This is a genomic window from Gilliamella sp. wkB112 (assembly GCF_001690685.1).
GTDB classification, from domain to species: domain Bacteria; phylum Pseudomonadota; class Gammaproteobacteria; order Enterobacterales; family Orbaceae; genus Gilliamella; species Gilliamella apicola_J.
In genome coordinates, this window is record NZ_LZGL01000020.1 from 173,015 (window position 1) to 230,685 (window position 57,671).

General features: G+C 36.0%; 64 protein-coding genes (2 of these 64 running past the window's edge). 25 read left to right on the plus strand and 39 right to left on the minus strand.

The annotated features are described in order from the left end of the window. From rpsH to iscR, 26 genes are all read right to left on the minus strand, one after another. A protein-coding gene (gene rpsH, locus A9G12_RS11345; protein WP_065557252.1) for a 30S ribosomal protein S8 crosses the window boundary here: on the minus strand, positions 1-97 show its beginning. 296 nt of this gene lie to the left of the window's left edge; the window shows 97 of its 393 coding nt (coding positions 1-97); its start codon is at positions 95-97; the stop codon falls past the left edge of the window. 17 nt (positions 98-114) lie between these two features. Beyond that, positions 115-420 carry a 30S ribosomal protein S14 gene (gene rpsN / locus A9G12_RS11350; protein WP_025314395.1) on the minus strand — a complete coding sequence of 102 codons (306 nt, stop codon included), beginning with the start codon at positions 418-420 and terminating at the stop codon, positions 115-117. A gap of 11 nt (positions 421-431) precedes the next feature. Then, positions 432-971, minus strand: a complete 540-nt coding sequence (gene rplE / locus A9G12_RS11355; RefSeq protein ID WP_065557251.1) for a 50S ribosomal protein L5 — start codon at positions 969-971, stop codon at positions 432-434. Between the two features lie 17 nt (positions 972-988). Beyond that, positions 989-1,303 carry a 50S ribosomal protein L24 gene (rplX, locus tag A9G12_RS11360; protein WP_065557250.1) on the minus strand — a complete coding sequence of 105 codons (315 nt, stop codon included), beginning with the start codon at positions 1,301-1,303 and terminating at the stop codon, positions 989-991. A 10-nt stretch (positions 1,304-1,313) separates the two neighbouring features. Continuing rightward, positions 1,314-1,685 carry a 50S ribosomal protein L14 gene (rplN, locus tag A9G12_RS11365; RefSeq protein WP_025314392.1) on the minus strand — a complete coding sequence of 124 codons (372 nt, stop codon included), beginning with the start codon at positions 1,683-1,685 and terminating at the stop codon, positions 1,314-1,316. A gap of 195 nt (positions 1,686-1,880) precedes the next feature. Next, positions 1,881-2,141, minus strand: a complete 261-nt coding sequence (gene rpsQ / locus A9G12_RS11370) for a 30S ribosomal protein S17 (protein WP_034911151.1) — start codon at positions 2,139-2,141, stop codon at positions 1,881-1,883. A 1-nt stretch (position 2,142) separates the two neighbouring features. Next, the gene (rpmC, locus tag A9G12_RS11375) at positions 2,143-2,334 is read right to left on the minus strand and encodes a 50S ribosomal protein L29 (RefSeq protein ID WP_034902373.1); all 192 of its coding nucleotides are present in this window, start codon (positions 2,332-2,334) and stop codon (positions 2,143-2,145) included. Continuing rightward, a complete protein-coding gene (gene rplP / locus A9G12_RS11380) occupies positions 2,335-2,745 on the minus strand; it encodes a 50S ribosomal protein L16 (protein WP_065557249.1) in 411 nt (136 codons plus the stop codon). It abuts the gene before it with no gap. Between the two features lie 12 nt (positions 2,746-2,757). Continuing rightward, positions 2,758-3,495, minus strand: a complete 738-nt coding sequence (rpsC, locus tag A9G12_RS11385; protein WP_025314388.1) for a 30S ribosomal protein S3 — start codon at positions 3,493-3,495, stop codon at positions 2,758-2,760. Between the two features lie 14 nt (positions 3,496-3,509). Next, positions 3,510-3,842, minus strand: a complete 333-nt coding sequence (gene rplV, locus A9G12_RS11390; protein WP_034947997.1) for a 50S ribosomal protein L22 — start codon at positions 3,840-3,842, stop codon at positions 3,510-3,512. 13 nt (positions 3,843-3,855) lie between these two features. Further along, a complete protein-coding gene (gene rpsS / locus A9G12_RS11395; protein ID WP_024496505.1) occupies positions 3,856-4,134 on the minus strand; it encodes a 30S ribosomal protein S19 in 279 nt (92 codons plus the stop codon). Positions 4,135-4,153: 19 nt separating this feature from the next. Beyond that, complete coding sequence (gene rplB, locus A9G12_RS11400; protein WP_065565953.1) at positions 4,154-4,978, minus strand: 50S ribosomal protein L2; 825 nt, start codon at positions 4,976-4,978, stop codon at positions 4,154-4,156. Between the two features lie 18 nt (positions 4,979-4,996). Beyond that, positions 4,997-5,299, minus strand: a complete 303-nt coding sequence (gene rplW / locus A9G12_RS11405; protein WP_065565954.1) for a 50S ribosomal protein L23 — start codon at positions 5,297-5,299, stop codon at positions 4,997-4,999. Continuing rightward, entirely contained in the window at positions 5,296-5,898 is a 603-nt protein-coding gene (gene rplD / locus A9G12_RS11410) for a 50S ribosomal protein L4 (protein WP_065565955.1), read from the minus strand. Before rplD ends, rplW begins: the two co-directional genes overlap by 4 nt. 16 nt (positions 5,899-5,914) lie before the next feature. Continuing rightward, positions 5,915-6,541 carry a 50S ribosomal protein L3 gene (gene rplC, locus A9G12_RS11415; RefSeq protein WP_065565956.1) on the minus strand — a complete coding sequence of 209 codons (627 nt, stop codon included), beginning with the start codon at positions 6,539-6,541 and terminating at the stop codon, positions 5,915-5,917. A 31-nt stretch (positions 6,542-6,572) separates the two neighbouring features. Continuing rightward, the gene (rpsJ, locus tag A9G12_RS11420; RefSeq protein ID WP_006120582.1) at positions 6,573-6,884 is read right to left on the minus strand and encodes a 30S ribosomal protein S10; all 312 of its coding nucleotides are present in this window, start codon (positions 6,882-6,884) and stop codon (positions 6,573-6,575) included. Positions 6,885-7,273: 389 nt separating this feature from the next. Beyond that, positions 7,274-8,518 (minus strand): NupC/NupG family nucleoside CNT transporter, encoded by a 1,245-nt coding sequence (locus A9G12_RS11425; RefSeq protein WP_065565957.1) that lies wholly within the window; start codon positions 8,516-8,518, stop codon positions 7,274-7,276. A 76-nt stretch (positions 8,519-8,594) separates the two neighbouring features. Beyond that, complete coding sequence (locus A9G12_RS11430) at positions 8,595-9,530, minus strand: pseudouridine-5'-phosphate glycosidase (protein WP_065565958.1); 936 nt, start codon at positions 9,528-9,530, stop codon at positions 8,595-8,597. Continuing rightward, entirely contained in the window at positions 9,527-10,618 is a 1,092-nt protein-coding gene (locus tag A9G12_RS11435) for a PfkB family carbohydrate kinase (RefSeq protein ID WP_065565959.1), read from the minus strand. Before A9G12_RS11435 ends, A9G12_RS11430 begins: the two co-directional genes overlap by 4 nt. 193 nt (positions 10,619-10,811) lie before the next feature. After that, on the minus strand, positions 10,812-11,150 hold the full coding sequence (gene fdx, locus A9G12_RS11440; RefSeq protein WP_065565960.1) for an ISC system 2Fe-2S type ferredoxin: 339 nt from the start codon (positions 11,148-11,150) through the stop codon (positions 10,812-10,814). 14 nt (positions 11,151-11,164) lie between these two features. Beyond that, the gene (hscA, locus tag A9G12_RS11445) at positions 11,165-13,021 is read right to left on the minus strand and encodes a Fe-S protein assembly chaperone HscA (protein WP_065565961.1); all 1,857 of its coding nucleotides are present in this window, start codon (positions 13,019-13,021) and stop codon (positions 11,165-11,167) included. A gap of 36 nt (positions 13,022-13,057) precedes the next feature. Next, positions 13,058-13,576: a Fe-S protein assembly co-chaperone HscB gene (gene hscB / locus A9G12_RS11450; RefSeq protein WP_065565962.1), complete on the minus strand. Its 519-nt coding sequence runs from the start codon at positions 13,574-13,576 to the stop codon at positions 13,058-13,060. Between the two features lie 14 nt (positions 13,577-13,590). Continuing rightward, positions 13,591-13,914: an iron-sulfur cluster assembly protein IscA gene (gene iscA, locus A9G12_RS11455; protein WP_065565963.1), complete on the minus strand. Its 324-nt coding sequence runs from the start codon at positions 13,912-13,914 to the stop codon at positions 13,591-13,593. Beyond that, positions 13,914-14,300: a Fe-S cluster assembly scaffold IscU gene (gene iscU / locus A9G12_RS11460; protein WP_065565964.1), complete on the minus strand. Its 387-nt coding sequence runs from the start codon at positions 14,298-14,300 to the stop codon at positions 13,914-13,916. The genes iscA and iscU overlap by 1 nt, the downstream gene beginning before the upstream one ends. 15 nt (positions 14,301-14,315) lie before the next feature. Then, positions 14,316-15,530 (minus strand): IscS subfamily cysteine desulfurase, encoded by a 1,215-nt coding sequence (locus tag A9G12_RS11465; RefSeq protein ID WP_065565965.1) that lies wholly within the window; start codon positions 15,528-15,530, stop codon positions 14,316-14,318. Positions 15,531-15,567: 37 nt separating this feature from the next. After that, the gene (iscR, locus tag A9G12_RS11470) at positions 15,568-16,023 is read right to left on the minus strand and encodes a Fe-S cluster assembly transcriptional regulator IscR (protein ID WP_065565966.1); all 456 of its coding nucleotides are present in this window, start codon (positions 16,021-16,023) and stop codon (positions 15,568-15,570) included. 165 nt (positions 16,024-16,188) lie between these two features. On the opposite strand from iscR, the gene sltY reads away from it, so the two are divergent. Both sltY and trpR read left to right on the plus strand, forming a co-directional pair. Next, on the plus strand, positions 16,189-18,132 hold the full coding sequence (sltY, locus tag A9G12_RS11475) for a murein transglycosylase (RefSeq protein ID WP_065565967.1): 1,944 nt from the start codon (positions 16,189-16,191) through the stop codon (positions 18,130-18,132). Positions 18,133-18,143: 11 nt separating this feature from the next. Continuing rightward, positions 18,144-18,434: a trp operon repressor gene (gene trpR / locus A9G12_RS11480; protein WP_218056642.1), complete on the plus strand. Its 291-nt coding sequence runs from the start codon at positions 18,144-18,146 to the stop codon at positions 18,432-18,434. An 18-nt stretch (positions 18,435-18,452) separates the two neighbouring features. On the opposite strand, the gene robA is transcribed toward trpR, so the two are convergent. The 3 genes from robA to A9G12_RS11495 form a co-directional block, all read right to left on the minus strand. Next, the gene (robA, locus tag A9G12_RS11485) at positions 18,453-19,367 is read right to left on the minus strand and encodes an MDR efflux pump AcrAB transcriptional activator RobA (RefSeq protein WP_065565969.1); all 915 of its coding nucleotides are present in this window, start codon (positions 19,365-19,367) and stop codon (positions 18,453-18,455) included. Between the two features lie 87 nt (positions 19,368-19,454). Continuing rightward, positions 19,455-20,039: a Fe-S biogenesis protein NfuA gene (gene nfuA / locus A9G12_RS11490; protein WP_304362721.1), complete on the minus strand. Its 585-nt coding sequence runs from the start codon at positions 20,037-20,039 to the stop codon at positions 19,455-19,457. A gap of 100 nt (positions 20,040-20,139) precedes the next feature. Then, complete coding sequence (locus A9G12_RS11495) at positions 20,140-20,790, minus strand: phosphoribosyltransferase family protein (protein WP_176701765.1); 651 nt, start codon at positions 20,788-20,790, stop codon at positions 20,140-20,142. A gap of 209 nt (positions 20,791-20,999) precedes the next feature. Here A9G12_RS11495 and A9G12_RS11500 point away from each other — a divergent pair, with 209 nt between their 5' ends. After that, positions 21,000-21,566: a peptidylprolyl isomerase gene (locus A9G12_RS11500; RefSeq protein WP_065565971.1), complete on the plus strand. Its 567-nt coding sequence runs from the start codon at positions 21,000-21,002 to the stop codon at positions 21,564-21,566. Between the two features lie 51 nt (positions 21,567-21,617). Here A9G12_RS11500 and pepB read toward each other — a convergent pair whose 3' ends face one another. After that, complete coding sequence (pepB, locus tag A9G12_RS11505; protein ID WP_218056643.1) at positions 21,618-22,898, minus strand: aminopeptidase PepB; 1,281 nt, start codon at positions 22,896-22,898, stop codon at positions 21,618-21,620. A 93-nt stretch (positions 22,899-22,991) separates the two neighbouring features. On the opposite strand from pepB, the gene A9G12_RS11510 reads away from it, so the two are divergent. After that, complete coding sequence (locus A9G12_RS11510; protein WP_065565972.1) at positions 22,992-23,774, plus strand: tyrosine-protein phosphatase; 783 nt, start codon at positions 22,992-22,994, stop codon at positions 23,772-23,774. 108 nt (positions 23,775-23,882) lie between these two features. On the opposite strand, the gene A9G12_RS11515 is transcribed toward A9G12_RS11510, so the two are convergent. Continuing rightward, positions 23,883-24,500: a 4'-phosphopantetheinyl transferase family protein gene (locus A9G12_RS11515; protein ID WP_065565973.1), complete on the minus strand. Its 618-nt coding sequence runs from the start codon at positions 24,498-24,500 to the stop codon at positions 23,883-23,885. 98 nt (positions 24,501-24,598) lie between these two features. Between A9G12_RS11515 and metC the strand changes: the two genes are divergently transcribed. Continuing rightward, positions 24,599-25,816, plus strand: coding sequence for a cystathionine beta-lyase (metC, locus tag A9G12_RS11520; protein WP_065565974.1), 1,218 nt, complete (start codon positions 24,599-24,601; stop codon positions 25,814-25,816). A gap of 11 nt (positions 25,817-25,827) precedes the next feature. Beyond that, complete coding sequence (gene tilS, locus A9G12_RS11525) at positions 25,828-27,135, plus strand: tRNA lysidine(34) synthetase TilS (RefSeq protein WP_065565975.1); 1,308 nt, start codon at positions 25,828-25,830, stop codon at positions 27,133-27,135. Between the two features lie 93 nt (positions 27,136-27,228). On the opposite strand, the gene A9G12_RS11530 is transcribed toward tilS, so the two are convergent. Continuing rightward, the gene (locus A9G12_RS11530) at positions 27,229-29,409 is read right to left on the minus strand and encodes a heavy metal translocating P-type ATPase (RefSeq protein WP_065565976.1); all 2,181 of its coding nucleotides are present in this window, start codon (positions 29,407-29,409) and stop codon (positions 27,229-27,231) included. Between the two features lie 254 nt (positions 29,410-29,663). On the opposite strand from A9G12_RS11530, the gene A9G12_RS11535 reads away from it, so the two are divergent. Next, positions 29,664-30,062 (plus strand): winged helix-turn-helix transcriptional regulator, encoded by a 399-nt coding sequence (locus A9G12_RS11535; RefSeq protein ID WP_065565977.1) that lies wholly within the window; start codon positions 29,664-29,666, stop codon positions 30,060-30,062. Between the two features lie 91 nt (positions 30,063-30,153). Here A9G12_RS11535 and A9G12_RS12375 read toward each other — a convergent pair whose 3' ends face one another. The 3 genes from A9G12_RS12375 to suhB all read right to left on the minus strand — a co-directional run bounded on the left by A9G12_RS12375 (position 30,154) and on the right by suhB (position 32,040). Further along, entirely contained in the window at positions 30,154-30,300 is a 147-nt protein-coding gene (locus A9G12_RS12375; protein WP_176701766.1) for a hypothetical protein, read from the minus strand. A gap of 19 nt (positions 30,301-30,319) precedes the next feature. Continuing rightward, the gene (locus A9G12_RS11540) at positions 30,320-30,631 is read right to left on the minus strand and encodes a hypothetical protein (protein ID WP_065565978.1); all 312 of its coding nucleotides are present in this window, start codon (positions 30,629-30,631) and stop codon (positions 30,320-30,322) included. Positions 30,632-31,236: 605 nt separating this feature from the next. Then, on the minus strand, positions 31,237-32,040 hold the full coding sequence (suhB, locus tag A9G12_RS11545) for an inositol-1-monophosphatase (protein WP_065565979.1): 804 nt from the start codon (positions 32,038-32,040) through the stop codon (positions 31,237-31,239). 339 nt (positions 32,041-32,379) lie between these two features. Between suhB and ubiU the strand changes: the two genes are divergently transcribed. The 4 genes from ubiU (at position 32,380) to csdE (ending at position 36,010) form a co-directional block, all read left to right on the plus strand. Continuing rightward, complete coding sequence (gene ubiU, locus A9G12_RS11550) at positions 32,380-33,375, plus strand: ubiquinone anaerobic biosynthesis protein UbiU (RefSeq protein ID WP_065565980.1); 996 nt, start codon at positions 32,380-32,382, stop codon at positions 33,373-33,375. Between the two features lie 111 nt (positions 33,376-33,486). After that, positions 33,487-34,365 carry a U32 family peptidase gene (locus tag A9G12_RS11555; protein WP_065565981.1) on the plus strand — a complete coding sequence of 293 codons (879 nt, stop codon included), beginning with the start codon at positions 33,487-33,489 and terminating at the stop codon, positions 34,363-34,365. Continuing rightward, positions 34,322-35,545: a cysteine desulfurase CsdA gene (gene csdA / locus A9G12_RS11560; RefSeq protein ID WP_255306631.1), complete on the plus strand. Its 1,224-nt coding sequence runs from the start codon at positions 34,322-34,324 to the stop codon at positions 35,543-35,545. Before A9G12_RS11555 ends, csdA begins: the two co-directional genes overlap by 44 nt. 69 nt (positions 35,546-35,614) lie before the next feature. Continuing rightward, positions 35,615-36,010: a cysteine desulfurase sulfur acceptor subunit CsdE gene (gene csdE, locus A9G12_RS11565; RefSeq protein ID WP_065565982.1), complete on the plus strand. Its 396-nt coding sequence runs from the start codon at positions 35,615-35,617 to the stop codon at positions 36,008-36,010. Between the two features lie 52 nt (positions 36,011-36,062). Here csdE and dolP read toward each other — a convergent pair whose 3' ends face one another. Further along, positions 36,063-36,638: a division/outer membrane stress-associated lipid-binding lipoprotein gene (dolP, locus tag A9G12_RS11570; RefSeq protein WP_065565983.1), complete on the minus strand. Its 576-nt coding sequence runs from the start codon at positions 36,636-36,638 to the stop codon at positions 36,063-36,065. Positions 36,639-36,891: 253 nt separating this feature from the next. Between dolP and A9G12_RS11575 the strand changes: the two genes are divergently transcribed. Both A9G12_RS11575 and A9G12_RS11580 read left to right on the plus strand, forming a co-directional pair. Beyond that, a complete protein-coding gene (locus A9G12_RS11575) occupies positions 36,892-37,590 on the plus strand; it encodes a DUF1266 domain-containing protein (protein ID WP_065565984.1) in 699 nt (232 codons plus the stop codon). Beyond that, positions 37,587-40,268 carry a J domain-containing protein gene (locus tag A9G12_RS11580; RefSeq protein ID WP_065565985.1) on the plus strand — a complete coding sequence of 894 codons (2,682 nt, stop codon included), beginning with the start codon at positions 37,587-37,589 and terminating at the stop codon, positions 40,266-40,268. Before A9G12_RS11575 ends, A9G12_RS11580 begins: the two co-directional genes overlap by 4 nt. 112 nt (positions 40,269-40,380) lie before the next feature. Here the strand turns inward: A9G12_RS11580 and A9G12_RS11585 are convergent, their stop codons facing one another. The 3 genes from A9G12_RS11585 to xthA all read right to left on the minus strand — a co-directional run bounded on the left by A9G12_RS11585 (position 40,381) and on the right by xthA (position 44,399). Further along, a complete protein-coding gene (locus A9G12_RS11585; protein ID WP_065565986.1) occupies positions 40,381-42,054 on the minus strand; it encodes a molecular chaperone HscC in 1,674 nt (557 codons plus the stop codon). 182 nt (positions 42,055-42,236) lie between these two features. Then, complete coding sequence (gene xseA, locus A9G12_RS11590; protein WP_065565987.1) at positions 42,237-43,568, minus strand: exodeoxyribonuclease VII large subunit; 1,332 nt, start codon at positions 43,566-43,568, stop codon at positions 42,237-42,239. A gap of 24 nt (positions 43,569-43,592) precedes the next feature. Beyond that, positions 43,593-44,399, minus strand: a complete 807-nt coding sequence (gene xthA, locus A9G12_RS11595; RefSeq protein WP_065565988.1) for an exodeoxyribonuclease III — start codon at positions 44,397-44,399, stop codon at positions 43,593-43,595. 119 nt (positions 44,400-44,518) lie between these two features. Here xthA and tyrA point away from each other — a divergent pair, with 119 nt between their 5' ends. From tyrA to A9G12_RS11655, 12 genes are all read left to right on the plus strand, one after another. After that, positions 44,519-45,640: a bifunctional chorismate mutase/prephenate dehydrogenase gene (tyrA, locus tag A9G12_RS11600; protein ID WP_065565989.1), complete on the plus strand. Its 1,122-nt coding sequence runs from the start codon at positions 44,519-44,521 to the stop codon at positions 45,638-45,640. A 98-nt stretch (positions 45,641-45,738) separates the two neighbouring features. Continuing rightward, positions 45,739-47,070 (plus strand): phosphoglucosamine mutase, encoded by a 1,332-nt coding sequence (gene glmM, locus A9G12_RS11605; RefSeq protein WP_065565990.1) that lies wholly within the window; start codon positions 45,739-45,741, stop codon positions 47,068-47,070. A 260-nt stretch (positions 47,071-47,330) separates the two neighbouring features. Then, positions 47,331-48,113 carry a F0F1 ATP synthase subunit A gene (atpB, locus tag A9G12_RS11610; RefSeq protein ID WP_065565991.1) on the plus strand — a complete coding sequence of 261 codons (783 nt, stop codon included), beginning with the start codon at positions 47,331-47,333 and terminating at the stop codon, positions 48,111-48,113. A 36-nt stretch (positions 48,114-48,149) separates the two neighbouring features. Beyond that, positions 48,150-48,380 (plus strand): F0F1 ATP synthase subunit C, encoded by a 231-nt coding sequence (gene atpE, locus A9G12_RS11615; RefSeq protein WP_034901511.1) that lies wholly within the window; start codon positions 48,150-48,152, stop codon positions 48,378-48,380. A gap of 24 nt (positions 48,381-48,404) precedes the next feature. Beyond that, entirely contained in the window at positions 48,405-48,875 is a 471-nt protein-coding gene (gene atpF / locus A9G12_RS11620; RefSeq protein ID WP_065565992.1) for a F0F1 ATP synthase subunit B, read from the plus strand. Positions 48,876-48,888: 13 nt separating this feature from the next. Continuing rightward, positions 48,889-49,422: a F0F1 ATP synthase subunit delta gene (atpH, locus tag A9G12_RS11625; RefSeq protein ID WP_065565993.1), complete on the plus strand. Its 534-nt coding sequence runs from the start codon at positions 48,889-48,891 to the stop codon at positions 49,420-49,422. Positions 49,423-49,433: 11 nt separating this feature from the next. Then, entirely contained in the window at positions 49,434-50,975 is a 1,542-nt protein-coding gene (gene atpA, locus A9G12_RS11630) for a F0F1 ATP synthase subunit alpha (protein WP_065565994.1), read from the plus strand. Between the two features lie 14 nt (positions 50,976-50,989). Further along, complete coding sequence (gene atpG / locus A9G12_RS11635) at positions 50,990-51,859, plus strand: F0F1 ATP synthase subunit gamma (RefSeq protein WP_065565995.1); 870 nt, start codon at positions 50,990-50,992, stop codon at positions 51,857-51,859. Positions 51,860-51,906: 47 nt separating this feature from the next. Beyond that, the gene (gene atpD, locus A9G12_RS11640) at positions 51,907-53,289 is read left to right on the plus strand and encodes a F0F1 ATP synthase subunit beta (RefSeq protein WP_065557204.1); all 1,383 of its coding nucleotides are present in this window, start codon (positions 51,907-51,909) and stop codon (positions 53,287-53,289) included. A gap of 26 nt (positions 53,290-53,315) precedes the next feature. Next, positions 53,316-53,741 carry a F0F1 ATP synthase subunit epsilon gene (locus A9G12_RS11645; protein WP_065557203.1) on the plus strand — a complete coding sequence of 142 codons (426 nt, stop codon included), beginning with the start codon at positions 53,316-53,318 and terminating at the stop codon, positions 53,739-53,741. 280 nt (positions 53,742-54,021) lie between these two features. Next, the gene (gene recC, locus A9G12_RS11650; protein ID WP_065565996.1) at positions 54,022-57,234 is read left to right on the plus strand and encodes an exodeoxyribonuclease V subunit gamma; all 3,213 of its coding nucleotides are present in this window, start codon (positions 54,022-54,024) and stop codon (positions 57,232-57,234) included. Between the two features lie 8 nt (positions 57,235-57,242). Continuing rightward, a protein-coding gene (locus tag A9G12_RS11655; protein ID WP_065565997.1) for a TatD family hydrolase crosses the window boundary here: on the plus strand, positions 57,243-57,671 show its 5' portion. It continues 357 nt past the right edge of the window; the window shows 429 of its 786 coding nt (coding positions 1-429); it begins with the start codon at positions 57,243-57,245; the stop codon falls past the right edge of the window.

A 57,671-nucleotide genomic window follows, 5' to 3' on the forward strand; every position in this document is an offset into this window, starting at 1 on the left:
TTAGCTTAGAGGAAGGCATGGTGACTGCAACTTTATTCGCAGATTGACCGTTACGAATACGAGTCAACATATCTGCAATAGGATCTTGCATGCTCATCTATAACACTCCCCTGATTACCAACTTGCCTTTTTAAGACCAGGAATCTCACCACGCATAGCGGATTCACGAACCTTAATACGGCTTAAACCAAACTTACGAAGGACGCCATGAGGACGACCAGTTTGACGACAACGACGACGTTGACGTGATGGACTAGAATCACGAGGAAGCGTTTGCAATTTAAGCACTGCATTCCAACGATCTTCATCTGATGCATTAAGATCAGAGATAATCGCTTTTAATTCTTGACGCTTTGCAAAATATTTTTCTGCTAGCTTTACGCGTTTCTTATCGCGTTCAATCATTGATTGTTTAGCCATTATGCCCTACCTTACTTACGAAATGGGAAGTTAAAGGCAGATAATAAAGCTCGGCCTTCTTCATCTGATTGTGCAGAAGTAGTGATTGTAATATCTAAACCTCGAACACGATCAACTTTATCATAATCGATTTCAGGGAAAACGATTTGTTCACGAACGCCCATACTATAATTACCACGACCATCAAAAGATTTTGTGCTTAAACCACGAAAATCTCGAGTTCGAGGAAGTGCAATATAAACTAGACGTTCAAAAAATTCCCACATACGTTCGCCACGTAAAGTCACTTTACAACCAATAGGATACCCTTGACGGATTTTAAAACCAGCAACTGATTTGCGTGCTTTAGTGACTAGTGGTTTTTGACCACTGATTGCAGCTAAATCTGCAACCGCATTATCCAATAATTTCTTATCAGTAATTGCTTCACCCACACCCATATTCAAGGTGATCTTTTCGATCCGAGGGACTTGCATGACAGATTTGTAGCCAAACTGTTCTTGCAGTTTATTTACTACCTGTGCTTTGTAGTAATCATGCAGTTTCGCCATCGTACACTCCAAATTACTTAATTGATTAATTCATTAGTAGACTTATAAAAACGGACTTTTTTGCCGTCTTCAAAACGAAAGCCTACGCGATCTGCTTTGCCAGTATTAGGATTAAAAATTGCCACATTAGAAACATTAATAGCTGCTTCTTTTTCAACAATCCCACCATCTTGATTTAATGCAGGCACTGGTTTTTGATGTTTTTTCACCAAATTAATACCTTCAACAATCACTTTACCTGTAGACAAAACACTTTTTACTTTACCGCGTTTACCTTTATCTTTACCGGTTAACACGATAACTTCATCTTCTCGACGGATCTTCGCTGCCATTACCCGCTCCTTACAGTACTTCTGGTGCTAATGAAATGATCTTCATAAACTTCTCAGAACGAAGTTCACGAGTGACCGGTCCAAAAATACGCGTACCAATCGGTTGCTCACTGTTATTATTTAAAATAACGCAAGCATTGCGATCGAAACGAATGACAGATCCATCAGGACGACGAACACCTTTTCGAGTTCGCACCACTACAGCTTTAAGCACATCACCTTTTTTTACTTTACCACGTGGAATTGCTTCTTTAATGGTAACCTTGATGATATCACCTACTGCTGCATAACGACGATGCGATCCACCGAGAACCTTGATACACATTACGCTACGTGCGCCAGAGTTATCAGCAACATCGAGCCTAGTCTGTTCTTGGATCATTTTAATGCTCCGTATAAATAAATTATTGTCTAATCTACCTTCATCCACCTCAACTACCATGGATAAGAATAGACAACCAAAACCCACTTACGTGAGGGCGCATAGTATAACACCACTCAAATAAAATGGATAGCATAAAATAAACGGCTAAATTAAGCCGTTTATTATTTTATGTGCAGTTTTTAATCAAACAGATTAGATAACTGCTTTTTCAACGATGCGAACAAGAGTCCAAGATTTGGTTTTTGACAATGGACGACACTCTTTAATTTCAACAGTATCACCAATGCCACACTCATTGTTTTCATCATGTACATGCAATTTAGTCGTACGTTTAATGAACTTACCATATAACGGATGCTTCACTTTACGTTCAATAGCAACTGTAATAGATTTATCCATTTTGTCACTAATAACACGACCTTGCTGAGTACGAATTTTTACTTCAGTAGTCATATTACGCACCCGCCTTTTCAGTTAATAATGTTTTAACTCGTGCAATATTGCGACGCACTTGTTTCAACATATGAGTTTGTGTTAACTGACCTCCAGCTAATTGCATACGCAAGTTAAATTGCTCACGTAATAAATTAAGAAGTTCAGTATTTAACTCTTCAACGCTTTTTTCGCGTAGCTCTTTTGCTTTCATTTACATCACCGTCTTAATCACAAAGGTGGTTTTAATTGGCAGTTTTGCAGCTGCCAACGCAAATGCTTCACGAGCAACTTCTTCCGGTACACCGTCCATTTCATAAAGGACTTTACCTGGTTGAATCTGTGCAACCCAGTATTCAACGTTACCCTTACCTTTACCCATACGCACTTCAAGTGGTTTTTCAGTAATTGGTTTATCAGGGAAAACTCGAATCCAGATTTTACCTTGACGCTTAACTGCACGAGTCATTGCACGACGTGCTGCTTCGATCTGGCGCGCGGTCAAACGACCACGACCAACAGCCTTAAGACCGAATGTACCGAAACTAACATCAGTACTTACAGCAAGACCACGATTGCGGCCCTTGTGCATTTTACGGAATTTTGTACGCTTTGGTTGTAACATCAGCGACGCTCCTTATTGTTTTCGGCCTTTGCGCTGCTTTTTAGGTTGAGCAGCAGGTTGTTTTTCTGCTTGTTCAACGGCAGCCATACCACCAAGGATCTCACCTTTGAAGATCCACACTTTAACACCAATAATACCGTAGGTAGTTAATGCTTCAGATAATCCATAGTCGATATCAGCACGTAATGTATGTAAAGGAACTCGACCTTCACGATACCATTCACTACGAGCAATTTCTGCACCGCCTAAACGACCACTTACTTCCACTTTGATACCTTTAGCACCCGCTTTCATTGCATTTTGTACCGCACGCTTCATTGCACGACGGAACATAACACGACGTTCTAATTGAGAAGTAATGCTATCAGCAACTAATTTTGCATCAAGTTCAGGTTTACGAACTTCAGCTATATTAATTTGTACTGCAACATCACGTTTTTCTCTTTTGTCTTTATATTTATTGACAATAGAAGCTACGGCATTACGTAATTTTTCAACGTCCTCGCCTTTTTTACCAATCACAATACCCGGGCGAGCAGTATGAATAGTAATGCGAACGTTAGTTTCTGCTGAACGATCGATCACAATCTTAGAGATTGACGCTTGTGCTAATTCTTTGTTTAAGAATTCACGCACTCTAAAATCACTTTCTAAATTATCAGCGAATGTCTTTGTACCCGAATACCATGTAGATGTCCAAGGTTTGACAATACCTAATCGGATACCATTTGGATTTACTTTTTGACCCATTGCTATTCTCCAGACTAGCGATCTGAGACGATCACGGTAATGTGACTCGTACGCTTCAAAATTCGATCTGCACGACCTTTTGCACGAGGCATAATACGCTTCATGGTTGGGCCTTCGTCAACGAAAATTTTCGCAACTTTTAGATCATCAATATCAGCACCGTCGTTATGCTCTGCGTTAGCAATAGCAGACTCTAATACTTTTTTAACCAGTACAGCCGCTTTTTTATTGGTGTACGTTAAAATATCTAGTGCCTGAGACACATTCTTACCGCGAACAAGATCTGCTACTAAGCGAACTTTTTGTGCAGAAGAACGAGCGTGGCGATATTTTGCTATTGTTTCCATCTCTTTCTCCTACTTATTTCTTCTTAGCTTTCTTATCAGCCGCATGGCCGCGATAAGTCCGAGTCGGCGCGAATTCACCCAATTTATGTCCAACCATTTCGTCGGATACATAAACTGGAACGTGCTGACGACCATTATGGACAGCGATGGTCAAACCGATCATGTTAGGAAAGATCGTTGAACGACGGGACCAAGTACGAATTGGTTTCTTGTCCCCGCTTTCCACCGCTTTCTCTACCTTCTTCAGCAAGTGTAGGTCAATAAAAGGACCCTTCTTGAGAGAACGTGGCATAGCTAATCCTCTATATTAATTATTTCTTATTGCGACGGCGAACAATATACTTATCAGTACGTTTGTTGCTACGCGTTTTCAATCCTTTGGTTTTTTGACCCCATGGAGACACAGGATGTTTACCAAAGTTACGACCTTCACCACCACCATGTGGATGGTCTACCGGGTTCATTGCTGTACCACGAACAGTAGGACGAACACCACGCCAACGCGTTGCACCCGCTTTACCTAAAACGCGAAGCATATGTTCTGAATTACCAACTTCACCAATAGTGGCACGGCAATCTGATAATACTTTACGCATTTCACCTGAACGCAAACGCAATGTTACATATGCACCATCACGCGCAACGATTTGCACATAACTACCAGCTGAGCGAGCAAGTTGACCGCCTTTACCTGGTTTCATTTCAATATTATGTACGGTAGAACCGACTGGAATATTACGCATAGGTAAACAGTTACCTGTTTTTATTGATGCATCAATACCAGACTGGATCTGATCACCTGCTTTTAAGCCTTTAGGCGCTAAAATATAACGACGTTCACCGTCTTTATATAAAACCAATGCAATATTTGCACTACGGTTTGGATCATATTCCAAACGTTCAACAACTGCTGGAATACCATCTTTATTACGCTTAAAGTCGACAATACGATAATGTTGTTTATGACCACCACCAATATGACGGGTAGTGATTCGACCATTATTATTGCGACCACCAGTTTTGCTTTTTGAATCAAGCAACGGTGCATAAGGCTTACCTTTATGCAACTCTGGGTTAACCACTTTAACAACGTGGCGACGACCCGGAGATGTAGGTTTACACTTAACAACTGCCATTGTTCTTACTCCTCCGAATTACTCAGCGACGCCAGCAAGGTCTAAGTTTTGACCTTCAGCTAAAGTAACGTAAGCTTTTTTCCAGTCGCTACGGCGACCAATTTGTTGACCACGACGTTTAACCTTACCTTTAACAACAAGAGTATTAACGTCATCTACTTTAACTTCAAATAGCTGTTCAACTGCGGCTTTAATCTCTTTCTTAGTAGCATCTTTAGCAACTTTCAATACTAATGTATTTGTTTTTTCCATTGAAATAGATGCTTTTTCAGAAACATGTGGTGCTCGCAGGACTTTAAGCAGACGCTCTTCACGAATCATGCTAATCTCTCCTCTACTTGTTTAACAGCATCAACAGTGATAAGCACTTTGTCAAATGCAATCAAACTAACTGGATCAATACCTGCTACATCACGCACATCGACTTTGTATAAGTTTCGTGCTGCTAAGAAAAGATTTTCATCAACGTCAGAAGTAATAATGAGAACATCATTAAGATTCATATCATTTAATTTCTGAGTTAATAATTTAGTCTTAGGTGCTTCAACAGTAAAATTTTCAACCACAACTAAACGTTCTTGACGCACTAATTCAGAGAAAATACTTTTTAATGCACCGCGATACATTTTTCGGTTAACTTTTTGGCTATGATCTTGTGGTTTTGCTGCAAATGTTACACCACCACTACGCCAAATTGGGCTCTTAATTGAACCTGAACGAGCACGACCAGTGCCTTTTTGACGCCATGGTTTTTTGCCTGAACCAGCGATTTCTGCACGAGTTTTTTGTGCGCGTGTACCTTGACGAGCTGCAGCGGCATAAGCAACAACTACTTGGTGAACTAGCGCTTCATTAAACTCACGTCCGAAGGTAGTTTCGGAAACAGAAAGCGCTTGCGCGTCTTTTACTACTAATTCCATCTCTATCTCCTTGACGTTAAGCCTTGATTGCCGGTTTAACAATTACGTCACTATTGATTGCGCCCGGAACTGCACCTTTAATTAATAAAAGATTACGTTCTGCATCAATGCGCACAATATCTAAGTTTTGAACCGTTACACGTTCATTACCTAGGTGACCAGCCATTTTACGACCTTTGAACACTTTACCAGGGGTCTGATTTTGACCAATAGAACCATGACCACGGTGTGCCAAAGAGTTACCATGTGTTGCATCTTGAGTACGGAAATTCCAACGTTTAGTTACGCCAGCAAAACCTTTACCTTTAGATGTTCCAGTAACATCAACTTTTTTAACGTCAGTAAGAATATCAACGTTAATGCTTTGACCTACAGTAAATTCACCATCTTCAAAACGGAATTCCCATAGACCACGGCCAGCTTCAACACCAGCCTTAGCGAAATGACCTGCTTCAGGTTTGTTTACACGGCTTGCTTTTTTGCTACCTGTAGTAACCTGGATTGCTTGATAACCATCATTCTCAAGAGTTTTAACTTGAGTAACACGGTTGCTTTGAACTTCTACTACGGTGACAGGAATAGAAACACCTTCTTCGGTGAAGATTCGTGTCATTCCCACTTTACGACCGATTAAACCAATCATTGTTTAGACCTCTCAATCATTCAGCCTAGGACTAACCTAAACTGATCTGCACATCAACACCGGCAGCAAGATCTAGACGCATTAAAGCATCAACTGTTTTTTCAGTTGGTTCAACAATATCAACTAGACGTTTATGAGTGCGAATCTCATACTGATCACGCGCATCTTTATTGACATGCGGGGAAATCAATACGGTGAAACGCTCTTTGCGTGTCGGTAATGGAATAGGACCACGAACCTGCGCACCAGTGCGCTTCGCAGTTTCTACAATTTCAGCAGTTGATTGATCAATCAAACGATGATCAAACGCTTTTAACCGAATACGGATTCTTTGGTTCGACATGAGACCAGAGCTCCACTATTTAAAAGTTATAACAAAAGACTACTCCTCTTATCCTGTTTCGATTGACAGGAGAGTGTAATCCGTTCTTTTTCGTAACCCCCAAATCGGGAGTATTGTTGATATAATTCAATATGTTTAGTTATTGCTTATATCTTTGTACACATTTACTTATAGGAAAACCAATAAGCAAAGTAGGGTCGATTATACGGAAATTATTAACTTTTGCAAGGGGTAATTAACGAAGTCCATTGATGCTTAAAAATTTTTTGATATATACTCTTATATATCACATATTGATTTATATAAGAGTATTATGCAGTAATTATCAAAAACCTATTAGCTTCACCGCTAGCTCTTACTGATAATAGTGAAGCCTTTAAAAATAAGAGTTAAAGAGTAAATCCTATAAATATTCCGGCAATAGTTGCACTCATTAAATTAGATAAAGTTGCAGCCAATAAAGCTCTTACTCCTAATTTGGCAATTTCAGAAATTCGTTCCGGACATATTGCTCCAAATGCACCAACAATAACACCGATAGAACCAAAATTCGCAAAGCCACATAATGCAAATGAAATAATTGCAACCGATTTTGTATCTAATGACGCCATATGATGAGATAAATCAGCATAAGCAACAAATTCATTAATTGCTAATTTTTCACCAATCAAACCACCTACTAATGTTGCATCATCCCAACCAATCCCCATTACATAAGCTAATGGAGAAAAAACATAACCAAAAATACCTTGTAGACTTAATGATTCCCAGCCGAACCAATTACCAATACCACCTAAAAGACCATTAATTAAAGCAATTAACGCAACAAATGTCATAACCACAGTAGCAACACCAACGCCGATCTTTAAGCCAACCATAGCACCTGTAGAAACTGCTTCAATAATACTAGCAGCTTTTTTATCACCAAAAGACATTTCTTTAAATTCTACTCTCGATTCCTCTGTAGCTGGGCTTAAAATACGAGCAAATAATATACCTCCAGGGATTGCCATTAACGATGCTGCTAGTAAGTATTCCAATGGAACACCAAATCCCGCATATGCAATTAGCATGGAACCAGCTATCGAAGCCATACCACTACACATTGCAGTAAACAGTTCATTGGTATTCATCTTATTAATAAATGGTTTAACCGCTGCCGGAATTTCATTTTGTCCAAGAATCATTGTTGTTACGGCAACAAAGGCCTCAACTTTACTTACACCCAATAACTTTTGGAACAAAGTACCTAAAATATGGATAAACCATTTCATAAATCCAATATAGTATAAAAGGGAAATCAATGCGGTAACAAAAATAATAGATGGAATAACATTTAGAGCAAACACAAAAGCTCCGTCACCAAAAAGTTCACCCATTTTTGGACCTACTAATCCTCCAAAAACAAATGAAGCACCAGCATTCGCAAATGAAACTAAATCAGTAATACCTTTTGCTGCGACTTCAACACACCAACGCCCTGCTGGAATAAATAACATTAATCCACCAAGTACAAATTGAAGTAATAATGCACAACCAACAGTCCGCACATTTATTTTTCGACGATTTTTCGAAAAAACATAAGCAACTAAAAGTAATACTGCAATAGCAATAAAGCCTCTAAATGCATCCATAAATTCTCCTTACTAATACTGTGCGAACACTCGATTGTGATTTTCGCATTTTTACGCAGTAAGTTTATAATACAACTTATCGTATATTGCAATAATGAATAGCTATTTCTGAAGCTAATTTGGCATTATTGAATACTAAATTAATATTTGCCTCTAAACTATCGCCACCGGTTAACTCAACCACTTTCGCTAATAAAAATGGTGTAGTTTCTTTACCCTTAATACCTTGTGCCACCGATTCTTGTAATGCTTTTTCAATTGCTGCCGAAATTACTGCTTCATCCATCGCATCCTGTTTTGGAATAGGATTAGCCACTACAACTCCACCATTTAACCCTAGATTCCATTTTATTTTAATCATTTCAGCTATTTGTTGTGCAGTGTCTAATTTCACACTTACATCATACGGACTTGTTCGACTGAAAAAAGAAGGTAATTTTTCAGTTTGATAACCAACAACAGGCACACCGAATGTTTCCAAATATTCCATGGTTAAGCCTAAATCTAAAATCGATTTAGCCCCAGCACAGACAACAGCAACACTAGTTTTTGCTAGCTCTTGTAGATCAGCTGAAATATCAAAGGTATGCTCAGCACCTCGATGTACTCCTCCCAATCCTCCGGTGGCAAATACACGAATACCTGCTAACTCTGCAATAATCATAGTTGCCGCAACAGTTGTGGCCCCATTTTGCTTATTTGCAACTATAACTGGCAAATCTCTACGACTGACTTTCGCAACATTTAGTCCTTGTTTTCCAAGAATAGTAATCTCTTCTTTGGATAAACCCGCTTTTAATCGCCCATTAATCACAGCAATTGTTGCTGGTATAGCCCCATTTTTTCGAATAATTTCCTCTACTTTTAATGCGGTCTCTAAATTTTGAGGGTAAGGCATACCGTGAGAAATAATCGTTGACTCTAAAGCAACTACTGGTTGGTTATTTTCTAAAGCTAGTTTAACTTCAGGAGAAATATCAAGATATTGTTTATAATTTTGTATATTGTTCATGAAAGAGACTCCAATAAATTTTGAACACAATTAATAGATAAATTAGGATTATTAGTAAATTCGGAAGCTAATGTTAATGATGAACAAGCTTGACTGAACCTAACACTTTCAGGAAAACTCATGTTCTCTAAGTAACAATGAGCAAGCCCAGCTAGCATTGCATCTCCAGCCCCTGTTACACTAATAATTTTTGTAGGAATAGATGCAGACCAACCATGATCTCCATCTATTTCACTATAATAAACACCCTTTGACCCACTACTTATAGCAATGCGTTTTATTCCTTGTTGGTGAAACCAATCAACAACTTTAGGAATATCTTTATTAGTATGAATTTCCATACCACTTAATATCTCAGCTTCAAGACGATTAGGTTTCAACGTATGAATATGGGATAACCAATTTTTAATTTTATGTGCTTTAAAGGCTGAGACAGTATCAACAAAGATTGGGACAGAACCTGCATTATTAAACAACCATGCGAGTGCTTCTGGTTGTATATTACAATCTATAATTAACAATTTTGCGTGTTGAATCATTTGTTTAGATTCATTCAGTAAGGGAGGTGTTAATTTATCAATGATATCCATATCATTAATAGCTATAACCATTTCACCTTTCTCATCCAGCAAAGAAACATAAGTTGAAGTACTATCACCTTTTACTATATGACAGTAATCCATGTTTACACCTGCTTTTCGTGTATGTTCAAGCAATTGCATTCCATAAAAATCATCACCAATCATTGAGATGAAATAAGGTTCTTGACCCAAAAGCGCTAAGTTTTCTGCTATATTACGCCCAACACCACCAGGAGTACTTTTAATCCTGCCTGGATTAGAATCTTCATAAACTAGTTTTTTATGCGAATAACCAGTAACATCCATGTTACTTGAACCGACAACAACAATATGATTATTTTCAGATAAAATATACCCTTTACCTTTAATATAACCTTTTTGAGTGAGTGTCATGATGTAACCCGCAACACTAGAACGCGTGATTCCCAACATATCTGCTATTGTATTTTGTTGAATTAATGGATTATTGCGAATAATGGATAGGATCTGCTTTTCTCGATGATTCATATAAACACCTGTTTATTTTTAAGCATATGTTTGCAAATAGACTATACCAGATGGTTATTAAACTTAAAAGCAAGGTAATAAAATAAACAAACGAAATGTGATAAAAATCACAATAAACCAATTGTTTTGAAAAGTATTAATTAAATTGAGATAATAGAATCATTAATTTATTCAGTTTGATAATTTACTCCAATTAATGATCTTCTTTGGCGTGATTTAAACTATATCTTGGAATTTCAACTTCAAGATCTTCATCTGTAACACGAGCTTGGCAACTTAAGCGACTTTGAGGTTCAACGCCCCATGCTTTATCGAGCATATCATCTTCTTGTTCATCGCTTTCTTCTAAAGAATCAAAACCTTTTCGAACAATACAATGGCAGGTTGAACAAGCACAGGACATTTCGCATGCATGTTCAATTTCAATATCATTGCGTAACGCAACCTCTAAAATAGATTCCCCTTCTTCGGCCTCAACAACTATCCCTTCAGGGCAAAGATCAGCATTAGGTAAAAAAGTAATTTTTGGCATAATAATCTCGTTAATTAGATATCATCAACCTTATGACCAGCTAACGCATGACGGATAGATCGATCCATTCGTTTGGCAGCAAATTCCTGAGTGACGTTATCAACAATTTTAATTTGTCTTTCAATTTCGTAACTATTGTTCGCTTGACTCGCAGCCTCTAACTGATGCTTAGCAACTAAAATCTGATTCAGTTGTTGTTCATTTAATAAATCAACATCTTTATCTAAGGCACTTTGCAAACTTTCTAGGACTCTAGCTGCTTCAACTTTTTGTTCGGCTAGCATTCTAGATTGTTTATCTTGTTCAGCATAATTTATTGAATCTTGAATCATACTAGCAATTTCAGTATCAGTCAGCCCATAAGATGGTTTAACTTGAATTGCCGCTTCAACACCTGTCGATTTTTCCATAGCAGTAACACTCAATAAACCATCAGCATCAACTTGAAATGTAACTCTAATATGAGCTGCACCAGCAGGCATAGGGGGTATTCTGTGCAAAGTAAATTTAGCCAATGATCGGCAATCCGCAACACTTTCTCGTTCACCTTGTAAAACATGGATTAACATAGCAGTTTGACCATCTTTAAATGTTGTAAACTCTTGAGCTCTAGCACATGGAATAGTACTATTACGAGGAATAATTTTTTCAACCAATTCCCCCATAGTTTCAATCCCTAAAGATAATGGAATTACATCAAGTAATAACATATCAGAATCAGGTTTATTACCGACCAAAATATCTGCTTGTATGGCGGCACCAATTGCAACCACTTTATCTGGATCGATAGAAGTAAGAGGCTCAGTTTTGAAATAATTTCCTACTAGCTGGCGAACTAACGGTACTCGGGTAGAGCCACCAACCATAACAACTCCCTCTACTTCATGAATATTAATATCGGCATCTTTTAGAGCTCGTCTACACACAGCTAAAGTTTTTTTCACCAATGACTCAATTAGCTTTTCGAATTGTTTTCGAGTGATTACCAATGATTGATCATCAAGAGTAAATACAACTGATTCTTGATGACTTAAGGCAATTTTTGCACTAACTGCTTGGTTAATGATTGTCTGTTTAAGAATAGGATCGGTATCATCAATACCTAATTCTGATTTTATGTAATCTACAAGCAACCGATCAAAGTCATCACCACCAAGTGCAGAATCACCACTCGTTGCTAAAACTTCAAATACACCTTTACGCAAACGCAGAATAGAAATATCAAATGTACCTCCACCCAGATCATAAACTGCAATTACCCCTTCTTTGCCAGAATCTAAACCATAAGCAATAGCGGCTGCCGTTGGTTCATTTAAAAGACGTAACACATGTAGTCCAGCCAATTTAGCGGCATCCTTAGTTGCTTGCCTTTGAGCATCATCAAAATAAGCAGGAACAGTAATCACTGCACCATCAATTTCACCGGTTAACGCCTCTTTAGCTCGGTTAACTAGTGACAGTAAAATTTCTGAGGAAACTTGTACCGGATTAACTTGACCATTAGGTAAATTAAGCACAGGTACACCATTTTCACTTTGTGAAAATGAATAAGGAAACTGGGATAGATCAAGATCAGATAAACTTCTACCCATGAGTCGTTTAATTGAACTAACAGTATTTTGTGGATCTTTAGCTGAATTAATTTTGGCATTTTTTCCAACTGTCACAATAAGATTATCATCATGATCGTATCCATAATGCACAACTGAAGGTAACAATGGTTCCCCTTCTAAGTCAGCTAATACTTCGCTTTGTCCACTGCGTACAGTGGCAACTAATGAATTAGTTGTTCCAAGATCAATGCCTATTGCTAAACGACGTTGATGAGGAGCTGGAGTTAGTCCTGGTTCACTGATCTGCAAAAGTACCATGTAATATATCTCTAATTGACATTTATTTATCTCAGATTATAACGCAAACTGCTTTTCTTGTATTTTTTCAATTTGTTCAATCACTCTGTTGAGATAACGAATTTTATAGATGTGATTAAGTGCTACATTCCAATCTTGCTCTTTTATATTTTGCAATAATTGATCATAAACATTTTTTCTACGTTCAACAATTTTAGTATGAAAATCGTCTAATAAATCAAAATCATTTCGATTTTCTATATCATCTAGCTTTTCACGTAAAGAAAATTGCTCCATTAAAAAATCAGCATCATGAATAATATTCTGTTCTGTGGAAACATTAAAACCTCGTAGAGATAAAAAATATTCTGCCGCTGTAATGGGATTTTTTAATATTTTATATGCATCATTAATCATTGCCGATTTCTGAATGATTAAGACTTTTTCATCATCGTTTACGGCAGCAAAATTATCTGGGTGGTACTGTCTTTGTAATTGCTGATAATAATTGGTCAGTAGTGTAACATCAACAGGTAACTGGATAGGCAATTCAAATAGCTCAAAGTAATTAGTCATGATAATGGCCCCAACTAAACATTAAAGCTTTCGCCACAACCACATTCATTTTGTGCATTGGGATTATTAAATTTAAAACCTTCGTTTAACCCTTCCTTAATAAAATCAAGCTCAGTTCCATCAATGTATACTAAACTTTTTTTATCAACGATCACTTTGACGTTTTTATCTTCAAATACACTATCATCATCATTAATGGTATCGGCAAACTCTAAAACATAAGCCATACCAGAACAACCAGATGTCTTAACACCTAATCGAAGACCAACTCCTTTACCTCGATTGGCTAAAAAGGATTGAACACGATTAGCTGCACTACTGGTTAAGGTAATTGCCATCAACGTTGTCCTTTTTTGGTTTTATAATCTTCAATTGCGGCTTTAATTGCATCTTCAGCCAAAAGTGAACAGTGAATTTTGACTGGTGGTAAAGCAAGTTCTTTGGCAATATCAGTATTTTTTATAGCTTCGGCTTCATCTAGCGATTTACCTTTTATCCATTCAGTTACCAGCGAACTCGATGCAATTGCACTACCACATCCATAAGTCTTAAACTTGGCATCTTCAATAATACCATCATCATTCACTTTGATTTGTAAGCGCATAACATCACCACACGCTGGCGCACCCACCATACCACTACCCACATTAGGATCATTTTGATCAAAAGAACCTACATTACGAGGATTTTCATAATGATCGACAACTTTTTCACTATACGCCATAATTTGCTCCTAATTTTAATGTGCAGACCATTTGATTTTGGTTAGATCAACGCCTTGTTTAAACATTTCCCAAATCGGGGATAAATCTCTTAATTTATCTATAGAATTTTTAATCAGTTTAATAACATAATCAACTTCTTCTTCAGTACTAAAACGACCAAAGGAAAAACGAATTGAACTATGAGCCAATTCATCATTAAGCCCTAATGCCCGTAAAACATAAGAAGGTTCTAAACTAGCGGATGTACAAGCCGATCCTGATGACACAGCCAAATCTTTTAACGCCATCATCAAAGATTCACCTTCAATATAAGCAAAGCTAATATTAATAATATTTGGCGCACTATGCTCCAAAGAACCATTAAGATAAACTTCTTCGATATCTTTTAAACCATTCCATAAGCGTTTTTTCAAAGCCAATAACCGTGGCATTTCTGTTGCCATTTCTTCTTTAGCAATGCGATAAGCTTCACCCATACCTACAATTTGATGAACAGGTAAAGTACCAGAACGCATACCTCTTTCATGACCACCACCATGCATTTGAGCTTCAATACGTACTCGAGGTTTACGCCTTACATAAAGACCACCAATACCTTTGGGGCCATAGATTTTATGACCTGAAAATGACATTAAATCAACTTTTAATTTGGTAAGATCAATCGGTAATTTACCGACACTTTGGGTTGCATCAACATGGAAAACGATCTTTCTTTCCCGACACATTTCACCTATTTTTTCGATATCTTGTACCACTCCGGTTTCATTATTAACATGCATAATTGATACCACTGTTGTATCTGGGCGCATTACAGCTGCTAATTTATCGAGATCGATTATACCGTTTGATTCTGGTGCTAAATAAGTTACTTCATATCCTTCACGCTCTAGTTGACGGCAAGTATCTAATACAGCTTTATGTTCTGTTTTACAGGTAATAATATGCTTACCCTTTGCTTGGTTAAAATGAGCAGATCCTTTGATGGCAAGATTATCAGCTTCAGTTGCACCTGAAGTAAACACAATTTCTCGCGAATCCGCGCCAATAAGATCAGCAATCTGGTTACGTGCAATATCAACAGCTTCTTCTGCTTGCCAGCCAAATTTATGTGAACGAGAGGCTGGATTACCAAAAATTCCATCTGGAGTTAGATAATGCATCATTTTTTCGGCAACTCTGGGATCAACAGGTGTAGTCGCTGCATAATCCATATAAATAGGTAGTTTCATTAATTGCTCCAAATTAAAACTTTATATTCTTCTTTTATTAATTAACTCTAACGCGCTGTATATTGGTTTGTCTATCAGCAACCGCTTTAACTTCTTTATTATTAACTAATTCACTTAAAGTAATGCTGGTTAAAAAATCATCTATACGGTCGCTTAGATCATTCCATAGAGAATGGGTTAAACATTTAACACCGCCTTGGCAACCCGTTTCACCATTACATTTTGTTGCATGTACATTTTCATTTACTGCTTTAACAATAGAACTAATGGCAATTTTATCCATACTTCGACTGAGTACATAACCACCACCTGGTCCCCTTACACTCATTACTAAGCCATTTTTCCGTAATCGCGCAAACAATTGTTCAAGATAAGAGAGAGAGATTTCCTGACGTACTGAAATATCAGCAAGTGATACTGGACCTGAGTTAGAATGCAATGCAACATCTAGCATTGCAGTTACTGCGTATCGCCCTTTTGATGTTAACTTCATTAATCATATCCCTCAATTATTAATTGCTTAATATTGTATATATCCTCTTAGTTTAGTCAAGTATTTAGTTGAGTATTTTAGTAGGAATTATACTTTAGTTCTTCATCGACGAGTAATAGCATAATATGCTAATCTAATGAACTAATTTGATACAGGAGTTTAAGGATGAAGTTAGTATTACGTTATTGCTTGATAATAGGACTATTATTTGTTTCAAATAGTATTTTAGCAAGTAATTCACAACAAGATCTACGGGTAAATTATCAAAAATGGCTTAACTCATATCAATCAATGAATTTTGACGAACAACAAACATTATTTAATTCCTTACAGAGTTACTCATTGTATCCTTATGTAGCCGTTCAGTTTTTTCAAAAAAACCTGACAACAATTCCACCTCAACAGGTAAGCAATTTTGTTAAAGAATATAATGAGTTCCCTCTAACACCATCGCTTATTCAAGCTTACTTAACAGAATTAACCAATCGCCAAGATTGGGATTCAATTATTACTTTTCCTAAGGACAACTCCATAGTATCAACTTGTCGATATCACTATGCATCATTACAGCAAGGTAATAATGAATCTGCTTTTAATGCTATCGACGAATTATGGAGAATGGGTAAAGAACTGCCTTCAGCATGTGATCCATTATTAGATGCATGGGCGAAAGCAGGTAAACGGACAGCTAGTTTGATATTACGGCGTACTGAACTCGCTATTGAAACAAATAATTTAAGGCTAGCTCGTCATTTAACTAATTTGTTGGAATCGGACTACAAAACCACCAAAGCTAATTTGTTAGCTCTATTAGATAATCCTCGAAAATTAGCTGATTTTTCGAAGAATATAACCCCTAGCCCATTTACCAAACAAGTTGTTTTAGCATCGTTTCCTCGTTTAGTTAAAGCTGATATGAATCTAGCTGCCTCCTTATTGCCACAATTAATTAAACAGCAAGCATTAAATGAAACTGAACAAAGTTTATTACAAAAAAGTTTGGCCAATAGTTACTTTAATGATGCTGCAACTAATGATCAAATTAAATGGCGCGATGAATATATTGCTAAAAGTCATGATACAGCATTAGTTGAAAAACGCATTCGTTTGGCAATTAGCGAAAACAATTATACGGATATCAGTTATTGGTTGACACAACTACTTCCTGAAGCAAAGACAAAAGAAGATTGGCAATATTGGCATGCACAAGTGTTAATCAAAAATAATAAAAAAAATGAAGCTAATGCTATTTTACAAACACTAACAAATAACCGTGGTTTTTATGGTATGGTCAGTGCTCAGCAACTGAACAAAACCTATGCTGTTAATAACCAATCAACTAATATTTCAAAAACAGAATTCGCCAGCTTAAAAGACAAATATGACAACAAACCAGTTATACAAAGAATTGCTGAATTACGATATTGGAACATGTTAACTGAATCAAATCGTGAATGGCGATATATGTTAAATAATCATACGTCTAGCAATGAATACTTAAACTTGGCCAAGTATGCTTACCAAAAAGGTTGGGGAGATCTTAGCATTCAAGCAACAATTGTCGGCAAGTTATGGAATAATTGGACTGAACGTTTACCAATTATGTATAATGATTTCTATACACAAGCATTAAACGATAAAGCAATTCCTTTATCTTATGCGTTAGCCATTTCTCGGCAAGAAAGTGCATTTGACACTACGGTACAATCACCTGTTGGTGCTAGTGGTTTAATGCAATTGATGCCTGCTACAGCAAAGGAAATAGCTAAAAAAGTAAGCTCTGTGACTTATTATTCACCGACACAATTGTTTGACCCTCAAGTAAACATACAATTAGGTACCTATTTTCTAAATAACTTATACCTACAAAATGATGATAATCGTATTCTAGCTTCTGCTGCATATAATGCTGGACCAAATCGAGTAAAACGTTGGCTTAATAATAGTAATGGTCAGCTTGACGTTATCGCTTTTATTGATAGCATTCCTTTTACAGAAACACGTAATTATGTCAAAAATGTACTGGTCTACGCTTATATTTATCAAATAATTTTAGGGCAATCAAACACTAATATTCTTACTACAAATGAATTTAAACGACAATATTAATGGTATTTACAATGAAAACTGAACAATGGCAACAAACAATAGCAATTTTACACCAGGCATTTAATGATGGTTATGCAATTGATATGTTAAAACTGCTCATGACAGCTGACGAAAGAGACGCTTTAATCACTCGTGTAAAAATTATTCACTCATTACTTGACGGGTCAATTAATCAGCGCCAACTTAAAGAACAACTAGGAATAGGTATAGCAACAGTAACCCGGGGTTCTAATAGTTTAAAAGAAGCTTCTCCTGAATTTAAAACATGGTTAGAACAGACTTTATTAAAATTGGATAATTAATATATATTGTATTTATGACTATAGAATATGATGAATATTAATTTCATCTTCTGTTACTACAGGTACACAATAATCACATTCCATACATTGAACATCTTTAACAGATTCGACAGTCTCATCATGCCTGTTATAATGAATTTCAATTATACTACCTATCCGTAAACGAACCTTCAAAGCTGGCATTGCAGCTAGGTGTACCTGAGAAATAAAATCTTTAAAATTGTCTAGTGAACCAATATATTTAAAACACAAATATAACCCGCCTTCGCTGGTGATTTCTTCAATGTATTCAAGGTCATTATTGTGATCTAAAGCTATTGTATAAAGTAATTCTTGTTCATTAGCATTATCATTACTTTTTAAAATTCGGCTAAAAGCATAAATCTTATCGGGTAATTGTTCTTTTTTATTAGAATATCGTGATAAATAATTATGAAAAAACTGAACTCTTAAATTATTTTCTTCATCTAACAATCTACTTAAATTACAATTATTTTTATAAGTAATTCCCCAAAACCTCTGTTTTGGCATATCAACAAAAGTAGGTTCTGGTAATGCAAGATGGTTTTTATGTAAATCAATTGCTGGTGTTAATCCGGTAGGGTCCCAAAACTCAGCCCGCCTATAACTAGCAGGGGTTTCATTAAACTGTTTTTTAAAAGATCGTGTAAACGTTTGTTGGGAATCGAAACGATATTGCATGGCTATATCTAAAATGGGTTTACTAGTCATGCGCAAAGAAAGCGCTGCATAAGTTAAACGTCGGTGACGAATATAGGTACCTAATACTTGACCAGTTACTTCTTTAAACATTCGTTGCAAATGCCATTTCGAATAACCTGATTTTTGCGCAACATTATCGATAGATAACGGCTGCTCCAGATTTTTCTCAATCCAAACGATAAGATCTGAAATAATACTAACTTGATTCATAAAACCCCATCATGCAATGAACTGAAAAACATCTTGCGATTATGACTTAATCGCTGTAATAAGCAAGAATAAAATAAAAAATATTTTTTAGTAATAAGAGTGACTTCCTGCTTGATGTTCCGTAACATCTTTAACACCTGCAAGCTCAGGGAACTCAGCTAATAATTGCTTTTCGATTCCTTCTTTCAAGGTATAATCTACCATTGAACAACCATTACAGCCACCCCCAAATTGTAACACTACATAATTATCTTCTGTCAATTCAACCAAACTAACATGACCGCCATGACTTGCTAACTGCGGATTTACTTGTGCTTGAATTACATAATTAACACGCTCTATTAAAGGTGCATCATCAGCAACTTTTTTCATTTTTGAATTTGGTGCTTTTAATGTTAACTGAGAACCTAGCTCATCAGTAACATAGTCAATTACTGTTTCCTCTAGAAATGGTGCACTAATCTCATCAATATAGACTGAAAAGCCAGATGATTGTTTTTCCTCCATATCATTATCTTCAATAGTATCAGCTGGGCAGTATGAAACACCACATTCAGCGCTCGGTGTACCCGGGTTAATGACAAATACGCGAATTTGTGTACCATCCGGTTGATTAGCAAGTAATTTTTTAAAATGCTGTTGAGCTGATTCAGAAATGGTAATAATAGACATAAGCCCCTCACTTTGACACAATTGGTATTAATAATACCACTCATCATTTATAATAATAGTTGACTAACTTTCTTGGTTATTATAGGGTCTGTTTAAGATTTTACAATACTGTGCGACATAAACAAATAATTTGTACCCTGATTGCTCCACAATTCTTTAATTGCTTACTAATAGCATTAATAGTATTACCAGATGTAACAATGTCATCAATAAGCATAACTGATTTATTAAGCAAATTTTGTTTACAACTAAAAAGTTTCTCAACATTCAATGCCCGTCGTTCTAGCGATAAATTCTTCTGATCAACAGCTTGATGCTTCCGAGCTAATAGATAAGGTGCAAAATCTCGATTTAACCATTTAGCTATTGGTTTAGCTAGTAATTGAGCTTGATTGAATCCCCGTGACCAATAGCGAATGTGATGTAACGGCACACATGTTACCAAATCTGGCTTATCAATACCCAAAGATTGTCTTCTTTGATACCATGCTAAAAACATTAGTCTGGCTAGAGCCATATTTACTTCAATTCTCTGATTAAATTTAAAATGATGAATTAACTTTTTTAATGGATGAATATAATCAGAAACAGCAACAAGCTCATCCCAATAAGGCTTTTCTTCACGACAACGATAACAAATATCAGTTGCCAGAGAATGAGGTAAACCACACTGATAACATACTTTATCCAACTTAGGTAAGTTTTTTATACATTGATTACAAATACCATGATTAGGTAAGTATAATGGCATATTACATAACATACAGCGCATAAATTATTAACATCCGTTAATCATCTTAAATAAATTCAACTATAATATAGTTACTAAGCAATATTTAATGACCCCAAAATAAAATTACGATCTGGTATACAAAATTTTACTTAAATTTACATATTGTTATTTAAATTAATTTAATTTTCGGTATAATCTGCCAATAAATTTGGCTAAAGGACTAAAAAATGAAAAAAATCAAAACGTTATTTTTAAGTTTGTTTTTAATTATGCTTTCCACTACAGCCATGGCTGATACTAAAGTATTGTTACAAACCAGTATGGGTGATATAGAAATAGAATTGGACAGTGAACATGCCCCAATTAGTACTAAAAATTTTCTTGATTATGTAAACAATGGTTTCTACGAAAATTTAACTTTCCATCGTGTCATTCCGGGCTTTATGATTCAAGGTGGTGGTGCTGATGATCAATTAAAATTTAAAGATAATAATCCACCGATCAAAAATGAAGCTAACAATGGTCTAAAAAATGATCGCGGAACCATTGCTATGGCGAGAACGAGTGTTGTGGACAGTGCAACTAGCCAATTTTTTATTAACGTAGTTGATAATAATTCACTTAATTACAAATCTCCTGAAAGCTATGGCTATGCTGTGTTTGGTAAAGTGATTAAAGGAATGGATGTAGTTGATAAAATCGTTAATGTACCAACTAAAAGAGTAGGCCCACACCAAAATGTGCCTGTTGAGCCTATTTATATCAAGAAAGCTGTCGTTATCGACAATAAATAATTAAATTCTTGTTATCTATTTTTCCTAAAAACCACTTGCAAAAGTGGTTTTTTATTTCAATTTGTCAATTAAATTGGCAATTGTCCTAACACCGATTCCAGTTGCTCCGGTTGCCCATAAAGCAGTTGAACTTTTACGAAAAGTTGCTGAGCAATCAATATGTAACCAATTTTGTTGATAATTTTTAATAAAATGCGACAAAAAAGCCGCAGCTGTACTTGCTCCAGCAGTATTTGGTAATCCTGAGTTAGCTATATCGGCAAATGCTGAAGGGAACTGAGAGCGATGGAACTCTGCTAACGGTAAACGCCAAAAAGCTTCATGTTCGATTTCGCTACTAGCAAGTAATCGGCTAGCAAATTTATCATCAAACGATAGTAAGGACTGATAATCATTACCAACAGCGATTTTAGCTGCACCCGTTAGTGTTGCGCAGTCAATAATATAATGTGGTTTGTCATTATCGGCACAAATTAAACCATCGGCTAACACTAAACGCCCTTCTGCATCCGTATTATCAACTTCGACAGTTTTACCATTACGATAATGAATAATGTCACCTAACTTAAAGGCATTGCCGCTGACTAAATTATCAGCACAGCATAAATATAGTTTAATTCGATGATTAACACCTCTGGCTATCGCAAGTGCCAATGCCCCCGTGACTAATGCAGCACCCCCCATATCAGCACGCATCGACTCCATAAAACTACTTGGTTTTAAACTGTAGCCACCCGAATCAAAAGTAATTCCTTTGCCAACTAAGCAAGTAGTAACCGGGGCTTTTGGATTGTTAGTTGGATTAAAATCAAGTTCAAGTAAAGCCGCAGGTCTATCCGAACCTTTACCGACCGTATAAATTCCCATATAGTCATGTTCTTTTAATGCCTCGCCTGAAATGATGTTATAACTAACATCCGCACTATAGGAGCTAATCAATTTCGCACTTTGCGTTGCAAGCTCTAGAGGTGATAATGTTTCAGCTTGTTGGTTAACAATATCGCGACACCAATCAATAATAGCTAAACGGTAGTTAAGTTCTTGCTTCTCTTTACTGTTAAGTGTTGGCCACGTTACTTTCGTGCTTTTTTTAGCATTCCGGTAACCTAACCAAAAATGCCAGCAGGCTTCTAAATCCCAATTCTCACCACTTAATTTGACGGAATTAATGCCTTGGTTATCCAATTTGCGCCCAGCTCGCTGAATCGCCCCTAAACGGTGTTCTGGTTTGTAGTGAATAGTAATTGTGCCATCCGAAAAACTCAGCAATGCATCTTTTCCCCATTGTGATGGAGCGGGTTTATCAGAAAGCAAAATAGATAACATCGACATAGCAAGAACCTCAATAATGATAAACAATGAATTAAATTTAATCAGAAACATGTTAATATAGCAAGCGAAGTTAAGAATTATTAAGGATAAGCAATGACAGTGGTACCAATAAAAAATGGAGTCAATTTCCGAGATTTGGGAGGAATCAAAACTATAGATGGTCGCCAAATTCGACCGGGCATGTTATACAGAGCTGGTAACTTTGCGCATATTACACCTAGCGAAGGTGAATTTTTAGCTAATCAATTAAAACTACATTATGTGATCGATTATCGAGATCAAAAAGAAATTGAACATTTTCCTGATAGGCTATGGCATAACGCCAATTATATTAATGTTCCTGCCAACCCTTTGTATAATGAGGTTACCGCTAGTTTAACCAGTGACTTGGAAGATGATAATAAAATTCTAAAAAACCGTTCCCCATTCGATTTTATGATAAAACTGTATCAAAAGTTACCATTTAATAATCCCGCTTATCAAAAACTCACCTCTATTTTACTTAATGCTGATGGCAAACCTTTAGTACAACATTGTGCCGTGGGTAAAGATCGTACCGGAGTTGGCGTGGCGTTAATCCTATTTGCATTAGGCGTGAGTGAAGATAATATTATGCAAGATTATTTACTTACCGAACAGCTATTAACCGACTATCGGGAATGGTTATTAAACCAATATAAAGAAAAAGAAAAATATAAATTAAATCCTGATAAACTAGAAAATCGTAGACTAATTTTTGCTGCTAAAAAAGACTATTTATTAGCTGCTATTACTGCAATAAAAGAGCATTATGACACAATTGATAATTGGTTAGCTAAAGAATATCAGTTAGATGAAAAGAACAAAAAAATTCTACAACAAATATATCTCATTTAATTACTTGAACAATATTAAAATGCGCCGATCCAACGTACCTATTTGAATAGGTACAAACTAATAATTTAGAGTAATTCGAGTAATTAAAAAATAATAAATTACCTTCAATTATACCAGCAATTCACATTTACTTATTGGAATATTACTGTTAACCGCAAGGTGGACATGTTTAATTTGTTTATATTGATAAAAAAAATGTTCGGCAAAAGGCGCACTAATTATGCCGTTATCTATATCAACACTAACTGACTTAATTTGCCAAACACCTTTGGCGTATAATTTTAGTGCTGACTCTTTTAAGGTCCACAATTGCCAAAAAGCCTTTAAACAATCAGCTTGTTTAATCATCCATTGATATTCATCTTCAGCAAAAAAATTTTTGGCTACATTAAGATAATTTTGGCGCGCACGTGCAACTTCAATATCTAGTCCAACTTTTCCTGTCAACGAAACCGCTACGGCTACCATATTTTGACTATGGCTAATATTAAAATCAGGTAAATTTCGGTCTAAAAAGCTAGGGCGATTATTATCCCCAATAATAATATCGGGTAATATTGAGATAGCACAATAACGGTGCAGTAACCTTGCCAATATTGATCGACAAACTAAAAATTGTGTTTTGCGGTGAGCATTTAATTTATTAGCTTGTTCAAGAATTTGCGGAGATAAAAGAGAAAAATCTACGCTAACATCATTTAGATCAGCAAGTTGTATGATTAGCATTATCGACAAACCATTATTAATAAAATTTATTTTTTCTATTTTAACAGCATGCTATGCTAACTGTTATTAAAAATTACTAAGTAGCCTAAGGACACATCATGTCGTTACCAACCAAATTAGTTAATGCCGGACGTAAAAAACGTTACACCCAAGGCGCTGTTAATTCAGTAATTCAACGAGCCTCTTCATTGGTTTTTGATACTGTTGAAGCAAAAAAAGAAGCAACTGAAAATCGTACCAAAGGAGCACTATTTTATGGACGCCGTGGCGCACTAACTCATTTTGCACTACAAGATGCCATGGTTGAAATTGAAGGTGGCGCAGGTTGCTATCTTTACCCGTGTGGCGCTGCTGCTATTGCTAATGCGATTTTAGCATTCGTAAAATCAGGTGATCATATTCTTGTTTCCGAGGCCGCTTATGAGCCTACTCAAGAATTTTGCCAACATATTTTAAAAGATTTTGGCGTGCAAACGGATTACTTTTCGCCCTTAATCGGACGCTATATTAGCCAGCAGATTAAACCAAATACTAAAGTAGTTTTCCTTGAATCTCCAAGTTCAATTACGATGGAGGTTCATGATGTCCCTGCTATTGTTAAAGCCATTCGCAGTGTTAACCCTGAGATCATCATTATGATGGATAATACCTGGGGCGCGGGTGTATTATTTAAAGCACTTGAACATGATATTGATATATCAATCCAAGCTGGCACCAAATATTTAGTTGGTCATTCTGATGCCATGATAGGCACAGCAGTAGCAAATGAACGCTGTTGGGATACACTGCGGGAACGTAGTTATTTAATGGGGCAAATGTGCGATGCTGACACAGCTTATATGGCTGCACGCGGTTTACGTACCCTAGCAATAAGATTGAAGCAACATCATGAAAGTGGCATAAAAGTCGCTAAATGGTTAGCTGAGCATCCAAAAGTTGCCATTGTCAATCATCCAGCATTAGAAAGCTGTAAAGGTCATGAGTTTTTTAAACGTGATTTTACTGGGGCTAGTGGTCTATTTTCTTTTGTGCTCAAAGAACATCTAAGCGACGTTCAATTGTCCGATTTTTTAGATAATCTCACTTACTTTTCTATGGCTTATTCTTGGGGAGGATTCGAATCATTAATTCTGGCCAATCAACCGGAGGAACTCGCTAAAATTAGACCGGTATCGGGAGTGAATTTTACCGGAACATTAATTCGACTACATATTGGTCTTGAAGATCCCGATGATTTAATAGCTGATCTCGAAGCGGGTCTCAATCGTATAAAATTACATAAAAATAAAGTCAATGCCTTACAAACATTAGTATAGTCGGACTAATAATGATAAACCAACAAGATCAAATTATCGATGAAACAATTATACAAACAATATTGCATAGCCTTAAGGGCAGGCAATCGCTGTTAATTGCTTTTAGTGGTGGTGTAGATTCATCGGTACTCTTGCATGGGCTGGTACAACTCAAGCAGTATTACATGCCTAACTTACAACTTAGAGCTATTTATATTCACCATGGCTTAAGTCAAAATGCAGATTATTGGGCTGAGCATTGTCATCATCAATGCCAAAAATGGCAGGTGCCATTAATTATTGAAAAGGTAAAACTTAACGCTAAAGCGGGTAATATTGAAGAGCAAGCAAGAAATGCTCGTTATCAAGCTATCTTTAAACATCTAAACCATGATGAAACATTATGCACCGCTCAACATTTAGATGATCAATGTGAAACCTTCTTTTTAGCCTTAAAACGCGGCAGTGGTCCTGCCGGCCTTGCGGCTATGCCACAAGAAAATAAACAACATCTTCGTCCTTTATTAACTATCTCCCGCCAACAAATTGAGCATTATGCTACCAAATATAAATTAACTTGGATTGAAGACGAAAGTAACCAAGATGACCATTATGACCGTAATTTTTTAAGATTAAATGTACTCCCTATTCTTAACCATCGTTGGCCACATTTTTCACAGATGGTTGCGCGCAGCGCTGAACTATGCCAGCAACAACAAGATCTTATTGAAGAACTTCTACAAGCAGATTTCAGTCAAATAATTGGTGAACAAGGGCAACTATCAATAATACCACTACTCAATTATGCTGAATATAAACGCAATGCAATTTTGCGTATGTGGTTTAAATCACAACAAATTAACATGCCAACACGACAGCAAATTGCCTTAATTTGGCAAACGGTTGCTTTAGCCAAAGAAGATGCTAATCCCAAATTTTTGTTACATAATCGGCAAATCCGCCGCTATCAAAACCAACTTTATTTACTACCAATATATCAGGACATTGAACATGAAATACTGAATTGGGATTTGCAATCTCCGCTAGTATTGCCAAATAATTTAGGGCAACTACAAGTTGATTATCATACTGATTTAGCATGCCGATTACCTCATATTGATGAACAAGTCACAGTTCGATTCCATGCCCAAGGTCAATTTCAGATTGTTAACCGGCACGGTTCTCGTTCAATAAAAAAACTTTGGCAAGAGCATCGTATTCCACCTTGGCAACGAACCCGTATTCCTTTGATTTATTATAATGAACAACTGATTACCGCTGTGGGTATATTTGTAACAAAACAAGGTAAAGGTACTGAAATTAGCTTTATTCAGAAATAGTTGTTAGACCAAATTATTAGCTTAACTAAAAATCAAACGATAAAGGAGGTACTAGCGCCTCCTTTTTTTAAGAAATTATATTCCACCAGATATTTAAGACCTGGCTTGCCAACGTTTTAGTAATAGCGCATTTGTCACCACACTCACACTACTTAATGCCATTGCCGCACCGGCAATCATTGGATTTAAGAAACCTAATGCCGCTAGTGGGATCCCAATTAGATTATAGAAAAATGCCCAAAATAAATTTTGCTTAATTTTATTATAGGTTCTACGAGAAATATCAATCGCATCAGCAATTAAAAATAAATTACCGCGCATTAAAGTGATACTTGAGGCATGCATGGCCACATCCGTACCTGTCCCCATTGCGATCCCAATATCAGCTGCTGCTAATGCTGGCGCATCATTAATACCATCACCGACCATGGCAACTTTATTAGCATTATTTTGCTCATTATTTTTTTGCAATTGATAAATATAATTAGCTTTATCTTGAGGTAGTACTTCCGCGATCACTTCATCAAGCCCCAACTGCTGTCCAACATAATTAGCAGCATTTTGATTATCACCCGTTAGCATTACTGTTTTTACCTGTAGTTGATGTAAAGCTTGGATAGCCGTTTTGGCTTCATCTTTTATTACATCAGCAAAACCGAATAGGGCTAATATTACTACATTGCCGTCCGATTGCTGCTTAGCTAACAATGAAATGGTATAACCTTTTTGTGCAAACGTATTAATTTTATCATCCATATCTACAAAATAAGCATTAAGTGATTTCATCCACCTTAAGCTCCCTAAATAGTATTCGCTATTATCAAGTGTTGCCATCACGCCCGAACCAGCGACTGAAGTAATATTTTGTGCATAACTATATTGTTTAGCTTTAGCCAAAATAGCTTTGGCTAATGGATGTTCACTACCGGCTTGCATTGACGCCGCAATAGATAAGATTTGTTCTGGCGTATCACTGCCAATAATATCCATTTCGACTAATTCAGGTTTACCCACTGTTAGTGTGCCGGTTTTATCAAATGCGACTGTATTGATATTGTGCAGAGTTTCTAACGCCTCAGCATCTTTAATTAAAATACCGTGGCGAGCTGCAACTCCAGTACCTACCATTATCGCGGTTGGTGTTGCTAATCCTAATGCACACGGACAAGCAATCACTAGCACCGCCACGGCATGTAATAATGCCTGTTGCCAATCTTGGGTAAACAATCCCCAACTAACTAACGTAATAAGTGCAATCGACAAAATTACTGGTACAAAAATAGCCGAAATTCGGTCAACAATTCTTTGGATTGGCGCTTTCTTCGCTTGAGCCGATTCAACCATTTCAATAATCTTTGATAAAGTTGAATTAGCCAAAATGGCAGTAGTTCTAACAATAATCAATCCTTCACCATTAATGGCTCCACCGGTGACGTTATCATTAACTGTTTTGTTAACTGGAAAGCTCTCACCGGTTAGCATTGATTCATCACTACTTGATGAACCTTCAATAATTACTCCATCAACAGGTATTTTTTCACCTGGTTTAATCACAACAATATCATTAACTTGTACTTGATTAATTGGTATGGTTATCTCTTGTTCATTTCGCCTGATTAAAGCCATTTCCGGTCTTAACGCAGAAAGCGCCTCAATTGCTTGGGTAGTTTGATGTTTAGCCCTTGACTCTAACCACTTACCGATCAAAATCAACGTGATAATAACTACAGATGACTCAAAATAAAGGTGATTATAATCACCCTTGATCAGTTGATAAACCGATAATCCATAAGCAGCACTAGTACCAATCGCCACCAGTAAATCCATATTACCGGATAGTGCTATTGCTGACTTAAAGCCACTACGGTAAAATTTTGCCCCTAAGCCAAATTGAACTATTGAGGCAAGGATAAGTTGTAACCAAGCTGGCATCATTAAATGCAAACCAAATGGTTCTAATAGCATAGGAAAGACAAACGGTATAGCAAGGATTACTGAGGTAACAATTGGCCAAAGTGATGCTTGTTTATCAGTATCTTTAGCGTGGGTTTCTTGGTCAGTAATTTTAACTGCATGATAACCAGCTTTATCAACTGCTGCCATTAAGGTTTCTAACTTAACATTTGCGTTAGTGGCTACCGTTGCCTTTTCTGTAGCAAGATTAACACTAACATCAATTACACCATCAATCTTTTTTAGAGCCTTTTCAACACGGCTAACGCATGATGCGCAGCTCATATCTTCAACAAAAAAATTATATTCAACTGTTTTCATTTAACGCATCCCTTAATTATTGGTGTTGTAAGGTTTAATATATCCTACATGATAAGAAATCGTTTACTAGCAAAGTGCACTATTATTTTAATAGCTGGAATTGATGCTACTTATATTATTAAATATCTCAAAGAGCGTGCGGTTTCCGTCATCTTAATAATATAACGAATAAATATTCTAATACTAATTATTGTATTAACAAGAATGCACTTTTTTGATATATACTTACCAAAAATATACTATGAGATATCTAAATGAATAATAATTTGTTTATAGCCGTTGAGCCAAATCAGAATAATCATACTATTACCCATTGCCCGGTTGAAACAACAATAAACATGATAGGTGGAAAATATAAATCCTTAATTTTATGGAAACTAATGACGGCAACAACGTTAAGATTTTCTCAATTACATAGGGAAATTCCATGTGCCACACCTAAAATGCTAACTCAACAATTGCGTGAACTTGAAGCCAATGGTTTAATTAGTCGAAAAGTTTTCCCAGTGGTACCACCAAAAGTTGAATATTCATTAACCGATTTTGGCAGAAGTATTAAACCAGTATTAGAAGCAATGTATAAGTGGGGGAGTCACAGCTTAAAAAAACAAGGGTTAAAAGTTAATTGTTCAATGGATGCAATAACTGACTAATTTTAACTATATTTAGCTAAATTACTAATATGTTATGCTCACTTCTCTTATATCATACTAAGAAAGGCACATATAAAAAAACAGGTAAAATTCATACAATAACTAGAATATTATAAAACTTTTTAGGAGCATTACTGATTGCTTGAGCGGTACCAATCGTAAGCCACACAAGGGCAGGAATTAAACCAATACAAGCAATTAAAGCAAAACTAATTAACCCTGTTTGTGAGATATTCAACAGTAAAACTCCTGTGAATTTAAGACTGATCTAACGTACTAATAACAATAATGTCGCCATCATCACTTAAATTAATCACTTTCATATCAAATCTAACCAATTCATAAATATCTAAATCACTAATGTTATATTTTGCATGCCAGAAAAATTTCCTGACCGATTTTGCTGTGGTTCTGTGTGTTTGGCTGTATTCGTTTTGACCTGATTCGTAAGAGGTTTCCCCTTGCTCTATAAGACTTTTAATCCATTCGTGGGGGTTTTCCGTTGTTATCCAATAGGCAATAGTTTGATCTTTTGTTTCGTTTCTTATACTCACTGACCAACCAAGCATTTTTAATTTATCCTAGATTTTAAAAAAAACACGTATCATAGTTATATTAATTATGTTTTATAAAATTGCAAGGATATATAAAACTTCCAACATAACCCATTGATTGGATTGGATTGGTTTGCCTTGAGTTATGAAGATATGCCAGAAGTTACCGAAGCATTTAGGAGGTAAAATCATGATGACACCAGAAGAAAAGAAAAATGGATTGAAGCAAATAGGGAATCAAAAACTATATTAGCTCTTGAGGGCCTTTATCCAGATGAAACTAGTAAGGTCATTGAAAAAGCAGTTTTAAAAGATCATGTGATGAACTCTGATGCTGTTAATTAAATACTTGAATATGCAAAAGAAATTCAGACATTAAAAGGCTTTTTAGAATCTCGAACTTAGATGAAATAAGAGGAGAGCTTGGAAAGTCATTTAAACGCCCGTAGAGGCATTTTTCCTTTTTAGGTGAGTATATATTCATATTCAAAAAATTGCACTGGTGAGCGTTAAGGTTTAAAGATTCCCTTCCCCTTGATAAGCCTATGCGGTGGGGAACCCTACAAGGGTGCCCTGTGTTTGTGGATGTTTTCACATTTTTATTTATATATCTATATAAATTAATTGCGTAATTTTTCAGGCCATTCATTTTGGGTGGCAACTAGTATCTCTTTTACTACTTTAGGATTGCCAGCTACAACATTACCAGAAACCATATAGTTATTACCGCCAGCAAAATCAGTTATTACGCCCCCAGCTTCACGTAAAATAAGTTCGCCCCCAGCAATATCCCATGGTTTTAAACCAATTTCGAAAAAGCCATCTAGCCGACCGGCAGCTACATAAGCCAGATCTAAAGCCCCCGCACCGGCACGACGAAAATCACCACACTTAGCAAATAATTTCTGTAATACTGCAAAATAGCTTTCACTATATTGTTTTGCTCTAAAAGGGAAAGCGGTTGCCAAAACACTACCATCTAAGTCTTTGGCATTACTAACTCGAATACGGTAACCATTAAGTTGAGCGCCTTGCCCCCTCACTGCAGTGAATAATTCATTACTCATTGGATTATAAACTACAGCGACTTCCGTTTTACCTTTCACTCGCACTGCGATAGAAACGGCAAAATGAGGAATATTTCTAATAAAATTGGTGGTGCCATCAATTGGATCAATTATCCATTGTGTATCACTATCATTGCCTTTGGCAAGACCACTTTCTTCCGCAACAATAGTATGATCTGGATAAGCTTTTTTGATTGTTTCAATAATCAAAGCTTCAGCAGCACGATCTACGTTAGTGGCAAAATCATTAGCGCCTTTGGTGTCGATTTCGATCGAACTAGGATTTTCATAAGCCTTGATGGCTACATTACCTGCTTTACGAGCAGCACGAATAGCAATATTCAGCATCGGATGCATAATTTTATTCCAATTGATGATGTTAAAGAACGGTTTTATTTAATGTGGCACTTGCCATACAAAAAATTAGCGCTAGTATAAAGCTTTTACAGCCTTTTTGCTAGTTTATGTTGTATTGATTAAAGACATCTTAAAATTGTTAACATTTTATTAAATCAGTTACAGGATTTATAGGTATAGAAAATATATAAACTTACTAACAATTTTATTTAACCGCATTATCAACTAGATTACTAAAAATTTACTTATCAAATAGATAAAATGTTTCTATTCGCATTAATTTAGGAATTATTGCATAATACCCAGCGTATTAAATGCTAAATTGGAGTGCAAATTATTATGGAACTTCTTTGTCCTGCTGGTTCATTGCCATCGCTTAAAGTTGCAATTGATAACGGTGCAGATGCTGTTTATATTGGCTTAAAAGATGACACTAATGCTCGCCATTTTGCTGGTTTAAATTTTAATGAAAAGCGATTAATTGAAGCTGCTGATTACGTACATAAACATGGCAGGAAATTACACATTGCCATTAATACCTTCGCACATCCTGAAAATTTCGAACGTTGGCAATATGCAGTTGACACTGCCGCTAATATTGGTGCAGATGCGTTAATTATTGCTGACCTAGCAATGCTTGATTACGCTGTAGAAAAACATCCAGCTCTGGAGCGCCATGTTTCAGTACAAGCTTCATCAACTAATGAAGAATCAATTAAATTTTACCATAATAATTTTCAAGTTCATCGTATTGTATTACCACGAGTCCTTTCAATGCACCAAGTAAAACAATTATCACAAGTTTCACCAGTTCCACTTGAGGTATTTGCCTTTGGCAGTCTTTGTATTATGGCCGAAGGACGTTGTTATTTATCATCTTACTTAACCGGTGAATCACCAAATACCGTTGGTGCTTGTTCACCAGCAAAATTTGTACGTTGGGAAGAAACTGAAAAAGGGCTAGAATCTCGCTTAAATAATGTATTAATTGATTGCCATAAAAAAGGTGAGAATGCTGGCTACCCTACTTTATGTAAAGGTCGCTATTTTGTTGATGATGAACTATATCACCCTATCGAAGAACCAACCAGTTTAAATACGATTGAGCTATTACCTGAACTTTTTGCTGCTAATATTGCGTCAGTAAAAATTGAAGGTCGGCAACGTAGTCCTGCTTATGTGGAACAAGTAACCAAAGTGTGGCGCCAAGCCATTGATCGTTATAAAGCTAATCCACAGGCATACCAAGCTGAAAAAAATTGGATGGACACTTTGGGATCAATGTCAGAAGGAACGCAAACTACGTTAGGAGCTTATCACCGTAAATGGCAATGATCGGGAAAAAATAATACCTATTATTATATTTCCTTATTAACATTAGTAAGTAACGCTGGACATAAATAATTTAACTATGATCTAACCGAAATAACTATAGTGAGCAAAATAATGAAATACGCCTTAGGACCAGTGCTTTACTACTGGCCTAAAATAGAAATAGAAGCTTTTTATCATGCAGCAACAAACAGTGATGCAGATATTATCTATATGGGTGAAACTGTTTGTACTAAACGCCGTGAAATGAAAGTCCCTAACTGGCTAGATTTAGCTAAAGAGATAGCTAAATCAGGTAAACAGGTAGTACTTTCTACACTGGCTTTGCTTGAAGCACCATCTGAACTTAATGATTTACGACATTTGGTAAATAATGGCGAATTTTTAGTTGAAGCCAATGATCTGGCGGCAATTAATATTGCTCATGATAATAAACTACCCTTTGCTGCTGGCCCGGCAATCAACTGCTATAACGCCTTAACTTTAAAATTATTGCAAAAGCAAGGTATGGTGCGTTGGTGCATGCCGGTTGAACTTTCTCGCGACTGGTTAAGTAATGTACTTAAGCAATTTGCTAGTCTGAATATTGAACGTAAATTCGAAGTTGAGGTATTTAGTTATGGTTATTTACCATTAGCTTACTCTGCGCGTTGCTTCACTGCTCGTTCAGAAGATAGACCTAAAGATAAGTGTGAAACTTGCTGTATTAAATACCCAGTTGGTCGTGAAGTCTTTTCACAAGAACAACAAAAAGTATTTGTGTTAAATGGCATTCAAACACAAAGTGGTTATTGCTACAACTTAGGTAATAATCTTAAAGACATGAAAGGATTAGTGGATATTGTTAGGATCTCACCGTTGGGTCTTGAAACCCTTGATATTGTTAAACAATTCAAAGTTAATGAAGATGGAACCCACCCACTAAACATTGAACAAAAAAGAGACTGTAATGGTTACTGGAATGGTATTGCCGGACTTGAACTCACACAATAAACACTTTAATCCGGAGCAATTTAGGAGCAACTTTCCTGCCTTAAACGATCAAAGTGTTTATCTTGACTCCGCGGCCACTGCGTTAAAACCGCAAGCTATGATTGCTGCAACACATGAATACTATGCTCACAGTACCGCAACTGCTCAGCGCAGCTTGCATCATGATGCCTTACAAGTAACAGCACGTATCGATAAAGCTAGGCAATATGTGGCTGAATTTATTCACGCCAATGACAATAGTGAGGTTATTTGGACCCGAGGAACAACCGAATCCATTAACATAATCGCACAAAGTTACGCACGCTCCATATTAAAACCTAATGATGAGATTATTGTTAGCGAACTTGAACATCATAGTAATTTATTGCCTTGGCTAATTGTGGCCGAGCAAACTGGTGCTAAAGTAATTAAATGGTCATCAAATATTGAAGAATTATCATCGCTAATTTCTACCCATACCAAAATTGTAACTATTACTCAAATGTCTAATGTTACCGGATTTTGTCCTGATTTAGCCACAATAAGTCAAATTACTCATCAATATAACGCAATTTTAGTAGTAGATGGTGCCCAAGGCATTGTCCACCACAGTTTAGATGTCAAACAACTCGATATTGATTTTTATGCTTTTTCGGCACATAAATTATATGGTCCAACCGGTCTTGGGGTTTTATATGGCAAACAACAGCTGCTTAAGCAAATGAATGTTTGGCAAGGTGGTGGTAAAATGTTAAAAAACGCTTCTTTTAGTGATTTTCAACCAGCTGAACTACCTTATAAATTTGAAGCTGGCACACCAAATATTGCTGGGATTATTGGCTATGCAGCTACACTTGATTGGTTAAGAAATTGGGATGTTAAACAAGCTGATCGCTATACAGAACAACTAGCTAATTACACCAAATCACAATTAGAGAAAATAACGGATATTGAATTTTATAGTGTTGATAACAGTCCAATTATTAGTTTCAATATTACAAATATTCATCATAATGATCTGGCAATTTTACTCAGTGAACAGAAGATCGCCATTCGTACTGGCGAACTTTGCGCACAACCACTTATGCAAAAACTTGGTTGCCATGGCGTGATTCGTATTTCACTAATGCCATATAATAACCAACAAGATATTGATAAACTAATCCAAGCTATACACAACGCAATAGCAATACTAAAATAGTTTTATATCGAAACGTATAGCTGACCTGAAACATCTTTACAATCGACCAAGAATATCTGGATTAATATTATGCTAACAGAGCAAAATTTATTGGAACTATTTTCACAACAACATAACTGGCAAGAAAGGTACCGTCAATTAATTTTGTTATCTAAACAACTACCACAGTTCCCTGATGATCAAAAAATTGACGAGAACCAAATTTATGGTTGCGAAAATCGCGTCTGGCTTAGCTATCAAAAACAAGCGGATAATACTTATATTTTCAAAGGCGATAGTGAAGGACGTATTATAAAAGGATTACTGGCAATCTTAATCATTATTGCGAATAATAAAACCGCTCAACAAATTCATGCTATTAATTTTCAATCAATATTAAGTCAGCTACAAATTACCAACGAACTAAGCCAATCGCGCTTACAAGGATTAACCAAAATAATAGAACGAATACAAGCATTGGTATAGTCAGCATCAATAAAAAAGAAAGAATATTATCCTTCTTCTTTATTGACTATTTTTAATCTATAAAAGTATATAGAGTTATAACTTTTTTTACTCCTTTAACTTTACTCGCTATATTAGCTGCAATTTTTCCTTCTTCAGGGGTGACTATACCAATTAAAAATACCTCTCTATCTTCAGTCACAACTTTAATGTTACGCGCTTTAGTTTGGCTATCTAGAATTAATTGAGATTTAACTTTGGTAGTAATCCAAGCATCATTAGTGATAGTACCAGCACCAACTGGCTCACCTATACGGATTTGATTAAATACTTTTTTCACCCCATCAACTTCTCGAGTTAAGCTTTCAGCTTTTTCAATTTGTTCACTATTAGCTTGACCAACCAAAAGAGCATTACCATCATAGGTACTTACTGAAATACGTGAACCTATAAAACTAGTACCATTATCCTTTAAGTGCAAACTTATGCGTGAATTCAGTGTGGTATCATCAACTTGAGTCCCTGCAGTTCTGGGATCTGTTGCAACTTTAGCTGTGGCCCCCGCACCGGCTCCGATCACCGCGGCAACACAACCTTGCAACATTAATATACTCGACATTAACATCGCAGCTAAGGCAATTTTTTTCATTCTAACTCCTTATTAATTATTGCTCAGTTATGAGTAGATACTTAAAAGCATCGCTTTTTATTATGCCTTGTACTAATTAATTTGCAAAATAGTTTTATAATTTATATCTACAATAGCATTATCAATTTTAAGCAAAAATCAATTATGTTTTCTCCTATTAGCTTTTTCTCATAGGTTAACATCTTCTTTTTTATAATAAATTCTGTTATCTTTTAATACTAAATAGTGTATGTGGTGTTAACTGGTTATTAATATGGATCAAAATTATATTGATTGGCTCTATGGTCTATCTGCCCCAATGGTTGCTTTAAACAAGGAGCATGGTGCAAGTTATACTTCTCCGTTTTTTTTTCCTGATCGCGATTTTGTTAATATGAATGATGACTGGGGAATTGATTCACGAGAAAGCCTATTAGAGATGGTATTTAATATGGTTGATAATGGACATGCTACGGCATTAACTCCTTACTATTTTATGTATGATCGTTTACCTGAATATAAATGGTTAGAATATTGTCAATCGCAAACCGATTACCAAAAAGTACTACTGAAAATGGCAGAACAGACTTTTTCTGAATGTGGTGTTGGTGGTATTCGTGCTTGGGATTATGCTCGAATGGGATATATTCTGCGTAATGGCACTACTAATAAATATATTACCGAACAAGAAGCTTTATGGATTTTTTCACGCATTGCCTCACGCTCTCAATATTATTATAAAAGTTGGAAACATTACTTTTCGGGTTGGCTCGTTGGTTACCAATACTGGAAATCACTGAGTAATGATAAAAACTTAGATATATTACGTTGTGAATTAAGCAGAATGAGCAAAATAAATATAATATCAATGCTAAATTCGGATGAAGATTCACCATGTAATCGCTTACCTTGGTTTATTGATATTGAAGAATTAGAGAAACCGGAATCATTAATGGAGTATGATTGGTCATGATCGAAACAAGTTGGCAAGTACTAGGAATTGAAGAAACTACCGATAAAGCTGTAATTCGTCAAGCATATCACACAAAATTACCTATGTATCATCCAGAAACCGATCCTGACGGTTTTAAAGTATTACGAGAAGCTTACGAATATGCGATGAAATATGCTGATTCACCAGAATCTAACATTGCATTTGCTTCGCTAAATTTAAAACAAAAAACACAAACACCTTCTCCTCTTTCTGAAGATGAGCTAAAAGCAAACGAAATTTGCCAAAATTATCACGCTTTATTAGAGGATCCTAAGCGTTGTTATGATATTAATCAATGGCATCAATTTGTAGCCTCATTTTACGACTATTCAATGACGGTTATTGGTATTGTCAAATGGCAGTTACTGGAAATAAGTTACTCTGCCCGTCATTTATCTCTTTCTTGTGCTAAGGTTTTAGCTGATAGTTTACGCTGGCGCCAACAATTGATGACACAATTACCTGATAAAAGAGATCGTTATAACGATTTTTTAAATCACATTGAACAAGGTGACTATTTTAATTATGCGACATTATCTACTGTCAGCAAGACACTACAAAGTGCAACTTTAAATTATTTACATTTTGCCAAATGGATTTTTTGGGAAAGCTCTGCTGGAGAGTTAGATGATTACTTATCACAAGATACTGTAATCTACTTACCTAATGATGAAAATCTAATGTTGAAATTTGCTAACTGGCATTGTTATGCTAAACAAGCTAATTCCGGAATTCTAGACTATGCAATATCCCAACTTGCCCGAACAGACCTTGAACCACATTTAATCTGCGAATGGAAATATATTATCGCGCAACAATATACCTTACTTGAGGATAAAGACAATAGTTTAAAATATTGGTTAGAACTTTATAATTCAGGTCATTATCAAGAAAAATCTGCCAGTTGGATAATTTATTGGTGTTCAGTATATGCTAAAGATCATTTACCTTTATTGATTGTCGCTCTTAATCGATCCGCCTGTTTACAAGCTAACACCACCGAAGATTTGATGTATACTATTCCGCAATTAAGTCCAACCACTATCGCCCGCTTATGCAAACTCAATAAAGACGATTATTCCCCCGAAATTGCTGAATTTATTAGTTGGGCTTTAACTGAAAATTGGAATTATCGGCAAATTTTATTGTTACTATTAAGTGATGACGGTAACAATCGATTATTTCGTTTATATCGTCATGCGATTATGTTACGTCATGGTAATGAAATTTTATTGCAAGAAATTCTTGATGAAAGCAGTGATAACGCTTTTGAGTTATTTATTATCCAAAATTTACAATACCAAGCTAAACAGTGTCTGGAATGGATAACCAATCTTGAACCAATCCAACAATTTAAAACTTGGTTATACGACAATGATGAAAATACATCAATTCCAGATGAATGGAATCCAGAAATAAAAAATAATCAGTTTGTTTTTGTTCGTTTATGGTTAGATAGATTCCGTCCCTTACCATTTGTTTCTAAATCACATTTATATTACTACATCAGTTATTCACAAATGGAAATGTTTGATTGGTTAGTATTTTTTGCCATGAGAATAGGTTACAATTTTCCTAAACCGCCTTATGCAAATGATAGGGAAGTATACTGGCAATGGTATCGATATTGCATGTTAGTCATCGCTCTGGCAAATAATCCTGCCAAAATTGCAACATATATTAAACAAAATTATAGTACTTTCAATATACCAGATGATAGCCCCATTATTCCCATTGTTAATAATATTACACAGAATAACTGGCAAGATGAAAGCGAACTATACAATGCCATTAATAATGACAATAAGATGATTAATTGTATGTTAATCAATTTTCCAAATTCAATTGAATCATTTATTGATGATCCAAAACAAATTGATTTTGATGTTATACAACAGAATATAAAACAATTATGGCAACCTAAATTAGCACATCAGAAACCAGTTTATTTAATGTTATTAAATCTAATTTTATTAGACCAACCCGAGCAAAAGACTAGATTACATCAATTGCTTAATGAAATTATAGGTGATAACAAAGAATTAAGAAAAATAGCCAATCATTTAGAGAACAATTGGAGCTTTCCGTTCACCATTAGCAAAGAACAATACCATTGCACAAAAGAATTCGATAAAATTATATCATATGCTGAACGTTTATCTCGCTATAGTGGTTTATGCAATCAAGATGACATTAATTCGTTAAGAGAATTTAAAGATAATACCAAAAATGATATTGTATTGCGTCTTTGCGTAGCTCTCCTGCTAGCCAAACAAGCCAAGAATCAGAAAAAATTTACCTCTCTTAATCTACCTGAAAATAAACCGTGGCAATTCTGGCGTTGGAAAGGACGCACAGATGTAGTAGGTTTTTTAAAGCAGCTATTTTATGGTTCATTAATTCCATGGATAATTTTCGATTTCTTTGGATTTGGAAACCTTTGCAATAGTATAACGCTTTCGGTTATTCACTGGGGTATATTGATTAACGCTATTTTTGCCATTAAACGACGCCTTAATGATATTTATAATGGTGATCGCTTATTTATGATTGTAATAATAATTATCTTTCCGTTGCTTTTATTAGTTTGCTGGTTTCCAGGAATAGATCGTACCAATCATTATGGTCCACCAGTTGATAGAAATAAAATAGAATAAAAATCACTTTTTTATAGCAAAAGGGGAAAAAGCATAAATGTGTCATCAATAATTATACTCACTTTTCCCTTGTTAACCAATTAATAGTAACTATTTATATTTCATATAGTTACTACCTATCAAGTTGCTGCAGGTTTAATTCTATTTCATTGCGTGTTGCTGTAATTTTATCACTGTTTTGTTCATGTAACACTTCTAAAAAGGCTTCAATATAAGAACCAATTAATATTCTTTCTTCACCTAATGATTGTGCCCATGCCCTCTCTAATCTTGCTAATAAAGTACGGTTTGGCATTTCATCACGAGGATGGATTTTAAGTGCTTTTAACCGTTCCTGACTTTGTTGTTTTTGTTGCTCTGTTAATCCAAGTGGGCTATGATCAATTACTTTTCCATGCTGTAAACCAGTTTCAAGCAAAATCACATCGACCTCTAACAGACCGCTCAAGTCGTAACTAAAACGAATTTCAATACCTTGTATTCTTTCTATAGGAGTTAGTGGGACATCAAATTCATCAATAAAAACATTATCAGCAACAAGAGGATTTTCTCCCTGATAAACTGATACACAAATCTTTTTTTGATATGGGTGTGTAGTCCAAAATTTTTTCACTTTTGAAGTAGGAACAATAGTGTTACGTTCAATAATTGGTGAAAATAATCCACTAATATTGTCCGAAGAGATTTCAATGCCAAGAGTATAAGGACATACATCAGTTAAAATAACCTCTTCAACATCTTGGTTTCTTAGCCTACAAGCAGCTTGAATAGCTGCACCTTGGGCGACAATAGTGGTAGGGTTAACGTGCCGATAAGGCAATTTACCAAATAATTTAGTAACCAACTCACGCACTACTCCAAGTTGTGACGAGCCACCGACTAAAACAATGTGTTGCAGTTGGTTAGGTTTTAACCGCGCATCACTTAATGCTTGCTCAACTGGAGCTCGTAAACGATTAATTAGTGGTAACCAAAGTGATTTAGACCGATTTTCATTCAAGGAAAATTGCCATTGCTTATCTTGCCAAGTCCAAGTTAAATTATGTGGTTCATCACCATTCAGTTTACATTTCAGCTGTTCAGCTAAATCTAATAAACGAGCATAATCATCAACTGGAATATCTTGTTGTTGCAATTTCCACTCACTTAAACAAGCCTTAACAATATACTGTGTAAAATCCTCGCCACCTAAATAGTTATCGCCAGCTGAAGCATGAACTTCAATAATAGGCATTGAGTATTCAAGAACTGTGACATCAAAAGTACCACCACCCAAATCAAACACTAAGGTATTCCCTGATTGTTCTTCATGCAATCCATAAGCCATTGCGGCTGCTGTGGGCTCATTAATTAAGCGTACCGCATTTAGACCAGCAAGCTCAGCTGCAAATCGGGTTTGTTTACGTTGCTCATCATTAAAATAAGCCGGAACAGAAATAACTACGTCACAAATTTCTTGCTTTAAAAAAGCTTCAGCATCAGCTTTTAATGATTTTAAAACCATTGCTGAAAGTTCCGTTGGATTAAACTTTTGGTCACCAAGCTTAAAAACTTTATTAGAACCTAAAAAGCGTTTAAATGCTGCTGCGCTACGATTTGGATGAGTAGTTAAACGTGACAATGCCGCATGCCCAACCAAGATTGAATTATCTTCATCAAGGCTTACCGCTGATGGTGTAATCACTTCACCGATTGAATTAGGAATGAGAGTCGGTTTGCCGTCTTGCCAAACACAAATTAAACTATTGGTTGTACCTAGATCTATGCCTATAGGATGGTGCGTCAATGTCTTATTTCCTTAATAATATAATAATTAATGTAAACAGTATTATATTATTATAATAGTTTAAGGTGCAATTTCAGGTCAATATAATAGGCAGTGTTTCATTTTGTTGGTTTAACTAATTAAATTTGTTTTAATGTGGTGAATTTTATCTAAACAATTATAAAAAACTAGTTAACTAGTTTTCATTCAATTGCAATAATCTTACTGACCAACCTACCATTTTTTAATCTGGTTATGATTATCTCATCAACAGTCACTTGTTCACTACTGCGAATCACCATTTGCTCTTGATTAGTAGTAACCGAATAACCGCGTTCTAGAATTGCCAATGGGCTAATACTATTAAGTTGCGATGTTTGTATAGCATACTGATGTTTAGATTGAACTAATTTTTGTTTTATTAAGTTGATTAGTTGCTGCTGTTTTTGGCTTATATCCTGAGTTAAATAAATAATCCTGTTTTGTGGTGAAATACGTAACAATCTTTTATCTAAAGAAGTATGTCGATTTTCTTGTTTTAATAAATATTGTTGCATATTTTCATATAACGCATGCCGGCAACTTAATAATCGATTTAACTGCTTTGATAACTTAGCTTGTGGGTGTTGTATTTGTAATTGTTGAAATAATTTATTTAGCCTTCCTCGGCACTTCATTAAATAGTAATCAATTGCCATCAACAAATGCTGTTCTTGAACTTGCATTCGTTTTATTTGTTCTAGCTTATCTCGACTAACTAGTTCTGCCGCAGCCGAAGGTGTAGCAGCTCTAATATCAGCAACAAAATCGGCAATAGTAAAATCGATTTCATGACCAACTGCGCTAACAATCGGTATTTGACTAGCAAAAATGGCGCGCGCGACTACTTCCTCATTAAATGACCAAAGATCTTCAAGTGAACCACCACCACGACCAACAATCAAAACATCACACTCTTGACGGTTATTGGCCAGTTGAATCAACTTGGCAATTTGTGCCGCAGCTTCATTACCTTGCACCTGTGTAGGGTAAATAATCAAATGCAAACTAGGATCGCGGCGTTTTAAGATCTGACAAATATCATGTAGTGCCGCACCGGTTGAAGATGTAATTATACCAACTGTACGAATATTTTCTGGCAACGGTTTTTTATAAATATTATCAAATAAACCTTCTTCACTAAGTTTTTGTTTCAACTGCTCAAACTTTTGTTGTAATAGTCCCGCTCCTGCTGACTGCATACTATCAATCACTAATTGATATTCGCCGCGAGCTTCGTAAAGTGTTACTGTGGCTCGGACTAAAACCTGCTGACCGTTTTGTGGGGTAAATCCTACTCTAAAATTGCTATTACGGAACATAGCACAACGGACTTGAGCGCTATCATCTTTTAAAGTGAAATACCAATGCCCTGATGCTGGACGAGAGAAATTTGAAATTTCACCAACCAACCATACTTGACCAATAGCATCATTAAGTAAATCTTTGACCATTTGGTTAAGATCTTTAACCGATAAAATCGAATTACCTTGCATGCTACTACCCTTATAATTGTGTCTTTATACTAAATCGAATTCTGCCCAGATTGGTGCATGATCTGATGGTTTTTCCATAGCTCGAATACCATAATCAATTCCCGTTTGTAAACAATAATCCATCAGTTTTGGGCTAGCTAAAATCAAATCAATCCGTAGTCCTGTTTGGGAATCAAAGCCCTTTGAACGATAATCAAACCAAGAATACTGTTGTTTGCTTGGATATTGGTTACGATAAGTATCAATAAAACCGAGTGACATTAAGTTTGTCATCCACTCACGTTCTTCAGGTAAAAACGAACACTTACCGGTACGTAACCAACGTTTACGGCTATCTTCTGATATCCCAATATCTAAATCAGTAGGACTGATATTCATATCCCCCATAATTAAAGACAATTGGTTACTTAGTTGATTTTGTTGTAAATAATTAATCAAATCGTGGTAAAACTTACGTTTAGCCGGATATTTAATTTCATGGTGTAAACTTTCACCTTGCGGGAAGTAACCATTGATCACCGTTAAATTACCTTGACTAGTTGGTAACTCTACCATAATCAACCGACATTGTGCTTCATCATTATCAGTTGGAAATCCACACTGTACTGATAAAGGTTGTTGTTTGGTTAACAAAGCAACGCCATAATGACCTTTCTGTCCATGATAATTTAAGTAATAACCAAATTGTTTTAGTTCTTCAACAGGGAACTGATCATTATGGACTTTGGTTTCTTGTAAGCCAATCACATCTGGTTGGTATTTATCAATAATTGCCGCTAATTGATGGATGCGAGCTCTAAGGCTATTAATATTAAAAGAGATAACTTTCATAATAAATTTATTGTATTCGATTTGATGTTACAATTGTCTCATCCTACCAAAAATACGTTATACTGTTAAGCTATTACAGAAAAAGCTACCATTTGTGGTGAAAAAAGGATTAACCGAACATGTCTAAGGAATTATTTGCATTGCGAGATAAAATTGATGAGATTGATAAAGCTATTTTATCTCTTATTACCAAGCGATTAGCATTAGTTACTGAAGTCGGTGAAGTAAAAAGTCAACACGGTATTCCCATTTACGATCCTAAACGTGAAACTGATATGCTAACTAAAAGACGGCAAGAAGCAGAGCAAGCAGGAATATCACCAACATTGATTGAAGATATTTTACGCCGACTCATGCGCGAGTCTTATATTAGTGAAAATGACAAAGGTTTCAAGAAAATTTATACAGGCCAAGGATCAATTGTAATTATTGGTGGTAATGGACAGATGGGAAGACTGTTTTCACGTTTATTTACACTATCCGGATATAACGTTAAAACGTTAGGTTCAAAAACTATGCATCAAGCGGCTGAAGTGGTTGCTGATGCTGCCGCCGTAATTGTTACTGTGCCGATTAGCAAAACTTGTGAAATTATTAAACAATTACCGCCACTGCCCAAAGATTGTATTTTAACTGATTTTACATCAATAAAAGTTAAACCACTTAAAGCGATGCTAGAAAAACACGCTGGCCCAGTAGTCGGTTTACACCCTATGTTTGGTCCTGATGTACCAAATTTAGCCAAACAAATTATTGTTTATTGTGATGGCCGTGAACCGGATAAATATCAATGGTTAATTGAACAAATGCGAATTTGGGGAGCTAATTTATGCGGTATTGCTGCTACACAACACGATAAATGCATGTCTTTTATTCAAGCATTACGCCATTTCACCTCTTTCGCATACGGTGTTAATTTGCAACGCGAACATGCAGATTTAGAACAATTAATTGCGTTATCATCACCTATTTATCGCTTAGAACTAATGATGGTTGGTAGGCTTTTTGCTCAAGATCCTGAACTTTATGCCGATATCATCATGGCGTCAGAAGATAATATCGAACTAATTAAACGTTATTATAAACGATTTGGTGAAATGGTTGATTTGCTTGAGCAACGTGACAAAGACAAATTTATCAAAAATTTTAACGAAGTAAGTGCTTGGTTTGGTAATTATGCACAACGCTTTATTAAAGAAAGCCAAAGTTTATTGAAATTTGCTAATGATAATCGAGAATAAATATATACTAAAACGTATACTTGACCTGAAACTTATTTACAGTGAATATTGAAAGTATGCAAATTTAAAAATGATAATTTTTAGTTTGAGGAAATTAGATGTCTAATAGAAAATATTTTGGTACGGATGGGATTCGTGGCAAAGTTGGTCAATACCCTATCACACCAGACTTTGCGCTTAAACTAGGTTGGGCCGCAGGCAAAGTATTAGCTAAAGATGGTGTCAAAAAAGTTTTAATTGGTAAAGACACCCGTATTTCAGGTTACATGTTGGAATCCGCATTAGAGGCAGGATTTGCCTCTGCTGGCGTTGCAACTGCGTTTACCGGACCAATGCCAACGCCTGCTATTGCTTATTTAACCCGTACATTTCGTGCTGATGCGGGTGTGGTTATTTCTGCGTCCCACAACCCTTTTTATGATAATGGAATTAAGTTCTTTTCAACCGAAGGGAAAAAACTTGATGATGCAATAGAATTGGAAATTGAAACCCAACTTGAAAAAGAAGTTGATTGTGTCGAATCCAAACAACTTGGTCGCGCCAGTAGAATTACCGATGCAGCAGGACGTTATATAGAATTTTGTAAAAGTTCATTCGATCATGATTTAAGTTTATCAGGGCTAAAAATTGTGGTCGATTGTGCGAATGGCGCAACTTATCATATCGCACCAAAAGTATTACGCGAACTCGGCGCTCATGTTATAAAGATTGGCTGTGAACCTGATGGCGTTAATATTAACGAAAGCTGTGGTGCAACTGATGTTAAAACTTTAACCAAACGCGTTATTGATGAAAAAGCCGATTTAGGTTTTGCATTAGATGGAGATGGCGATCGTATAATTATGGTTGATGATCAAGGTCGCAAAATTGATGGAGACTTAATTATTTATATTATTGCCCGAGAGGCATTAAGACATGGTCAGCTAAAAGGCGGAGTAGTAGGAACCTTAATGAGCAATATGGGACTAGAAATAGCTCTTAAAAATCTGGGCATCCCATTTATTAGAGCTAAAGTCGGTGACCGTTATGTTCTAGAAAAAATGATTGAGAAAAATTGGCGACTTGGTGCTGAAAATTCCGGGCATGTTCTATTACTAGATAAAACTACCACTGGTGATGGTATTATTGCTGGTTTACAAGTATTAAGTGCTATGGTGCGTAATAATATGTCATTAGCGGATTTGTGCGTAGGCATGACAATGCTGCCTCAAGTGCTAATTAATGTTCGTTTTTCTGGTGGAAATGATCCATTAACTACCGCTGCAGTCAAAATTGCAATTCAACAAGCGGAGTCACAATTAGCTGATAATGGACGCGTATTAATCCGTAAATCTGGCACTGAACCAGTTATTCGGGTTATGGTTGAAGGAAGTGATGAGGTAGAAATTCGCAAATTAGCCGAATCGATTGCTGAGGCTGTTAAAGCCTAAAAATAGTATTATTGATTATCATTTATCAGCTCTTAGTTGACAAAATAGGTTTAATAACATTATTGTAAACGATTAGCTTCAATTTACATAAAATTAGGAAAAAGTGTTTAAATTCTTTATTTTGTTAATCAAAGGTTGACTTAATATAGGTAATTAGGTTTAAAATAATAGTTCATTGTTATTATAGCGATTGCTTATACCTTTCAGGATTATAATTAAGCAATATTTTTTTATTTTTTAAGAATAGGTAAGAGGGTTATATGGCTGTTTCCTCTCCAGCTTCACCGCAAGCTTATATCAAGCACCATCTTGAAAATTTACAAGTTGGTTCAGGATTTTGGACGTTGAATCTTGACTCATTGTTTTTTTCAATTCTGCTTGGTGTTATCTTCTTATGGATTTTTTACCGTGTAGCTCAAAAAGCAACTACTGGCGTACCAAGTAAATTACAATGCGCCGTCGAGATGATTTTCGAGTTTGTCAATAATACCGTAAAGGATATGTTTACTGGTCAAAATAAACTTATTGCGCCATTAGCTTTAACTGTGTTTATTTGGGTGTTTTTGATGAATTTGTTAGATCTAATCCCAGTTGATTTTCTCCCTTATGCAGCACAATATATCGGTCTATCGCACTTGAGAGTTGTTCCTTCAGCAGATGTTAGCATTACCATGTCGATGTCTTTAGGTGTATTTGTTTTAATCATCATTTATTCTATTAAGTATAAAGGCATTTCTGGCTTTATTAAGGAATACACGCTTCACCCATTTAATCATTGGGCTTTTGCACCGATAAATTTAGTATTGGAACTAGTTAGTCTTTTAGCTAAACCGGTTTCATTAGGTCTCCGACTTTTTGGAAATATGTATGCCGGCGAACTTATATTTATTTTAATCGCAGCGTTATTACCTTGGTGGTCACAGTGGGTTTTATCACTACCATGGGCAATTTTCCATATTTTAATAATTACATTACAAGCTTTTATTTTTATGGTGTTGACGATTGTCTATTTAGCAATGGCATCGACAACGGAAGATCATTAATCTTAATATTTTTTTGATAATAAACTGGAGTATATAATGGATAGTATGTTATTTGTAGCCGCTGGCATAATGATGGGATTAGCTGCAATTGGTGGTGCAGTTGGTATTGGTTTGTTAGGTGGTAAATTCTTAGAAGGTGCTGCTCGTCAACCAGAATTAATGCCTATGTTACGAACTCAATTTTTTATCGTTATGGGCTTAGTTGATGCGATCCCAATGATTTGTGTGGGTATTGCACTATATGTCATTTTTGCTGTCGCAGGCTAATATTAATTTAAGAGGAATTGTATCATGAATATGAACGCAACTCTCCTCGGCCAAGCAATTACATTTGTATTGTTTGTTTGGTTCTGTATGAAGTTTGTTTGGCCTCCAGTTATCCGTGCGATTGAAAAACGCCAAAAAGAGATAGCCGATGGACTTGCTTCTGCAGAAACAGCAAAAAAAGATTTGGAATTAGCCAAAGCAAATACATCTGACATAATGCAACAGGCTAAGGTTGAGGCTAATGCAATTATTGAGCAAGCCAACAAACGTAAAGCTGTTATTCTGGAAGAAGCTCAACAAGAAGCTTCCCGTGAAAAAGAACGTATTGTTGCTCAAGGTCTTGCCGAAGTAGAGGCTGAACGTAAGCATGCTCGAGAAGAGCTCAAACAACAAGTCGCTACACTCGCTATTGCCGGTGCAGAAAAAATTATTGAACGTTCTGTTAATGAAGCCGCTAATAGCGACATCATTGATAAACTAGTAGCTGAACTATAAGGAGAATAGAGCAATGGCTGACTTAATTACAATTGCTCGTCCTTATGCTAAAGCCGCTTTCGACTTCGCGGTAGAAAAAAATAGTATCGAGTCATGGCATAAAATGTTAGTGCTTACATCTGAAGTCAGTCAAGACGAACAGATAAAAAGCATACTTACATCTGACATGAAAACCGATTCGGTTGCTAACCTATTTATTAATATATGTAAAGATGTATTAGATGAGTTTAGCACCAATTTTATTAAGATTATGGCTGAAAATAAGCGTTTATCACTTTTACCCGAAGTGTTAGCTCTGTTTGAACAATTATGTTTAGATAGGGAAGCGCAAGCAGATGTGGATGTTATCTCTGCTCAAGCCTTATCTAATGAACAACTTGATAAGATTTCTGTCGCAGTCGAAAAACGTTTATCACGAAAAGTAAAACTAAAATGTCATATAGATAAATCGCTCATTTCTGGTTTTATTATTCGTACGGGCGATATGGTTATTGATAGTAGTATCAGAGGGCGTTTAAATCGTTTAAATGACGCTCTACAGTCTTAAGGGGACTGATAATGCATCTAAATTCAACTGAAATAAGTGAACTAATTAAAGAGCGGATAGCTCAGTTCAATATTGTGAGTGATGCTCACAATGAAGGAACTATCATATCAGTTAGTGATGGTATTCTTCGTATTCACGGTTTAACTGATGTAATGCAAGGCGAAATGATTGCATTGCCAGGTAACCGTTATGCAATGGCATTAAACCTAGAAAGGGATTCTGTTGGTGCCGTGGTTATGGGACCGTACGAAGATTTATCTGAAGGTATGAAAGTCCAATGTACTGGTCGTATTTTACAAGTACCAGTAGGTGATGGTTTATTAGGCCGAGTTATTAATACACTAGGCGAACCAATTGACGGTAAAGGTTCTATTCAACATGATGGTTTCTCACCAGTTGAAGTAGTTGCACCTGGAGTTATCGATCGTCAATCGGTTGACCAAGCATTACAAACTGGTTATAAAGCCGTTGACTCAATGATTCCAATCGGTCGTGGCCAACGTGAGCTTATCATTGGTGACCGTCAAACAGGTAAAACTGCTTTAGCAATCGACGCAATCATTAACCAACGTGATTCTGGTGTAAAATGTATTTATGTAGCAATTGGTCAAAAACAATCAACTATTGCTAACGTAGTACGTAAGCTTGAAGAACACGGTGCGCTTAAAAACACTATTGTAGTAGTTGCATCAGCATCTGAATCAGCAGCATTACAATATTTAGCACCATATGCGGGTTGCGCAATGGGAGAATACTTCCGTGATCGTGGTCAAGACGCTTTGATTGTATATGATGATTTGTCTAAACAAGCCGTTGCTTATCGCCAGATTTCTTTATTACTTCGTCGTCCACCTGGACGTGAAGCTTATCCAGGTGATGTATTCTATCTGCATTCTCGTTTATTAGAACGTGCTGCACGCGTAAATGAAGCTTATGTTGAAGAATATACTAAAGGTGAAGTTAAAGGTAAAACAGGTTCATTAACTGCATTACCAATTATAGAAACCCAAGCTGGTGACGTTTCGGCGTTCGTACCAACTAACGTAATTTCAATTACTGATGGTCAAATCTTCTTGGAAACCAGCCTATTTAACTCTGGTATTCGCCCAGCGGTTAACCCAGGTATTTCAGTTTCACGTGTAGGTGGTGCTGCACAAACTAAGATAATGAAAAAATTATCCGGTGGTATTCGTACTGCACTGGCACAGTATCGTGAACTAGCGGCGTTCTCACAATTTGCATCAGACTTAGATGAAGCAACACGTAATCAATTAAGTCATGGTGAAAAAGTAACAGAATTATTAAAACAAAAGCAATATTCGCCAATGACAGTTGCTGAGCAATCAATTGTGCTTTATGCAGCTGAACGTGGTTATCTTGAAGATGTAGAATTAGCTAAAGTTTTATCATTTGAAGCTGCATTACTTGCTTATGCCCATAGTCAACATGCCGATTTTGTTAAGTTAATTGACGAAACAGGTAACTACAACGATGAGATTGAAAGTAAGTTAAAAGCAATACTTGAAAGCTTTAAATCAACTCAAACTTGGTAAGGGTGAGGTAAAAAATGGCTAATGCAAAAGAGATTAGAACGAAAATTGCCAGTATCCAAAGTACGCAAAAAATCACTAAAGCAATGGAAATGGTTGCCAATTCTAAAATGCGTAAAACGCAAGATAGAATGGCTGCTAGCCGTCCATATGCTGATATGATTCGAGAAGTGATTGGGCATTTAGCGTTAGCACATATAGGTATCAAACATCCTTATTTAGAAGAAAGGGATGTTAAGCGAGTTGGCTATCTTATCATTTCAACCGATCGTGGTTTATGTGGTGGTTTAAATATCAATCTTTTTAAAACTGTCCTTGCCGATATGACGGCATGGCAGGAAAAAGGGATTGAAGCAGATGTAGCTTTAATTGGTTCTCGAGGGGTGTCGTTTTTCTCTTCAGTAAAAACTAACATCTTAACCCAAGTTACCAATTTAGGGGACGAACCAACTTTGTCCGATCTTATTGGTCCGGTAAAAACAATGCTTGAGTCTTATGATAACGGTAAAATTGATAAATTATATATTGTCACTAATAGATTTATTAATACCATGTCACAAAAACCGACAATACAGCAATTATTACCACTACCATCGTCGGAAGATAAAGAACTGAAAGCTTCATCATGGGATTATATTTATGAGCCAGATGCTAAATCATTATTAGATGTGATTTTACGTCGTTATATAGAATCACAAGTTTATCAAGCTGTGGTTGAAAATCTAGCGAGTGAACAAGCAGCAAGAATGGTGGCCATGAAAGCAGCAACAGATAACGGTGCAAACTTAATTAATGAATTACAAATTGTGTATAACAAAGCTCGTCAAGGTGCTATCACAAATGAATTGATTGATATTGTATCCGGTGCGGCTGCTGTTTCAGGTTAGTGCTAAATATTGGCTTATAGTTAAGAAAAAGACGTAGAGGAATAAAAATGGCTACTGGAAAGATTGTCCAGATCATCGGTGCGGTGGTTGATGTCGAATTCCCAGAAGATGCAGTACCAAAGGTATATGATGCATTAGAAGTGGAAACTGGCACTGAAAAATTAGTTCTGGAAGTTCAGCAACAATTAGGTGGTGGCGTTGTTTGTTGTATCGCCATGGGATCATCTGATGGTTTAAGACGTGGACTTAAAGTAGTAAATACTGGCCACGGAATCGAAGTACCTGTAGGTACTAAAACACTTGGTCGGATTATGAATGTTCTTGGTGATCCTGTTGATAAAGCAGGTCCAATCGGCGAAGAAGAACGTTGGGCTATTCACCGTGCAGCACCTACATATGAAGAACTAGCTAACTCAACCGAACTACTGGAAACCGGTATTAAGGTTATTGACTTAATTTGTCCATTTGCTAAAGGTGGTAAAGTTGGTCTATTCGGTGGTGCTGGTGTTGGTAAAACCGTTAACATGATGGAATTAATTCGTAATATCGCTATTGAACACTCAGGATACTCTGTATTTACTGGTGTTGGTGAACGTACTCGTGAAGGTAATGACTTTTATCATGAAATGAAAGAATCAAACGTACTTGATAAAGTATCGTTGGTTTATGGTCAGATGAATGAACCACCAGGAAACCGTTTGCGTGTTGCATTAACGGGATTAACTATGGCAGAAAAATTCCGTGACGAAGGTAAAGACGTACTATTATTCATCGATAATATTTACCGTTACACCTTAGCCGGTACCGAAGTATCTGCCCTATTAGGTCGTATGCCATCTGCGGTAGGTTACCAACCAACATTAGCAGAAGAAATGGGATTATTACAAGAACGTATTACATCAACTAAAACTGGTTCAATTACTTCAATTCAAGCAGTATATGTACCAGCTGATGACTTGACTGACCCATCACCAGCAACAACCTTTGCTCACTTAGATGCAACTATCGTATTAAGTCGTCAAATCGCTTCATTAGGTATCTATCCAGCGGTGGATCCATTAGATTCAACTAGCCGTCAATTAGATCCTTTAGTGGTTGGACAAGAACATTACGATTGTGCACGTGGCGTACAATCAATTCTGCAACGTTATCAAGAATTAAAAGATATTATTGCAATTCTGGGTATGGATGAACTATCAGAAGATGATAAATTAACTGTTGCTCGTGCTCGTAAGATTCAACGTTTCTTATCTCAACCATTCTTCGTTGCCGAAGTGTTTACCGGTTCACCTGGTAAATATGTACCACTAAAAGATACAATTAGTGCATTTAGTGGCATTATGAAAGGTGATTATGACCATATCCCTGAACAGGCATTTTATATGGTTGGTTCAATCGACGAAGCGATTGAGAAAGCTAAATCTCTCTAAGAGATTTATTGTACGGAGATAGTATTATGGCACTAACTTCCTATCAATTAGAAGTTGTTAGTGCTGAATCTCACCTATTTTCAGGTGATGTTCAGCGAATTAGAGTAACCGGAAGAGAAGGTGAATTGGGTATTTACCCTGGTCATACGCCACTACTCACAACTATTAAACCTGGTATGGTGGGAATTGTTAAAGCTGATGGCGAAGAAGAGTTTATCTACCTTTCGGGTGGCATTTTAGAAGTCCAACCAAAGATGGTAACTATTTTGGCTGATACCGCTATTCGTGGTGAAGATCTAGATGAAGCAAGAGCCCAAGAAGCAGTAAGGCAAGCACAAGAACATATTAATAATCCAACAAGTGATATGTCATTTGCACAAGCATCTGCCGAACTATCGAAAGCACTTGCTAAAATACGAGTTATTGAATTGACTCGTCGGATAGGTCAGTAGTTAGTTTTTATGATTTCATCAAAGTAAATGTTTTGGTTACAGGCATAAGCTCTGTAACCTTTCCATTTTATCTAATAAAATAAATAGTATTAAAAAAATTAAGATGATTTCTCATATTAATCATTTTGAGACAACATCTATAAATTCCTTCCCCTCCCCTTCAGTAATTTTGATTAGTTAAATATTTGGTTAAACTAAAGAGCTTACTAATTAAGATGACTAGATTTATTAATCGCTATCAGCGATAATCTTAGCAAATTTAATTAATGCTAATACCGTTATGTTTACCATCTATCATTCAAATCAAGTCGATTTACTAAAATCTCTCGTGAGTGAATTGATGCGCTTGCAACCACTAAATGAGGTATTTGTACCTGATCAAGTTATTGTGCAAAGTCAAGGTATGGCTCAATGGTTACAAATTGAATTAGCAAATGACATTGGTATTGTAGCTAATATCTCCTTTCCTTTCCCTACAGAGTTTATTTGGCAAATTTATCAAACCCTATTACCAGATGCTCCTACAGAAAATAGCTACAATACCGAATCCATGACATGGCAATTATATTCTTTATTACCTAAAGTTATTGAGCGACCTGAATTTGTCACTATCAAACAATATCTCAGTGTGGATACACAAGACAGAAAACAATTTCAATTAGCAACGCGTATTGCACGTTTATTTGACCAATATTTAGTTTATCGACCAGACTGGTTAGCAAAATGGGAAGCCAACCAAACAGTTACAGAACTTAATCATTATCCTGATGAAATCTGGCAAGCTGAACTTTGGCGTCAGTTAGTTGCAACGAACCAACCTTATCACCGGGCTAATATTTATCAACAAATGCTAGATATCTTGTTAAAGAATGATCTTGATCCTACTTTATTAGCACAGCTACCCAAACGCGTATTCATTTTTGGCATAACATCACTCCCCCCAGTTTATTTATCACTCTTTGCTGCTCTTGGAGAGCATATTGATGTACATTTAATGTTTAATAACCCATGTAAATGGTACTGGGGAGATATTATTGAAAAACAACTATCTGATATACAAAATATCTCTGATCAAAAACCTAACCCATTACTTACTTCATGGGGAAAATTAGGTCGTGATAATTTATTTTTATTACAAGAATTTAATAATAAACAAGATATTGAAATGTTTGTTGATCAAGAGCGATCTTGTTTATTACATGCTTTGCAACAAGATATTTTAGAGCTTTACCCAAATAATCAGAATAAACAACTGATTGAATCTACCGATAAGTCGATCTCATTGCATGCTTGTCATAGTGAACAACGCGAAGTTGAAGTATTATATGACTATCTCCTATCCGTTTTTGATGCAAACCCAACAATAGAATTACGAGATTGTATTGTTATGGTTTCCGATATCGACCGATATGTTCCTTACATTCGCTCAGTATTTGGCAATGCTCCTAGTCAACGTTATTTACCCTTCACTATTTCTGATCAAAAAGCACGAAATATCGATCCAATGGTGCAAGGTTTTTTGGTTATTCTAAATTTTCCACAGAGTCGATTTACTGCTGAAGAATTGTTTAACCTCCTTGAAATCCCTGCTATATCAGAAAAATTTGCTCTCAATGAAACTCAATTAACGCTACTTCGCACTTGGATTATTGAGTCCGGTATTCGCTTTGGACTTGAAAATGCCCATAGTTGGCTATTTGGATTAGAACGACTATTACTGGGTTACACTATGAGCAATGAACAAGGCGGTTGGCAACAAATCTCACCTTATGACGGTGCAACAGGCCTTGATGCTGAATTAATTGGTCAGTTAGCCGAATTTATAACCGTGGTTCGCAAATGGTTAGTTGCATTAAGTGAAAATAAGCCATTAGTTGAGTGGCAAAGTTGTTGTTTTGAAATAATAAATGATTTTTTTGTAACTAATCTGCAACGAGAGTCGATTTTGTTGATGATTGAAGATGAATGGCAAAAACTAATAAATAGTGGCTTAGTGGCTAATTTTAGCGACAAAATTTCAATTACTATTTTACATGATGCCTTACAATCACGTTTAGAACAAAACCATTTAGCACATCGATTCTTAGTTGGTAAGATCAACTTTTGTACCATGATGCCTATGCGTTCAATACCTTTTAAAGTTGTTTGTTTATTAGGCATGAATGATGGTGATTATCCAAGAACATCATTGCCACTTGATTTTGATTTAATTGCACAACATCCGAGAAAAGGAGATCGTAGTCGACGTAATGATGACCGTTATTTATTTTTAGAAGCTATTTTATCTGCCCAACAACAATTATATATCAGCTACATTGGACGTGACATGAAAGACGATAGTGAGCGTTACCCGTCTGTATTAGTTGATGAACTTTGGGAGTATATTGCTCAGCATTATTGTGTGCCAAAGCTTAATAGCTCATCTCTAACAGACAATCCCCTAAATTTTTTACGCATCGCGCATACTCGCACACCATTTAACCCTCAAAATTATCTACAAGAACCCAAAAGTTATGCCGATGAATGGTTACCTGCAGCTTTACAACAGGGTGAAAATCAATCTTTTATTAGTGCGATCCCCACTATTACAGTTGATAATATCAATATTGATGAGTTAAAAAGATTTTACCAACATACAATTAGGTTATTTTTACAGAAACGCTTTAATTTTTATGTTAATTACCTTGATGATACTTTACCGGATGCAGAAAAATTCAACCTTAATAGCTTGGAACGCTATCAATTAAACTCACAGATTTTAAATCAACTCATCAGCCAAAATAACCAAGATACAGATAGTTTTTATCAGCAACTAACATTAACAGGTGAATTACCAGATGGTGCTTTTGGACAAATTATTTATGATGAGCAAAATGCAACCATGCAATCACTTGCTAATAAGATCAAGCACGAAAAGCTTCATATGGATACCCAAGAAGTAAATTTAACCATTACAACTAAGCAACAAACATACCAATTACAAGGTTGGTTAACACATATTCAACACGATGGTATCTTATCTTGGCGCCCAGCTAAGCTTTCAATTCGTGATGGTATGGCATTGTGGATCGACCATTTAGTCTATTGTATTTTAAATCCAGATAACTTAGATAGCCAAAGTCGAATTTATGGTCGCGAAGATCATGAATGGCGTTTTTTATTCTTGGATCCAAGTGAAGCAATAAATATTTTGACTACCTTGGTAGAAGGTTATTTACAAGGTATTAACCAGCCATTATTAATGCCTATACAAAGTGCTTGGAGTTGGCTAACAACTGTCTATAATAACAAAACAGGAGAATTAATCCCAAGTGATAAAGCCAATAATCAATTAATAAACACTTGGCAAGGGGGATTTAATCATTCTGCTGAATGCGATAGTTACTATTTTCGCCTCTATCCAGAATTAACTGACACATTAATTGAACAAATTACCCATTATGCCCAACGTTTTTTATTACCAATTTTATTACATCAGGTAACCGTAAAATAGGGAATATTATGTTTATTGATACTCATTGTCATTTTAATTTTCCAGATTTTACCACAAATCTAATTGAATCAATTAATTATGTTCGGCAAGCAAATATTGTTGGATTAATTGTACCTGCGGTATCAGCTAGCCATTTTACTCAAATATTACAACTGGCCACTAACTATTCTGAAATCTATGCTGCTTTGGGTTTACACCCAATTTATCAACATACTGAAGCTGATTTACAACAATTAACCAGCATATTAGAAAAAAAACCAAATAAACTGGTTGCCATAGGTGAAATTGGGCTAGATAAATATGATGTAACCATAGATTGGCACCAACAAATATCTTTTTTTAGAGCTCAGCTAGCATTAGCCAAGCGCTTTGATTTGCCAGTTTTGATTCATTCCCGCAAGGCTCATGACATAATGTATCATGAATTACATCAAGCC

Bases quoted from the DNA above. Each gene is read 5' to 3' on its own strand.
- rpsN (WP_025314395.1), bottom strand. From the start codon at position 420: ATGGCTAAACAATCAATGATTGAACGCGATAAGAAACGCGTAAAGCTA.
- rplE (WP_065557251.1), bottom strand. From the start codon at position 971: ATGGCGAAACTGCATGATTACTACAAAGCACAGGTAGTAAATAAACTG.
- rplX (WP_065557250.1), bottom strand. From the start codon at position 1,303: ATGGCAGCGAAGATCCGTCGAGAAGATGAAGTTATCGTGTTAACCGGT.
- rplN (WP_025314392.1), bottom strand. From the start codon at position 1,685: ATGATCCAAGAACAGACTAGGCTCGATGTTGCTGATAACTCTGGCGCA.
- rpsQ (WP_034911151.1), bottom strand. From the start codon at position 2,141: ATGACTACTGAAGTAAAAATTCGTACTCAGCAAGGTCGTGTTATTAGT.
- rpmC (WP_034902373.1), bottom strand. From the start codon at position 2,334: ATGAAAGCAAAAGAGCTACGCGAAAAAAGCGTTGAAGAGTTAAATACT.
- rplP (WP_065557249.1), bottom strand. From the start codon at position 2,745: ATGTTACAACCAAAGCGTACAAAATTCCGTAAAATGCACAAGGGCCGC.
- rpsC (WP_025314388.1), bottom strand. From the start codon at position 3,495: ATGGGTCAAAAAGTAAATCCAAATGGTATCCGATTAGGTATTGTCAAA.
- rplV (WP_034947997.1), bottom strand. From the start codon at position 3,842: ATGGAAACAATAGCAAAATATCGCCACGCTCGTTCTTCTGCACAAAAA.
- rpsS (WP_024496505.1), bottom strand. From the start codon at position 4,134: ATGCCACGTTCTCTCAAGAAGGGTCCTTTTATTGACCTACACTTGCTG.
- rplB (WP_065565953.1), bottom strand. From the start codon at position 4,978: ATGGCAGTTGTTAAGTGTAAACCTACATCTCCGGGTCGTCGCCACGTT.
- rplW (WP_065565954.1), bottom strand. From the start codon at position 5,299: ATGATTCGTGAAGAGCGTCTGCTTAAAGTCCTGCGAGCACCACATGTT.
- rplD (WP_065565955.1), bottom strand. From the start codon at position 5,898: ATGGAATTAGTAGTAAAAGACGCGCAAGCGCTTTCTGTTTCCGAAACT.
- rplC (WP_065565956.1), bottom strand. From the start codon at position 6,541: ATGATTGGTTTAATCGGTCGTAAAGTGGGAATGACACGAATCTTCACC.
- rpsJ (WP_006120582.1), bottom strand. From the start codon at position 6,884: ATGTCGAACCAAAGAATCCGTATTCGGTTAAAAGCGTTTGATCATCGT.
- A9G12_RS11425 (WP_065565957.1), bottom strand. From the start codon at position 8,518: ATGGATGCATTTAGAGGCTTTATTGCTATTGCAGTATTACTTTTAGTT.
- A9G12_RS11430 (WP_065565958.1), bottom strand. From the start codon at position 9,530: ATGAACAATATACAAAATTATAAACAATATCTTGATATTTCTCCTGAA.
- A9G12_RS11435 (WP_065565959.1), bottom strand. From the start codon at position 10,618: ATGAATCATCGAGAAAAGCAGATCCTATCCATTATTCGCAATAATCCA.
- fdx (WP_065565960.1), bottom strand. From the start codon at position 11,150: ATGCCAAAAATTACTTTTTTACCTAATGCTGATCTTTGCCCTGAAGGG.
- hscA (WP_065565961.1), bottom strand. From the start codon at position 13,021: ATGGTACTTTTGCAGATCAGTGAACCAGGACTAACTCCAGCTCCTCAT.
- hscB (WP_065565962.1), bottom strand. From the start codon at position 13,576: ATGACTAATTACTTTGAGCTATTTGAATTGCCTATCCAGTTACCTGTT.
- iscA (WP_065565963.1), bottom strand. From the start codon at position 13,914: ATGGCAATTACCTTAACCAGTAGTGCAGCTAATCGTGTTCAATCCTTT.
- iscU (WP_065565964.1), bottom strand. From the start codon at position 14,300: ATGGCGTATAGTGAAAAAGTTGTCGATCATTATGAAAATCCTCGTAAT.
- A9G12_RS11465 (WP_065565965.1), bottom strand. From the start codon at position 15,530: ATGAAACTACCTATTTATATGGATTATGCAGCGACTACACCTGTTGAT.
- iscR (WP_065565966.1), bottom strand. From the start codon at position 16,023: ATGAAGTTAACATCAAAAGGGCGATACGCAGTAACTGCAATGCTAGAT.
- sltY (WP_065565967.1), top strand. From the start codon at position 16,189: ATGAAGTTAGTATTACGTTATTGCTTGATAATAGGACTATTATTTGTT.
- trpR (WP_218056642.1), top strand. From the start codon at position 18,144: ATGAAAACTGAACAATGGCAACAAACAATAGCAATTTTACACCAGGCA.
- robA (WP_065565969.1), bottom strand. From the start codon at position 19,367: ATGAATCAAGTTAGTATTATTTCAGATCTTATCGTTTGGATTGAGAAA.
- nfuA (WP_304362721.1), bottom strand. From the start codon at position 20,039: ATGTCTATTATTACCATTTCTGAATCAGCTCAACAGCATTTTAAAAAA.
- A9G12_RS11495 (WP_176701765.1), bottom strand. From the start codon at position 20,790: ATGCCATTATACTTACCTAATCATGGTATTTGTAATCAATGTATAAAA.
- A9G12_RS11500 (WP_065565971.1), top strand. From the start codon at position 21,000: ATGAAAAAAATCAAAACGTTATTTTTAAGTTTGTTTTTAATTATGCTT.
- pepB (WP_218056643.1), bottom strand. From the start codon at position 22,898: ATGTCGATGTTATCTATTTTGCTTTCTGATAAACCCGCTCCATCACAA.
- A9G12_RS11510 (WP_065565972.1), top strand. From the start codon at position 22,992: ATGACAGTGGTACCAATAAAAAATGGAGTCAATTTCCGAGATTTGGGA.
- A9G12_RS11515 (WP_065565973.1), bottom strand. From the start codon at position 24,500: ATGCTAATCATACAACTTGCTGATCTAAATGATGTTAGCGTAGATTTT.
- metC (WP_065565974.1), top strand. From the start codon at position 24,599: ATGTCGTTACCAACCAAATTAGTTAATGCCGGACGTAAAAAACGTTAC.
- tilS (WP_065565975.1), top strand. From the start codon at position 25,828: ATGATAAACCAACAAGATCAAATTATCGATGAAACAATTATACAAACA.
- A9G12_RS11530 (WP_065565976.1), bottom strand. From the start codon at position 29,409: ATGAAAACAGTTGAATATAATTTTTTTGTTGAAGATATGAGCTGCGCA.
- A9G12_RS11535 (WP_065565977.1), top strand. From the start codon at position 29,664: ATGAATAATAATTTGTTTATAGCCGTTGAGCCAAATCAGAATAATCAT.
- A9G12_RS11540 (WP_065565978.1), bottom strand. From the start codon at position 30,631: ATGCTTGGTTGGTCAGTGAGTATAAGAAACGAAACAAAAGATCAAACT.
- suhB (WP_065565979.1), bottom strand. From the start codon at position 32,040: ATGCATCCGATGCTGAATATTGCTATTCGTGCTGCTCGTAAAGCAGGT.
- ubiU (WP_065565980.1), top strand. From the start codon at position 32,380: ATGGAACTTCTTTGTCCTGCTGGTTCATTGCCATCGCTTAAAGTTGCA.
- A9G12_RS11555 (WP_065565981.1), top strand. From the start codon at position 33,487: ATGAAATACGCCTTAGGACCAGTGCTTTACTACTGGCCTAAAATAGAA.
- csdA (WP_255306631.1), top strand. From the start codon at position 34,322: ATGGTTACTGGAATGGTATTGCCGGACTTGAACTCACACAATAAACAC.
- csdE (WP_065565982.1), top strand. From the start codon at position 35,615: ATGCTAACAGAGCAAAATTTATTGGAACTATTTTCACAACAACATAAC.
- dolP (WP_065565983.1), bottom strand. From the start codon at position 36,638: ATGAAAAAAATTGCCTTAGCTGCGATGTTAATGTCGAGTATATTAATG.
- A9G12_RS11575 (WP_065565984.1), top strand. From the start codon at position 36,892: ATGGATCAAAATTATATTGATTGGCTCTATGGTCTATCTGCCCCAATG.
- A9G12_RS11580 (WP_065565985.1), top strand. From the start codon at position 37,587: ATGATCGAAACAAGTTGGCAAGTACTAGGAATTGAAGAAACTACCGAT.
- xseA (WP_065565987.1), bottom strand. From the start codon at position 43,568: ATGCAAGGTAATTCGATTTTATCGGTTAAAGATCTTAACCAAATGGTC.
- xthA (WP_065565988.1), bottom strand. From the start codon at position 44,399: ATGAAAGTTATCTCTTTTAATATTAATAGCCTTAGAGCTCGCATCCAT.
- tyrA (WP_065565989.1), top strand. From the start codon at position 44,519: ATGTCTAAGGAATTATTTGCATTGCGAGATAAAATTGATGAGATTGAT.
- glmM (WP_065565990.1), top strand. From the start codon at position 45,739: ATGTCTAATAGAAAATATTTTGGTACGGATGGGATTCGTGGCAAAGTT.
- atpB (WP_065565991.1), top strand. From the start codon at position 47,331: ATGGCTGTTTCCTCTCCAGCTTCACCGCAAGCTTATATCAAGCACCAT.
- atpE (WP_034901511.1), top strand. From the start codon at position 48,150: ATGGATAGTATGTTATTTGTAGCCGCTGGCATAATGATGGGATTAGCT.
- atpF (WP_065565992.1), top strand. From the start codon at position 48,405: ATGAATATGAACGCAACTCTCCTCGGCCAAGCAATTACATTTGTATTG.
- atpH (WP_065565993.1), top strand. From the start codon at position 48,889: ATGGCTGACTTAATTACAATTGCTCGTCCTTATGCTAAAGCCGCTTTC.
- atpA (WP_065565994.1), top strand. From the start codon at position 49,434: ATGCATCTAAATTCAACTGAAATAAGTGAACTAATTAAAGAGCGGATA.
- atpG (WP_065565995.1), top strand. From the start codon at position 50,990: ATGGCTAATGCAAAAGAGATTAGAACGAAAATTGCCAGTATCCAAAGT.
- atpD (WP_065557204.1), top strand. From the start codon at position 51,907: ATGGCTACTGGAAAGATTGTCCAGATCATCGGTGCGGTGGTTGATGTC.
- A9G12_RS11645 (WP_065557203.1), top strand. From the start codon at position 53,316: ATGGCACTAACTTCCTATCAATTAGAAGTTGTTAGTGCTGAATCTCAC.
- recC (WP_065565996.1), top strand. From the start codon at position 54,022: ATGTTTACCATCTATCATTCAAATCAAGTCGATTTACTAAAATCTCTC.